The following is a 55696-nucleotide window of genomic DNA, read 5'->3' as shown; positions in this document are numbered from 1 at the left end:
TCGATGGCGATGATCTTGCCGGCAATGCTGCGGGTGGCGCCGCCGGAGGTCTTGGCGACGGTCTGGTCATCGACGATGTAGCAGTCGGCCCCCACATCGGCCTGGGTGACCAGGTCGGCGGCGGTGGAGTTGCCGAACTTGAAGGTGCCCGCCTTGACCGGCACCTGAGCGGATCCTGCAGCGACGGCGGTGACGGAGGACTCAGCCCGGCCGGCGGCGATCAGGCCGGCGGCGGTACGGCCCGGGGCGGCATAGCCCGCATCGAGCACGACCAGGCTGCCCTGTTGCACGGTGGTGTTGGCTTTGACCAGGAACGCGTTGATCGGGCCGACGCGTTCGAGGGTGTTACGGGGGGCGGTGAGTGCGGCCATGGCTTAACGCTCCAGCTTGCCGGCGGCGAACTGCTCGGCGGTGAGGCCCAGGGCCTTGCACACGGCGAGATCCGCATCGGACTGTTGAGAGGCGCCCGCAGCCGGGCCCTTGCCGCCGCTCTGCATGCCACCCAGGGCAGCAATGGCGGGCGTGGCGGCAACGTAGCTCTTGAGGGCGGCCAGGTCTTTCTTGCCCAGGTCGCTGGCCCACTGGCGCTGGGCTTCGATGAGCCGGCCTTCGGAGATGGCTTGTTCGACGAGGCGGCTGGCTTCGCTGTCGGCCTGGCTGGCAGAGAGCGCAGCGAGTTGCTGCTGCATCTCCTGCACAACGCCCACCGGCACGTACTTGGCCGGATCGGGGGCGCTGGCGCCACCGGCTCTGAGGGCTGCGATCTCGGCGGTGTGGGCCGCGGCGCCGGCCTTGAGGCTGGCGATCTCCACCGTGGCGGCGTCGGCTTTGGCCTTGAGCGCCGCGACACCGGCCAGGGCATCCGCCTCGGCAGTGGTCTCGGGCAGCCCCAAGGCCTGGAGCAACTTCTTCAGCGTTTCGTTCACAGGGGTCTCCTGGTGGGGTTTGAACCGCGCAGAGAGCGCGGCGCGGATGGGCTCGTCGATGCCTGGCTGATTGGTCAGGGCAACGTTGAGCAAATCGAGGGGTTCGCCCGTGGCCGGGTCGTATGGGAATACGGGCGAGAGGTAGCGGTATTCGTCGGCGGCGATCATGGCGCCGGCGCGGGCTGTCCATTTGACGGCGCCGTACAGCCCGGGCTCGGGGCCGTCGGGGATGAACACCAGCGTGCGGGGCGAGATCCAGCCCGAGGCGGGTGCGGGCTCGCCGTTGTCGGCGGAGGACAGGAGCTGGTGCTCGTAGTCGATGGGGATGTCCGCCGAGCGGGTGGCGTTGGCGGCGATGATGCGGGCAGCGGCGCCGGGCGTGAGGTTCCACGGGCCGGCACCCGCCATTGCGCCCCGGGGCGCGTCGAACGGGCCTGCGGGGATGAGCCGGCACAGCGGTTCGCCAGGCCGGACCCGGAGGGTCAGCACGGCAATACCGATGGAAGTGGGGGCGTGGGCGGAGGGCATGCGCCGATGGTCGCGCGCGCACGTGCCTGCCCGAGAGGCCGAACCCCTTCGGCGGTCTGGGTGGCGTCGAGGCCTACAGACCCCGTTACTCCCCCGTTAATTTCAACGATCGGGGGGCGGCGGCTACGGTGGCCGCACCCCCACCCTCAAAATCGCGCTATGGGCCGATCCTGAAAACCGGGGTCAGACGCCGTTGATGGCCTGGTCGAGCAGGTCGTAGAGCACGTCGAGGATGGCTTGCTCGTCGGCCGGAGCCAGGGTGCCGGCCTCCGGGTCGGCGGTGAGGAGGCCGCGCCGGGGCATGCGTGTGGTGCCAAACTCGTGATACGTGGCGTAGGGCTGGCCGAAGCCGATGGCCACGCTCTCGGCATCGGCCTGGTAGTTGAGGCTGGCCATCATGTCGCCGTAGCGGTCGAGCAATTTGCGGTGCGCGTCCTTCGGGTAGGACTCGACGGTGCTCGGTGACCAGGCCGCCCACTGGGCGCCGTTGGGGTCGGTGCGGGAGTCGAAGCGGTTGCGCACCCGGTTTTCGAGCTCCATGCCGATGCCGGCCATGGCGGGGCGGAGGTTGCGCATGCGGCCCTGGAGGCGCTTGAGCACCGGGCCGATGTCATCCGAATCCAGGGTGATGGTAATCATGGGGCTATCCGCCTAAAATTGGAGTGAGAGCGAGGCGTGGGAATCGGCATCCACGCTCATGCGATGTTCGCCTTGCGCGACGGGCGTGTATGGAGGGACGGCCGGCCTCCCGCTCTCACTCCTCACCAAGATCTCCCCTCATCATCGTCAAGTCCCCCGCTGCGATCCGTTCGCGCAGGTTTTTCAGCAGCGGGCGGTATCCCGATATCACCACGTTGGTCTTGTTCTTCGACGCAAACTCGAACTCCATCGCAAGCTGTCCGCGCCGCGCGGAGGCATCCGGCAGGATGTAAAGCAGCGTGCCGTTCTGATTGTCGTAAAGCACAGCGAGCGGTTCGGCGATCAGCTCGGGGAGGTTCTCCCACACCTGGTCGGGTAACGCATTGCCTTGTGCCTCATGCCGGCGCGCCTTGGGCCCGACGATCGGCCCGCTGGATACGCCTATCTCTGCATGGCTGGGCTGTGGCAGATCCTTATCCGCAAGCCAGCGCAGGTCTTCCGGGTGGATGGCGCCGATGATCGGGGTGCGCCCCTTGGCCTTGGGGTTGTCGGGCAGCTCCTTGAGCCAGGCGCGGTATTCCTCGGCGAGGGCCGGCGCCACTGCCGGGCCTACGTCCTGCCAGGCTTCGGCGCCCAAGGCCGCCGGGGCGGTGGCGATCTTGTTGGCCGCCAGGCGCGCCAGCTCGGCGCGGCGGGCGCCGGCCTGGCCCGGGTTGTAGGCCCAGCCGGGGTCGATGCCTATCGGCACGTCGAGTACTTCGCCAGTGCGGCCGTTGGTCCATTCCCGGGTCTTGGTGGGCGGCCGCTCGGTGACGATGGCGCCGTCGGCCTTGAGGCGGTCGTACTCGCGTCGGGTCATGGACTGGACGCGGCAGCGGCAGCGCCAGCCGTTGGGTGGCCAGTGAGTGTTCCAGAAGGGATCCTCGGCCGGGAGCGTCACGTTGTTCCAGGGGCGGTGAGAGGCACGCACCAACTCGTCGCCTTGGGTGATGTAGCGCACGTAGGGGTGCGTCAGCTTTGCATCCTGGATGCGCTCCCATTGCCCGGCGCTGTAGGCGACCCGGGTGTTGGTATCGAAGATGAGCTTGAGGCGGGCTTTGTCGAAGGTGGTGGTCACCGCTTCGCCGGTGCTGGGGTCGATCTGCGTGACCTCGCCCCACCAGCCTTCCTTGGCGAGCAGGCGCGTGGCGGACTTGGTCCAGTCCCGTCGGGTGAGGTCGCCCTCCACAGAGGCGGTGATGCCATCTTGCAGGGACTTGAGGAGGTCGGCCCGGGACAGGCGCGAGATGGTGAACTTCTCGGCGTGCTCCTCCTGCCACATGTCCCGCCAGTCGTAGGTGGGTTCGACCTGGTCGCGGCCCTGCAGGTAACGCACGGCCTCCTCGGGCGTGAGCTTGTAAAGGCGGGCGAACTCCTGCGCCGGCGTGGGGGCCGGGCCGGAGCGCGCAAGGGCTGCGAGGCGATCAGTCATCAACCAGCCCGGCACGGGCGCCCAGGCGGGCGGTGAAAGCCGCATGGGCCAGCGCGGCGGTCAGCTCGGTAACGTCCATCTGCGTGAGCAGCGCCGGCAGGCGTGCCAGGAACTGCTCGGCGGTTTCGCCTGCCTGGGCGGAGGCGTCCATGGCAGCCTGGATGGGATCGACCAGGGGCTGCATCACGGGCTGCCAATCTTGCAGGGCGGCGTCCACCAGGGTGTCGATGCCGTCTGGTGCGGGCGGCCGGGTTGCTGCCAGAGCAGCCAGCGCTGCGCGCAGGGTTGCGGGTGGCACGGTGGGTGCCGCCGGCGGCACGGGGGGGCTGGGCTGCGGCCGGCCGAACACGGGCTCGTCGCCTTGGGCTTCGGGAATGCGCAGCTTTTGGTGGACCCAGGGCACGGGGATACGGGCGCCGTTTTCTGCGAGCGTGGGCAAGGCCTCGGAATAGAGCTTGAGATCCTCCGCCCCGCCTAAGTCGAAGACCAGGCGGGGGCAACGGCGCAAGCCGTCGACGCCCCCGCGGTTGAGCACGATCATGGGGTAGACAAGGTCGCGTGTCAGCGTTGCGGCGAGCTGTCGGGCGTCGCTGGCCTTGATGTCGTCGCGTACCTCGCCCTGCAGGTCTGCTACGCCAGAGCCGAGCCCCGTAGCTTTCGCCTCGGCGGACAACACTTGGCCGAGCACCAACTTGGAGTGGGCGCGATCAGCCCAGTCGACCATTGCCAGGTGGTGTGATCCGCCGGCGCCGCCCGTGACTGCCTGGATCTCGATCTGCATGCCTTCCGGCATGATGGCCCGGGCGTCGTGACCAAGCGCTGTGACGGCCCGGAACAGGCTGGCCTTCTCTTCGTCGGACGCGCCCGGTGGGAACTTGCCGACGATGATCGGGAGCCCGTAGGTCTCCAGGAACTCCGCGAAGTCGCCCACCGAGTAGGCCTTGTACAAGAAGGGCCACACGGCCGGCCGGAACAGGCCGGCCCGGGAGGTGTAGCCCGTTTTCACCTTGCGCGGGGTGTGGAAGATCCAGCCCATGGGGAGCAGTGCGGCGCCATCGGCGGAGCCATTCTGCAGGCGGATGTGCCGGCGGGTGCTGTCGAGCTGGAACCAGGTTTGCGGGCGGGGGTGGAAAGACGGGATCCATTCCTTGCCCCAGCGCTTCCACTCGACCTCGATTCCCGAGAAGCCATGACCGATGGCCTCTTGCATGGCGATGAGCACGTCCTCAAAGTCATCGACCACATCACGCAGCACCTCTTCGACCCAGGCCGCGCTGGCTTTCTCCTGGGCGGTGGCGTTGGCCGGCGGTTCGATGCTCCAGTCGAGGGTGGTGGGGGCCGCGCAGCGCTTGTCCCATTCGCAGCGCAGGTGGCTGTCCCGGTCGAGCATGTCGTCGAAGAGCTGGTGCTGCGCCACGATGTTGCCGGCGTCTGCATCGCGTAGCATCCGCGCCGCTTTGGCGGGGGTGAGACCGTCGAGCTGGGACTGGATGACCTGGTTCTGCAGCACCGCGACGCGTGCGGTTTGGGGCTCGGCGATATCGGCGAGGCGGAAGGGGTTGCCGTGCTGGTCAAGTAGCGAGGCCATGATTACACTGGGTTTCCATAAAATGACATTTGGAATTCTTATGAGCGATCCCCGTTACTTTCATAACGAGCCGGCCCAAACGCTTTACTGGGTCCTGTCCGAACCGCGCGTCGAGGTGGTCAATAGCGATACGTGGCGAATCACCCAGACGGCCGAGGTGATCTCGGCTCAGAACCGACGGGTTGATGGACGTTGGGAGCTGGGCACCCGTGATCCGCGCTTGGAGTACTTCTCCCAGGCGCAGTACGGAACGCAAGCCAATGCGCTGAATGCCTTTGAGATCCGGTCGCCCTGGGGTGGGGAGCGGGAAATTGACGAGGCCGAGTTCCTTCGGCTCAAGTCCATTTATGAGGCGCAGGCCGGCGGCGAGCAGGTGCGTCACCCGAAGCAGGGGTAAAGGGTTCATCGCTAGAACATCCTGCGGGAGCTGGATTGGGCGTGGTCGGGGTCACCGTTCGACGAACCGTGGCGCCCGACTGATTGAAACCCTTCGCCGTTGGCGTACAGCCCGCGCGTAACGGCGAGGTGCCAGAGCAGGTGCAGCGCGCAGAGCCCGTCGTAGTGGTGCCCGGGCTGCGCCTCGGGCCAGGTGTCCAGCTCGGCGAGCAGCATGGTCAGCGCCGGGGAGAACAGGATGGACGGGTCCAGCGCATCGGTGATGAAGGGCTCCAGGCTGTCGATGCGAATCTCTTGCTCGACGGTAGCGGTAACGCCGATCAGCGGTAGCGCCACACCCTTGTCCAGTGCGTTCTTGACCAGCGTTCCGCGCATGGATTCGTACGCATTGTTGTTCTCGAACGCGATGCCCTGGCAGTTGAATTCCCGCTGAAAGGTGATCAGGTCCGACTCCAGTTTGGATTGCACCCGCCGCTTGATCTCGGCGTGCACGACGTGGAGCTTCTTGCGCTGACGATCCCATCCACCGCCGACGATGGCGGAGGGGTCCGACGTGCTGCCCCTGCCCATGGAAGGGTCGCAGGCCCCGAAGAAGACCCAGTGCGGGAGCCGGGAGACAAAGAAGCGGACGGGGGAGAACACCTTGTCTTCGTCGCTCCGCGGGTCGCCCTGCATCTCTGTGCCGAAGGCCTTGGCATTCTTGGCGCGCTGGCGCATGAGCCAGAAGAGGGAGCGCACTCCGGGCCACGAGATCTCGGCGCCTTCGTCCATCGCGGCCTTGTTCGCCAGGTAGAACTTGAAGGACGGCAGATCCTCGCTGCCCAGCACTTTGCCGGCGGCGCTGGCCTCTTCCTCTGCGGGCTTGTCGTCATTGAGCATGACGGCCTGGCATTGCTCCCACAGGTGCATGTTGGCGGGCAGCTGCACGATGGCCCGGAAGTGATGCACCAGGTGGCCGATGGCACCCTTGGCCCGGCTGATGGGGTCGTTCTTGTTGAGGACGGTGCCGACGCCCACATACTTGGCGGTACCGTCCGGTGGGCCGAGAAAGTCGATGGCCTTTTCAAGCCAGTCCCAGCGGTTCGTGCACTCGGTCGGGCTCTTGGCTTCCTTGTCGGTGATGAGGTCATCGCCGAGGAGCAGCTTCGGGCGTGATGCGCCGTGGAAGGTACCCCGGATAGCCTGCTCGGCGCCGAAGGCTTCCATCTTCACGCCGGCCCGGGTCGTGAACTCGCCGATTTTCCAGTTCTTGGTACCACCGCAGGCTTCGGGAAAGTCCAGGTTCAACGCGGCGTTGTAGAGCAGCTCGGCTTTCACGACCTCGAGCAGCTTGGTCGGCAGCTTGGTCTCGGCGCCGAGCATGTTGATGTAGTCGATGAAGTACGGCAGGGGCTGCACCGCGGGCCAGCCGACCTCGTTGCGGATCTTCTCCTGCTGGAGCAGTGCCCGCACGGCGCACCACACCGGGCCGACCTTGGTGGTGAGCGAGGACTTGGCCTCGCCGCGGGGTGCAACCCACCACTCCTTCGCGCCGCCGGGCTGGTCGAGGATCTGCGGGTAGCGGTTAAAGAAGTGCCGATGAAAGTCGCTTGCCGGCGGCCGGATGTGGTGCGGCATGTAGGTGTAGGCGAAGAACTCGAAGTCCCGCTCCACCAGCACGCGGCGGCGGCGAGCGGCTCGTGCCTCTGGCGACGGGTCGAGGCCGATCTGCCTGGCTTCGAGTTCAGCCCGGGCTGTCCGGCCGATTTCCGCAAGCTCGGCGAGGAAGTCCTTTTCAGAGACCTGGCCCTTCGTGCTCACCCGTTGGCCTCGCTCGTCATCATGCGGGCTACGTCTGCCCGAGCTTGCTGGCCGATCTTCTGGAGCTCGGCAATGATGGCCCGGTCTTGCGCAGTCTGTGTCTTGAGCCAGTTGTCGTAGAAGCCACTGACGCCCTGCTTCTGAAAGACTTTCTTGTCCATGTCCTGAGCCATCGCCATGTGTGCAATGACGCTGAGTGCATGACGTGTTGCCGCCGAAATCTTAGCCATATGCCCTCGCAATCTCTTCGCCGAAGGGCATGAGCACTTCGGCAAAGGCCCCGCCGTGTTGCGGGTAGTTGGACTGAATGAAGTCACGCAGACGCTTCACAACGTCCATCGCCACGGCCAACTTGTCGGTCTCGGGCATGAGCCGGGAGTTGGCCGACACCAGTTTGGTGAAGCTGTCGGCCAGGCTGGCCAGTGCCTTGCCGCGTTCCAGCGGCGGGATCTGGGCATCGTCCTGCAGCATCTGCATCGTGGCCTGGGCCTGCTGGGAGAACATGGCCATGGTCTGTCGGGCGATCGCTTCCATGCCGCCGCCTGCGATCATCTGGGCGGCGCGAGCCTTCTCCCAGTCGTCTCCGGCGTCGCGTGCTTCGCGGATCCAGCGCCGGGCGGTGGCGACTGGCACGCCATGCTTGACGGCGGCGATCTCCAGCCCGAGCTGGTCATAGACGAAGGACGAACGCACTGCCCGGCGAGTGTCGTCGGAATGAGCCATAGCGTTACTTCCTCGGCGCGTGGCCGACGTGGTAACCGCCGCAGTAGCAGCAGCGGTACGCGTTGAGGTGCCCCTGATAGCCCTTGCTGCGGAACAGAGCGTGGATGTGGGCGAAGGCTGCCAGCGCGTCGGCGTGCCGGATCTTTCCGGTGCACGCCTTACGGCGCAGGCGTCGTTTGCTTGCCATGGCTACACGGCGATTTCAATGCGATCCATCACCACGTCGCGGCCGGACTCGGTGAGGGTGTTCGCGTCTTCCATGCAAATGATGTAGCCCTGGTCGGCCATCACGATCAGGTCGGCGCGGACCGTGGAGCTGGAGGCGATCTGGCCGTGGAGCTCTTCGATCTGCCGGACGATGCGCGGCACCGGAAGCGTGCGGGACGGGGCGAAGAACAGGACGGTAAGGATGGCGCGGCGGCGGGTCGCCGTGGCAAGGCGGGAGGCGGCAGTGGTCATGACAGTCCTTTATCGGCAATGCGGGAGAGGATCATCCGCAGCGTGTCGTTGACGTTGGAGAGCAGCCCTTCCATCTTGGAAACGCTGTTCGACGTGGCGTTGACTTTGACGTAGAGATCATCGAGATCGCCGTGCGTCAGCGCCTTCGCGCTGGAGCTGCGAAGCGCATCAAGCTCAAGATCGATCGCACGCAGCTTGGCTGCCTGGTCCGACTCCATCCTGTCGAGGCGAGCCTGAATGTCCGCCGCGACCTTCTGCTCGCTGGCCCGGTGCGCAGCCAGCTGATCAGCCAGCATCGAACCGTATTGCTGCAAGAAGGTGCGGCCCACGGCCCACAGGACGCCGGCAAAGGCGGACAGGACGGCACCGGCGATGACGACGGTGAGATAGTTGATTTCGATGATCACTGCGGGGCCTCGTTAAACTGGATCAGGGCGTCGAGGCGCCGGGCGCACTCTGCGTATTGATGGATGGCGCTACCGGCCCACTGGGCGACCTGGGTATCTGTGGCAGTTGAGGCGGCATCCGCTGCATCAGCGCGGCCGGCGGCCTGGGGCAGGTCGGTGCGGGCGGCACGGTCGAGCAGCCGGAGAGCACCGCCGCCCAGACAAGGGCGGCCAGTGGTAACGCGGGAGAGCGCGGCATGGAGTTGCTCCTGGAGTTGATCTGCTTCGGCGCGGGCGGCCAGCAGATCGTTTGTGAGCCCGTCACCCAGGGCCTGTGCGGCCCGCAGCTGCGCGAGCTGGGCGGCCTGGTCGCGGGCGGCTTGTCGTGCGTGGTTGCGCTCGATGAGTGCGATCTGCCCGTTCTTGACGACGACGGCTGCGCCCGCGCCGATCGCGATGCCAACAACCAGGGCAATCCCCAGGGCCACTGGCAATGCGCCCGACAGCTTGAGCGGCCCCATCACTTGAGCCCCCGAAGGCACATGGCACGCTCGACGAGACGCCGGTTGTAAAGGCCCTGCACGTAACGGAGCTCGTGCTTGCCGTCGGGCAGCACCTTGCCCGTCCGCACGTACGACCACACCGGGGTCTTGCGGTCCGGGGCGTGGGCGATGGCATCGCAGCCATCGGCCAGGCGCCCCGCGTTGATGAGCCCCACCGCCCGGCTGGCGCAGGTATTCGGCAGGCCCAGGTTGTGGGCGTGAGACGTGAGAGCGTCGAACACGGGCTGGGGCACAACGACATCCAGGCAGTCGGCCAGGGCGAGCTGCTGCTTGCGAACGACGCGAGCGCCGACTTCGAGGCACTTGGCTTCGGACCACACCTCGCCGACGATCACAGGGTAGGGACTGGTGTGCTTCGTGATGCCCAGACAGGCCGTGGGCAGGCCGCCAGCTAGCTTGTCGGCATAGACGGGGCGCACCTTGCCGCCGTCCTCGGCTGCGCTCAGGTGCTGCATCAGCGGCACGCTGGCGAGCGTGACGCCACCCGTGGCAACAGCGATGGCCATCGCAGTGCGGACCGTCACGTTGAGGGCTCCTCGATCTCGCGGATCACGAGCACGTCCGCACGCTCCAGCGCCACCATCACGCGCTCGCCGGGCGGCACACGGCGGCGGCTCAGCTCGATGCCGGGCTCGCCCTGATCGCCCAGGCAGATCTCGACGAGCGACAGGCCGCGCGTCATCCCCTTGTCGCCGTGGGTGATGTCGAGCGGGAGACGATCCCGCGTGCCGCGCTGCACGACAAGCGCCATCCGCGAGTGCATGACGATGCTGTTCTCGAGCCCCACGCGCAGATGGAGGGTCTTGGTGGGCGTGTCGAGCATCTCGCCGCTGGAAAAGATGTGGTGCATGTCCATCTCCACCGGCGGCTCGGCCGGGGCGAAGGGCGGAATGGTTAGCGTGACAGTGACGGCCATGGTCAAACCCCGGTGATGTGGCAGCGGTGGCCCGCGCTCAGGTAACGCCAGGACTGCCCCCCGATAGCGCACGGGCGCAGACCCTGCGCCTCCAGCGCTGCATCACCCCGGGGGTGGGCAGACGACTCAGGGGCGTGGGGCTTCCAGTGCGAGCAGAAGCCGCACAGCTTGACGATGGGGGGGTGAGCAGCGAGGGGCGCGGGAAGCGATTGCATGCCCGCATCCTCGCGTGCGCGCGGGGCTGCGGCGAGGTCGAAGAGGTTCGGCGAGGGGCGTAAAAAACCCCGCACGGGGCGGGGTTGGTGGGGGACGCTGGGGTTTGCTATCGGCCTGCGATCTTCGCCTTGTACTGAGCGATCCGGGCATCAACATCGCGAATCCTCTCTGCGTAGTTGTCGGACACGACTTGCATCTCTGCCGAGATGGACTGCAGCCAGGTTGCCCCTGCGAGGTTGTTATTCGCCAAGGGCTTCTTCCGCCTGAGCGCATCCAGCTCGTCCTCGCGGTCACGCACCAGCTTGTCCCTCAGCGCCTGGGCATCTTTGAGCTCACGCTCAAGCTGCATTCCGTCTGCCTGACGGCGCATGCGCTCCGCTGGTGAGCTCGCCAAGTCTCCGGCTTGGCGGGCTGCAGCCTCCGGCTGCGGGCTGTGCCGGGAAGCTCCCGATGCGGGCCGCACATCGACAGCCTGCGCCGTCGGCGAACAGGGCTGTGCTGAGAACACAGTCGTCGCCCCTTCCTTGCACTTGTAGACTTGCGCGGCCGCCGGCACAGCGCAAAGCAACGCGGCGAGAACGAGTAGCTGTTTCATGGCCTCTCCTGCATTCATGATGATGGAATTCTAAAGTAGATCGGACTGTATCAGTCGCAATCTCTCAGGGATAAGGGATTGGTTTTCAGCGCGTTGGCCCGCTTCTTCTCGATGAATTCTTCCTTCCACTCCAGGGCTCGCACGCATGCGCTTTCAAGGCTGTCGTCGTAGATCCAGTGCAGGGTGTAGCAAGCCCACGAGAACGAGTAGCTGCCCCCATCGTAAAATCGATCCGGGACCGGGGTTGCAAACTGAACAAGAAATCCGAGCTTGCGAGCATCTCTGAGCGCCTCGCTCCACTCGCTCCACTCGCTCTCGCAGCTCTCGTCCGGCTCTGAGATCCCCATGGCAGCCCACACGTCGTTGAAATCCTCTTCAAACGACTCGGAGGCGATGTCGGGCCAGCTGTCATCCATGCACATGGTGCCGATGTGGATGAGCTTCTCAACCCTCAGGGCTGAGTCGAAAAGGTCGCTGATGATTTGCTGCATGTCCATGTTCAATCTCCGTTGGGTCAGTGCTTAGAAAAGGCCGAGCTGCCGCGAAACATCGCGCTCATCGTCCGAGATCTGCTGGACCGGGCGATTGACGATGGACTCGATCTGACGATCAGACAGCCGGAACGCACGGCACAGCTGGCGCACTGCGCGGCGAGCGCTGGTGCCATCGGCGATCAGCGCGTCGTAGCGCGCAACGATCTGCCTGTTTCTCTCGAGGCGGACTGCGTCGTAGCAGGCCGGGAAGTAGATGTCCTCGCCCGCCCACGCTTGCATGACGGTGTCCGCAGCACCGTCGCCAACGACGTCGGACCACTCGCGCCACCACTCGCAGTCCCTCGAGCGGCCAACGCGCTGCCGATAGCCCAGCAGACGGGCTTCGACGAGCGCCTGGACGGCTTCGATGCCGATGAGCGAGACGAGCTGCTCGATGATGGGGGGCAGCATGATCAAACCCCGTGCCGGCGGCAGAACACTTCCAGCGCCTGGACGATCTTGTGCAGCAGCTCAGGGCTGCAGAACTCCAGCACGGTGTCGCACTGGAGCATCTGCTGCGCGATGCCTTCGATGTAGGCCTTGGATGCGACGGGGGCCGGCGGGACCATCAGCGGGCCGATGCGCTCCGCAAGTCGGTAGATCCGGCGGGCGTGTGGCTGTCGATCTGTCGCGAGACGGAAGACAAAGCGCCACTCTTCGGGGTTGCCCGCCGCCGGCCGCTCTTGAAGGCGCTTCAGGTGGTTCAGCACCTTGTCGAGCTGCGGCACGCTCAGCTCAGTTGCGCTGCGCTTGCCTGGCACCTGGGCGGAGATCATCGCGCGGTAGGTGTCGTCATCCATCGCCAAGCCCTTGCGGCCGGTGATGGCTTTGATGGCCTTGATGCGGGACTTGCGGGCATCTTCGTTCCAGGCTGGAATCATGGTGGTCTCCTGGTCGTTAATCGGCTGACCGGATGCCCCCGAGGTAACGGGGGCATCGAGTGAGGCGACTACGGGATATAGGGCAGCTCCTCGATCGAGTCGCACACTTTGTGGAGGTGAGCGACAACCGCTTTGGCGCTGGGGAATACTTGGGTGAAGTAGGCGTAGGTCCTATTGGCATCGACGGTCGCCTTCGCACGCGTCGTACCAAGAACTTTTGCCGTCTTGATCATCAGAGCCTTCTCCTTCGGTGAGAAAAGGCTCCTCTCGACGCGCTTCAAGAACTTCTGCTCGGGGAAGGACTGCGTTGCGTCCGACCATTCCCCCTTGAACCATCCATCGACGTACACCGCGAAGGCAAAGCGCATGCCCACTTTGCCGATTCGGCCGGTCTGGATGCCGATCTCATATCCATCGCAACGGAGCTTGATGGAGCAATACGGGGTGTCCATCTTCGACACCAGTTCATCGCGCTGAACCTTGGTGAGTTGCGACATCACCACCTCCCTGCTCGACAGGCCGGCACAGTCGGGGACTCCTCATGCGCCAACACTTCGCCGGTGTCGCTGACGAGCTTCAGTTCAAGGGGAGACCGCGCGGCAGCGGTGAGGGCTTTGATTGCCTGGCCGACTTCGGGGGCCTTGTCTTTGTCGATGATGCACAGCACCGACATATGGCCTTTGCCGATCAGCCGCAGAGATGCGATTCCGGCCATCACGCGCGCCTCTCTTCAGAGATGCTCCACACGGACATGTCGAGTTCGCACTCGTCATGCAGCGAGAGCACACGGCCATCGGGCCCGTGCCGGCCCCAGCCGGGCTCAGAGCTGCACCGGCCAGGGCCAACCCAGATCAGTTTCACCGTGGCCCCTAAGGGCCAGGGCTCGACTTGCTGCTGCACGCTGATCGCTGAGCCGACGATGGCTTCGCACAGCGCCTGGGCCGCGCCGCCGGTGGCGCGGATGGTCGTCCCCCGGCGGCCTTGGCGGATGTGGATTGTGCTTGTGCGGGCCATCACGCGGCGTCCTTGATTTTGGCCCGGCCCTTCTTCTTGGGCTTGTCGTCTTCGCCCTGGCGCTGCTGGGCTGCGGCGACGATGGCTTTCACCAGGGCGTCGAGCTCGGAGTTTCCGATCGTGACGAAGGGTGCATCCACGCCGGGGATGCGGCGGATGCCGAGGGCCTGGAGCGAGTTGCTGGGGAGCTGGGTGAGGCCATCGACAACGAGCGACTCTTCGGTGCGGATGAGCAGATCGGCCTGGTCGGGGATCAGCGCGCGGATCCGCTTGATGACAATCTCGTCGTCGTCCCAGTCGAGCGCGGCCTCACCCTTGCGGTAGCCGGCACGCACGCCATCAACGGCGATGGACCGCGGCGACTTGGCGAAAAGCTGCGGGGCGGCGTTGAGGAGATCCATAAGCATGCGGTTGGCTTCGGCCTTGCTCTCGGCGGCCTGATCAATCGTGCCCTGGAACTTCTGGTAAATGGGCCGGCACGCGGCTTCGAGCGCAGTGCGGCATTCGGCGGCCACGGCCTCAACGGCTGCGTGGGCGCGGCCGAGCTGCTCGGCGGCGGCGCGGATGTCCTTGATGGTGATGGTGGTCATTGGCTTACTCCTGGTTGGAAACGGGTTGAGCGGACTCATAGAACTGGATGCGGCTGCGGCTGTTGCGCAGGGGATCACCGGCTTGGGTGATGACACCCTCGGCAAGGGCCGCCTGGATGCGCTGCGCGGCGTAGCTGCGCGAGAAGCCGAAGGCGGCTTCGAGATCTTTGCTGCAGAAGCGCCGGCCGGCGGTCATCCACAGATGCGCTTGATGCTGCAGGCGGTTGCGGGGGTTGGACGGCCCGCCGGCTTCGATGGCCGCGAGCTCGGCGTGGCCGCCGGGCTCGATGCTGTACGAGCGGCGGCCGTAGGCGCCTACGCCCTCAATGGCGATCACGCAGTCATCGACCATGCGGCGCAGCACGCCATTCAGGGTGTCCGGCCCGGTGTCGATTTCATCTGCGATGTCGATGGAGACCATCGGGCCACGCTCGGCAAGCAGCTGGAGGATGTCGGCACGCATCGAGCCGCGGGGCTTGCGGGGGCAGCCTTTTGCGGCGCGGGAAGCCGTAAAGGCATTGGCTGCGGCAAGGCTGGGGAAGGTGTGGATAGTGCGGTCGGCGGTGACGACGCGGACAGTGACGGCGCTCATGCAGCCTCCTCTGCGGCGTCCGAAACTGCCGGCCCTGCCGGAAACTCGGCCCAGTGCGTGACAACGTCACCACCCAGGGGAACACCTTCAGCGGAGACCCACCGCTCGCCGTCGTAGTAGCCAGCCCAGACGTAGGTCTCGGTGGGCCCGACGATGCGCAGCAGCGCGGTTTCGTCTGCATCCGGCACCGCTTTGCTTACCGACACCCAGCGGATCAGCTCCACGCCGAGGGCCGGGAGCGGATCGGTCAGGACAAGGCCCGCGCGATAGCTATCGAGCAGCGAAGCCGCGTCGGCCAGCTTTTGCGCGTCGTCCTTCAGCACCGTGCCACCGTGCTTCCGGAAGAAGGCAGACTGCCGATGCAGGAAGTCGACCAGCTCCGGCGCTTCGTCGGCGTAGTCGTTGGTGGCGGCACTCATGCCACGTCCTCCTCTACCGCCGCCCATTCCCCCGGCTCCTCGCACTCGATCACGATGTTCTCCGGGTCGACGGCGCCCGCGGGGGCGATCGACAGCGTCACAAGGGTCGCCGCAGCGAACCCCAGAACGAAGGCAGTAACGAGCTGCCACAGCGACGCGTCGTTTTGCGGCGCACGCACCCGCGTCGTCTCGACGGGCATCGCATGGATCACAGAGATCGGATACACGCCCTTGCGGCCAGCGAGCTCAACAACGGCAACACCGTCCTCCATGCGCGCCGAGGTGTAGATCCGGTCCCACTCCGGGGGCATGTCCGGGCGCGGCAGAAACAGCACCGAGTCGCCCGGCTGGAAGCGTGCGTTGAACTGCTTGATGGCCAGCGTGTTGTGAAGCTGCGGCCTGTCTTGATTCAAGGTCATGGTCAGGACTCCTTCTCGGGTTTGTGCGTACAGGTCTGGCACGCCTTCCAGAAGCGCATGGCCAGGGGGTTGTGGGTGGGTGCGGGGCAAAGGGCGAGGCGCTTGCATTCCGACCTGGGCTGTTCGAGCCCGCTTACAGGGCACTCGGCAACCACGTGCAGGCGGTCAATCACCCGGCGCTGGAAGATCTTCGAAGCGGCAACGTGGCCACCGTTGATGCGCGACACAAGGGTGTGGTTGTTGTAGCCAAGCTTCGCGGCCAGGTTGACGGGCCCGTACTTGCGGAGGGCGTCATCGAAAAGGGCGCGCCAGAGAGGGGTAGCGTCAGCCATAGATCGCGGTCTCCTCGCTGATCGGCTCAATCCAGATGAGCTGGCCGAGGTTCGGGTCAAAGATCCCGTTCACCCGGGTGACCATCGGGGGCTTGGGGCCGGTGTTGGAGACGAGTCGGTAGCGGCACGGGACGCCCCCGCGTCCGCGGCCCTTGCCCTCCACCGTGCGCTGCAAATACTTTGCGCCGTGGAGATCCTGCAGATAGCTTTTCGCCGCCACAGGATCCACCGGCAAGGCGGCGGTTGAGGCGTGGGCAGCCAGTTCGCGGGCGTTGATATCCGCACCCTGCAGCATGCGCAGCACGCGCCACATCGCCTCCTGGCGCAGCCCGGCAGTCACCTGCGTACCGTCACGCCTAAGCCGCGGAGCCTCGGCGCCGTTGTCGCGGATGGCCGTGTGCCGTACTGCTTGACCAAGCCCCGCAGAGGCGTCCACCGGGGCGATATACCCCCCTGCGCGCAGGCACTTCATGTACTCAGTGACAATCCCCATTTCGACCTTCGCCTCACGTGACAGGTCAACCGAGGTAAAGGGCGAGGTGGTGAGCAGATGGCGGCGCACAACCTCCCAGACACGCTGGCGCGGGCCGGCACCATTGATCATTTCGAGGTGGACAGGCTTTCGGCTCATCACGCCCCCCGCCGCGGCGCATCGCCGGTGTAGAGCGGGCGGTTGCCCCAGGCAGCCAGATCGACGGTGCTCCAGCCCTCCAGGGCTGCGAGTTCTGCAATGCTGTTGAGGTTCACCGACACTCGGCGTACCGAGCCACCCGAGTAGCCCACCAGGTGCGCAAGCAGATCGTCGGCCACCGCGACCCCGGGGCTGTAGATCGGCACCAGGCTCGCCGCGTCGGCCAGGCTCACCGGCTGCGCCGGAATCCACGACAGCACCCGCGAGTGAAAGCGCTCCCAGCGCTTGAGCTTGTGCGGAAGCTGTTCCTCCCCAAGCACCAGCAGCGTGGCCTGGCTGCCCTCGTAAATGTCCCGCACCAGCTCGATCATCGAATCGTTCTTTGCGCAGTAGTCGAACTCATCAATGATCAGCAGCCGGCCGCTGGTCGCGAGCTGCTCGCTCACCTGGTCGAGCATCTCCGGGATGGTTCCGGTCGGCTTGATCGACATCTCGACCAGGATCTTCTTGAGCAACATGCCCCGGCTCCAGGCCGAGCGCATCTGCACAAAGTAGCTGCGGTTCTCGTTTGCCACGGCCATGGCCGCAGTCGTCTTACCGTAGCCCGACGGGCCGTACATCACGGCAATGCCGGGCAGGGCTGAGTGCCGGCTCACCAGGCGCTCTGCTGCCGTGCGGGCCAGCTCCAGGTTGTGGATTTGGGCGGTTTGTGTCATCTTCAGTAGGCCTCTCTTGCTTCTGTGGTGGTTGCTCTTGAGGTCGGCCCCGTTAGCGCGGGGCCTTTTCATTTATCCGGCGCGCCGGAGGTAACTCTTTCCCTGGCTCGATGTCGGCCAGCTCTGGATGAAGCGGGCGTCCTGCTCGCTCAGCGTTTCACCCCGTGCCTGTGCGGCCTTCAGGCTTTCCCATTCCGCAAAGTTCTCGGCAGCCGCCCGTTCGGAGCGCGGCTTCACAGCGGGCATGTTGATCACCGGTGCCCTGGGCTTTGGCACGGCCGGCATCACCTGCCCGCCAATCACCATCTGGGTGGCGCTGGCCGGCTGCGCCTCGTGGGCTCGGGCGGCCTGGCCCGCGGCGGCAAGGCCCGGTGTGGTGTGGGCGGGGCCCCGGGCGGGCATGGCCACCAGCTTTCCGGCCGCCTCGGCACGGCTTCGCAGCACTTCGCCCACGATCTCCTTCGCGCCGGCCTTGCGAGCTGTCTTGCGAAGGTCGGCCTTGTCGTCGCGGGTGGTACGGCGCTGGATCGCCTTGGCCGCTGCCGCAATCTCCGCGGGCGAAATCCCCGTCTTCTCCGGGCACATCGCCACCGCCACAAACTGGCCGTCCTCGTCAAACACAAAGGCCCGGCCTGCGTCGGCAACGTCCTGGCGTACCTGGAAGCGAGACCCCACCGCATAGGCCCCCAGTTCGGCGGCGATGAACCAGCCGCTGTCGATCCGGATGCCCTTCTTCTGCAGGCTGAAGTAGCCGCCTGTGTTGCGGCCCGCCAGGGGCGCCAGCAGCACGTCAAGCGCCCGCTCGTCTTCGATGCGCGCCAACGGCTCCGCCCAGCTCGCCATCCGGTCAAACGGCGTCACATCGTTCAAGCCGCGGTGCGGGTTGTGGGCATACACGTTGTCGCACCAGTCGTCGCAGAAGTCCTGGAAGGCCTCTGCGGTCATGCTCACCGGCAGCACGCCGTCTTTCTGGAAGAGCCGTTCGCTGAATGCCGCCCGGGCCTCCAGTTCCTTCCGCTCTGCCACGTTGTGGCCGATGTAGCCCGGCAGCAGCTCTACCAGGTCATGGTTAAAGGTGCGGAACAGCCGCTCGATGTGCGGCTTCTGCCACCCCGAAAACGGCTGGCACAGCTCAATCTCCGTTCCGATCGCATCGAAGAACAGGTCTAGGTAGCTGGCGCAGTAGTCCGACCCGTTGTCGTGCTTCGCCCGCTCCGGCCGGCCCCAGTCCAGGATGGCCCGGCGCACCAGCGACCCGATGGCGGTGGCCTTGCTGGTCTTCGCCACCAGCAGCCGCGCCCGGCGCGACCAAACGTCGATCGTGCCCAGCACGTGGTAACGGGCCGTGCCATTTGCCGCGCCCGGTTCCATCAACAGCAGGTCGCCCGGCGTCGAATCCATCTCCCAGCGGTAGTTCGGCCGCACCGCGTCCTCCGACGCGTTACCGAACGCCAGCATCTGTTCGTTCTTCCACTTGTCCGGGTTCTTCAGCGCCATGTAGGCGCTGGCGTGTTCCTTCTGGAAACCATCCCGAAACCGTTTGATCGCAGAGCGCTCCGGGCTGGCCAGCTTGCCCGCCTCGCGTGCCTGCTTGAGCGTCCAGCTCACCGGCGCCAGACGGCTGCCAAAGCGCGCGGCGATGGCCTGTTCGAGGTGGGTGTCCTTCGCGTGCGGAAACTCCACCAGCACCCCCACCACAAATTCCCGCAGCTCGGGCTGGTCCTCGATCTTCCCGTGGCCCACTAGGTTCTTTCCGTCCTTCTCGTCTAGCAGCGCCATCAAACCTTCCAGGCGAAAGCCATCCACCCAGCGGCGCAGATTGCGGCCCGACAGCTTCTTGATCGCCGCCCGGGTCTCCTCGCTCCGGCCCAGGCCGAGGGTGGTCATGTAGGTTTGCGCAAACGCATCCAGCGCCCGGGTGCCGTGCTTCTGGCTCTGCTGCTTGAGGCCGGCTTCGTAGGCCTGCACAAGCTCAAAGCGCCCCTGCATCCGCGCCACCTGCCTGTCGGTGAGCGTCGGCCACCGGCCCATGATCTCCAGGCCCGCGGTGAAGCGGTTCAGCTTGGCATCCCGCTTCGCCTGCTCCGCCTGGGTCGAAAGCTGCGCGCCCAGCAGCTTGCCGGCGCGGGCGGCGTCCTCGATCGCCTTGCGCGTCTCGTCCATCTCCTCGACAAGTGCGGCCGACGCCTGGTGGGCGGCATGCGTCGTCAGCGCCTCACGGACTTCCCGGGGAAGGTCGGCGAGGGGATAGAGGCGACGCTTGCCGCCACGAACCGCCTCTTCCGAGAAGGGCCAGCTTTCGCGATTCGCACGCTGAGCAGCAGCTTGCTTGCTGATCCCCAGCGCCTCCGCGATCTGAGCCAGCGTTACCGGGCCCATGCCTCACCTCTCTTGCAACGGGCACCGCCTATGCCATTAGAATGGCAATGCAGGCTACCCACTTGCATACCCCTCAACGACATGGATGGACCCTCATGATTCAAGATGATTTGAACGATCAAATTCAAGAGCGGCTGCGCGCATTGCAGGCGGATATTCAGGTTCTGGTCGCCTTCTCCATCGGAGTGATAGAAACCCACCCTGATCGAGAGAAGCTCCGAAAGCAGTTCGCCTTTCACTACGAGACGCTCCACGGGAGGTGGCTCAACAGCGAGATCGCCGAGGACTTTTTGACCGAAGCAGCTGCGATCCGAGACGTTCTCGACTCAAGTTTCGAGCGGACCAGGCCATAAGCGGGTCCAGCCCTTCACCACTGCGGATTGCCATGCCAATCCGCTTTTTCAGGCGAGCGATGCTGCGACGTGGAAGCGTTGCAGCAACCCGAAACGCACGCTTGTGTGCAAGCGCAGCCTTGGCCTCCCAGCCACGCGGAGGGGAAGGTGGGCGGTCACATTGGGCAACCCACTCCCGCATGGTGAAGGGCTTCATCTCACCGTCTGAGATGGGCCGCCCGCTGCAGAACGCCCGTGCAAGCCGCCACGCCTCATACCAAGCCACACGCATGTTTGCGCTGGGCTTCGAGTCGATGAACAGCTTCTGAAGCTCCCAGGCGTCCACATCGAAGAGGGCCGAGCCGGAGTCATCCAGCCAGGTGTAGCAATCCACCGTGACGCGGAGGCGACCATTGATGTACCGAGCGTCAATGCAGGGTCCCGGCTGGTTGTAGGCAACCTCACCGTGATTGCATTCGCCGAAGCCATCCATCGAGAAAACGGGGCTCATTCCATCTCTCCCATCGTGTGTTTCAGTTGCTTGATCCGCTTGCTCGCCTCATCGCGAGCCCGCTCCAAACGCCCGATCTCCGCATCGAGCGCCTCTTTACCCACCAGCACCTTGCAGCCCCGCAAGTCAGCCACCCATGCAGTGATGTCGTGGGTCTCCACGGCCACCTCAAAGGCCGGCAGGTATTCCAGGGGAAAGCGCCAGCCATCGCGGCTCTCGGCCGTCCAGGCATCCAGCTGGTGCTTGGTGATTTCCTGCCCCGTCAGCTCGCTCATGCGCGCCGCAACGTCGAAGCGGGAAAGGGGGGAAGCCTTCAGCAAGTCCGACAGCAGGTGCCGCAGGGGCAGGCCCACCGCCAGCGCGCCCGGCTTAGGGTCGCGCGGCGCCGGCACCTCAAAGAGGTCCAGCGTCAGGGAGTCGTGAGCGCGGCGCATGGTGTCTATGCCCGGGCCAATTCATTGCCATTGCGTTGGCAAGCATCGGCGGTACACTTCCGGGTAGCAGCAGACGCAATCGCACCCCGAAGCCCACGCGGCTTCTTGGTTCCGTCCGGGTGGTAACGGCTCGGCCAGATCTCCTGAACGGGCACGCCAAGGGCGTCGGCGATGCGCTTCTCGTTGAGCGGAAAACTCCGCTCAAAGGTGTGGGAGAGGGAGGACGAACCCTTGATGCCGTGGTGTGCAGCCAGGGCGCGCAGGGTCCAGCCTTTCTTCTCCAGGGCCGCCTTGATGTCGGCCGGGTGCCAGTCCTCGGGACTGGCTTTTTTGGGGGTGTTGTGTGCCATCTCTCGCTTTCTGTGGTGGTTACGCGATGAATGCCATTACACGCCCAATTTGAAGTGAAGTCAACGGCGTTGACCTCGTTTTGTGAGCTTTACGCTTTAAACTTGGCGTCTCTTCTGTGAAAAAGACAAAAAATCCTTTAGAAACAATGCAAAAAGAAAGTGTCAACGCGGAAGATAAGTTGACGCTTTCTGTTGACGCTTTCGTGGGCAAAGCGTCAACGAGTCATTCTTCGGAGATTGGGGGGCGCCTGAAGGCTGCGAGGGCACATCTGGGCCTCAAGCAAGATGTGCTTGCCGCACAATCTGGCGTCTCTTACAGCGTCTATCAGAAGTACGAGATGGGGCGAAGCGTTCCAGGTGGGGATGCTATTGCTGGCTTCATCCACACAGGTATCAACGCCAACTGGTTGCTCACCGGCGAAGGCCCGATGCTGCTCAAGGATCTTCAGCCCAGGTCGCAACCCATGAAGATCAACATCGGCGCCCTGGCCGCCACGCTCGACGGCGCAACGCGCGGCCTGCCGCCAGGCACCAGCCCCCGGAACATCGCGGAATTCGCAGTGAAGATGTATATCGACGCCCTTGAAAAAGGGCTGATTACGCCGGACGGCATAGGAGAAGGGAGCGGCGAGAAGTCCGCGTAGCGTTTCTCGCCGCACAACCGTGGCAAGCGTCACGGTTACAGGCCTGGCCTATGAACCAGGTCATATTCTGTGTCTGGGGCCTGCATGCACCATGCCGCCCCATGCCCCCAGACAACTACGCGTGGCTCGCGACAATCGCCCTGCTCGCGGCCCGCAACCCCACAATCACCGCACATCCAGATAACGACTCAGGCCAGGGCGGCCCCGTCGTCATTCAGGTCACCGCCGTAGCGGGCCTCCTCGAGCACCAGCCCCAGGCCGCGAACGAACCCGTGCTGTTTCTACTCGTCCTGTGCCAAAACGCGCGCGGAACTTCTCGAACCCTGACCGTAATCGCCATTTCGTGCCAAATCGCTGCGGGATCTTCCGAAGCCCTGAAACCCAGTCCCGGCGCGGCCTCGCGGGCTCCCCTGGCCACCGTTCTCCTGTGCCAAATCGATCACCCCCCCACAGAAAGCCGTTCCGTAGCGTCAGGAAAGTGCTTTTCCATCGGTAGTTAAGGCGCTCAAAGCCCGGTGGGTTTGCCAGAGACCGTGTCCACATACCTGGCGCGAACAGCGCCAATGAATTCGACCCCACAGCCCCTCCAGTCAGCCTCGTCGCTTCCGGAGCGGTACTCCTTTGCCCGAACCCCTCAGATCGGTGCCAGCGAGACCATGCGCGATGCCCGCAGGCTGCGCAGCATGGCGGTCATGTCATTGGCGCTGATGGGGCGGCTGCACAGGTAGCCCTGGTAGGCGTCGCAGCGCCAGCGACGCAGGAGGGCGAGCTGGGCTTCGGTTTCGACGCCTTCGGCGATCACCTCCAGTCGCAGGGTGTGGGCCATGGCGACGATGGTCTGGGCGATGGCTGCATCGTCGGCTTCAGTGACGATGTCCTTGATGAAGGAGCGGTCGATCTTGAGCCGGTCGATGGGGAAGCGCTTGAGATTGGCCAGGCTCGAATAGCCGGTGCCGAAGTCGTCCACCGACAGCTGCAGGCCGAGCTTCTTGCATTCGGCGAGGACGTTGCGGGTGTGTTCCGGATTGCGCATCACCAGGCTTTCGGTGAGCTCCAGGTCGAGGTAGGCGGGGGGCAGGCTGGCGTTGGCGAGGGCCGACTTGATGGTGTCGAGCAGGCCGGCGTCGTCGAACTGGCGGGCCGACAGGTTGACCCCGACGGGAACCCGGCAGATGCCTTCGCGCAGCCATTCCTGGATCTGCCGGCAGGCTTCCTGGAGCACCCAGGCGCCGATGGGCACGATGAGGCCGCATTCTTCGGCGATGGGGATGAATTTGTCCGGGGGGATCATGCTGCCGTCGGTCTGGCGCCAGCGGATCAGCGCTTCCATGCCGATCAGCTCGCCGGAGAGGGTGTCTACCTGGGGCTGGTAGAAGAGCTCCAGCTGATTCTCGTCGAGGGCGTGGCGCAGGCGGCTTTCCAGCTCGAGCCGTTCGGAGTAGCGCGCCGACAGGCCATGGTCGAAGAACTGGAAGTTGTTGCGGCCGCGCTCCTTGGCCAGGTACATGGCGGCGTCGGCGTTCTTGATCAGGGCTTCCCCGTCCATGCCGTCGGTGGGGTAGAGGGCGATGCCGATGCTCGGGGTGACGGTGACCTGCTGGCTGCACAGCTCGAAGGGGCGCGCCAGGCTGGCGAGGATGCGTTCGGCTACATCTTCGGGCATCGAGCCTTCCTGCAGGTCGTCCAGCACCACCACGAACTCGTCACCGCCGGTGCGTGCCACCATGTCACCGTCCCGCACGCAGGCCCGCAGGCGCTGGGCCACCGACAGCAGCAGCTGATCGCCGGCCTGGTGGCCGAGGGTGTCGTTCACATACTTGAAGCGGTCCAGGTCGGTGAATAGCACGGCCACGCCCCGATGGCGGTCGCGGGCGGCGCCGATGGCTTCGGCCAGGTGCTGGTTGAGCAGAGTGCGGTTGGGCAGGGAGGTGAGGTTGTCGTAGTGGGCGAGGTGGCGGATGCGGCTTTCGGCGGCCTGGCGCTGGGTGATGTCGGCGATGATGCCCAGGTAGCCGCGGATCTGGCGCTGGCCGTCGCGGACCACCGAGATGGCGATGTTGGCCGGGAAGGTGCTGCCGTCGCGGCGGCGCAGGGTGATCTCGCGGGGCTCGAGGTAGCCACCGCTGGTTTCCTCGGCCAGGGCGGCAAAGCCGTTGGCCTTGTGGGCGAGGGTCCAGCGGGCGATGTCTTCGGCGGTGTGGAAGACCAGGGGGGTTTCGCTGCCGATGAGGTCGCCGGCCTGATGTCCGAAGAGGCGTTCGGCGGCGGGGTTGAGGACGCGGATGATGCCGGCGGAGTCGGTGTAGACGATGGCGTACTCGGCACAGTCGAGGATGGCGCGCTGTAGCGAGGTGGTCTCCCGCAGCAGGGTTTCGGCCTTGGCGTGCTTGTCGACCTCCGTTTCCAGGAGCCGGTTGGTCTCGCCGAGGGCCTTCACGTACTGGCCGAGGGCGTCGTTGGCGTCGGCCAGGGCCAGGGTCTTCTCGCGCACCTGGTGGCGGATGGCATCGGCGCGGGTTTGCAGCACGTACAAAACGAAGGCCGCCAGGATGCCGACGGAGAGGCCGGCAAACAGGCGCCCGCCGGCGTCCTGCCCGGGCATCAGGGAGTAGCTCAGGCCGGAGGGGGCGGTGAGCATCAGCCAGCGGCGATCGGCGATGGTGACGCCGTCGGCGTAGGACATTTCGCCGATGCGGAAGTCCGGGCTGACATAGAGGATCTGGGCGTCGTCGGTGCCGTCGAGCAGCTCGAGCTCGAAGTGCAGATTGGCGTCGCGGCTTATGGTGGGTTGGAGGGACTGCTCGATGAGCTGTTCCACCGGGATCTCGAAGAAGACGAGCTGGCGATGGGGCCCGCTGGGCCGATCAGGGCGTACCACGGGGAGGGTCACGAGGACGGCCCGGGCCTTGCTGCTGGTACCCGGCGAGAGCGGATAGGGCGGGCTGGTGGCGGGTTCGCCGCTGACGGTGGCACTGGCGATGCTGTTGTGGATGTGGGCCAGACTGCCGGGGTCAGGCATGCGGTTGCCCGGGAAAAGCTTGCCGGGGGTGCCGGCTTCGGGGGCCTGCCCGGTGCCAACGCTGACAGCGACCGTGGGGGTGTTGCCGTCCAGCCGTATCAGCCCGGCGCGCAGCACTTCCGGGTGGAGGCGCAGCAGGGGGGCGGAGAGATGGGGGAAGGCCTGGGCGCCGTCGCCGGGCAGCAGGGAGATCTGGCGTTGCAGGGCGTCGCCGTGGCCGAGGAGGTGGACGATGCGTTCCTGCAGGCGTGCGATCTGTTGCTGGGCTGTCAGCTGGAATTGGGTGCGCGTGGCCGCCCGCTGTTTTTCAACGGTGGAGTGATAGTTCTCGAGCGTCAGCGCCGCCGCAACGACGAAGACGAGCATGGCCAGCCCGAAGCGGCGGAAGAAATCGACAACCGGATGAGGTGTCGGGCTGAGGGGCATCACGTCTCCTGTTGGGCCTGGCACCGGGGTAAGCGGCATGGTGTGCCTTTGTTCGGGCCAACTCTTAACGGATGTCGGACGGCGTTCTTGAGTGCGGGGGGCGCCGGCCTAGTCGCCGAAGATGATGCGCAGGCGCTCGGCCTCGCGCTCCGCGCCGCCGGCCTCGTCGGCGTTGTCGGCAAAACGCTGGGCGATCAGCCGGAACTCTCCCTGCAGGCTCAGGAAGGCGTCGAGGATGTCCGGGTCGAAATGCGTGCCGCGACTGTCCTGCAGGATGGTGACGGCCTCGTCGTGGGGCAGGGCGGGCTTGTACACCCGCTGGCTGATCAGGGCGTCGTAGACATCGGCAACGGCCATCAGGCGGGCGGACAGGGGGATGCGGTCGCCGGCGAGGCCGAGGGGGTAGCCGCTGCCGTCCCATTTTTCCTGGTGGGAGTAGGCGATTTCCTTGGCGAAGCGCAGGAAGCTGGCCGAGATGCCGAACAGGGCTTCGGCCTTGGCGATGGCGTCGCGGCCAAGGGTGGTGTGGGTCTTCATGATCTCGAACTCGGCGGCGGTGAGCTTGCCGGGCTTGAGGAGGATGCGGTCGGGGATGCCGACCTTGCCGATGTCGTGCAGGGGTGCCGACTTGTACATCAGCTCGATGTTGCCGTCGCTGAGCTCGGCGCTGAAGCGGGGGTGGTGCTGCAGGTGTCGGGCCAGGGTGCGCAGATACATCTGGGTGCGCCGGATGTGGTTGCCGGTCTCGTTGTCGCGGGTTTCGGCCAGGGAGGCCATGGCCACGATGGTGGCGTCCTGGATCAGGCCGAGCTCGCGGGTGCGGCGCACCACTTCGTTCTCGAGATAGTTGTTGCGGTCGCGCAGGAAGTCGCTGGCGGCCTTGAGGGTCAGGTGGTTGCGGATGCGGGTCAGCACCAGGGGCGGGCTGATGGGCTTGGCGATGTAGTCCACGGCGCCGGCATCGAAGCCCAGCTGCTCGTCTACTTCCTCGTTGCGGATGGTCAGGAAAATCACCGGGATGCTGGCGGTGACCGGGTCGTCCATGAGCTGGCGGCACACCTCGTAGCCGTCCCGGTCGGGCATGCTGATGTCGAGCAGGATGAGGTCGGGCAGGGGTTTGCTGGCGGCCAGGGCGAGGGCGCGCTCGCCGTTGGTGGCGATGCGGGTGCGGAAGCCGGCCCGGTGCAGGCAGTTGACGATGGGCTCGATGGAGTCCGGGGCGTCGTCGACGACGAGAATCAGGGGGTGGAGCGGATCGGCGGGCGGTGGCACGGTGTTCTCCTGGCGCGGTTCAGCTGGCTACGAGGCGGATGCCCCCGGCGCTGTCAGGTCGGGCGCAGGCAGGCCAGCGCATGGTCATAATCATAGTGTTGCAGGGCCTCGGCGATCTCGCCAATTTTTTCGGCGCCGATCCGGGCTGCCAGATCACTGCGGATCTGGCGGAAGTGGAGGGGGGCGGCACCGTCGGAGTTTTCGATGAGCCGGATCAGCTCGGCGATCGATTCGTCCAGGGCGGCATCGTCGAGCTGCCGTTCGGGGGCTGGCAGCGGAGCCGGTGCCGGCAGGGTGGCTTCGAGCATGCGGGCAAGGACGCCCATCTCGTGGGCCAGGGATTGCCGGGCGGGCTCACTGGGGCTGCCCTTGCGCAGGGCCATCTCGAGGCTGCTGGCGGCTTCCTGGATGGCGCCGGCACCCAGGTTCGCGGCGGCGCCGCGCACGCTGTGGGCGATGCGCTCGGCGTCGGTGGGCAGGCCGGCGGCCAGGGCTTCGGCGATGCGTTCGGCGCAGTCGGCCTGGGAGCTGGCAAAGCGCTGGAGCAGGGACAGGTAGGTGGCCGGGTCGTCGCCCACCCGGCGCAGGGCGGCCTTGACGTTGAGGCCCGGCAGGTCGGGGAGGCCGTCGGTCGCCGCCGTGCCGTCCGCCCCGGCCGCTGTGACCGGGCTCGCGGGGGGCGTGCCACCGTGCTGGACGTGCTGGAGGATGGCCTGGACCAGCCTTTCCACCACGATGGGTTTGGCCACGTGGTCGTTCATGCCGGCGTCGATGCAGCGCTGGCGTTCTTCGGCCATGGCGTGGGCGGTCATGGCGATGATGGGCAGGTGGGCGAGGCGCGGGTCGGAGCGGATGCGCCGGGTGGCTTCGAGGCCGTCCATCTCGGGCATCTGGAGGTCCATCAGTACCACGTCGAAGGCGTCGGGGCCGGCGGCGATCAGGGTTTCGAGGGCGCTGCGGCCGTTGTCGGCAATGCTGACGGTAGCGCCGATGCGTTCCAGCAGGCCGCGGGCGATCTGCTGGTTGATGTCGTTGTCTTCGGCCACCAGGATGCGCAGGCCGGCCAGATCCTGCCCGGTTGGTGAGGCCACGGGCTGGGGGGCGGCGTCGAGGCCGAAGGTGCCGATGATGGCGTCGAGCAGGGTGGAGGCGGTGGCGGGCTTGTGCAGAAAGCCGTCGGCGCCGGCTTCAATGGCCTCGCCAGCCGTGCTGGCCTCGCCGTAGGCGGTGAGCAGGATGACCGCCGGCGGAGAGGCCAGGCTGCGGTCCTGCTTGATGCGCCGGGTGGCTTCGATGCCGTTCTGGTCGGGCATGCGCAGGTCCATCAGGACCAGCCCGAAGCGGTCGCCGCCATCGGCGCGGCGCACTGCGACCAGGGCTTCGGCGGCCGAGGAGACGGCCTCCGAGCGGAAAGGGAAGGTGCGCAGCAGGCCGAGCAGAACCTCCCGGGCCACGGGGTGGTCGTCGACGACCAGCACGCGCAGGCCGTCGAGCATGCCGGGCAGGGCCTTGGGGGGGCGCCCCTGGGCCAGCCCGAAAGTGGTGGTGAAACCGAAGCGGCTACCAGCACCCGGGGTGCTGGCAACATCCAGCTGGCCGCCCATCAGCTCGACCAGGTGGCGGGAGATGGACAGGCCCAGGCCGGTACCGCCAAAACGCCGGGTCATGGAGTCGTCGGCCTGGGAGAAGGCTTCGAAGAGCCGGCCGATCTGCTCCTCGCTCATGCCGATGCCGGTGTCCACCACGTCGAAGCGCAGGCTGGCCTGCTGCCCTTCCCGGTGCTCGCAGCGCACTTGGAGCTGGACTTCGCCGCCGGGGGTGAACTTGACCGCGTTGCCGAGCAGGTTGGTAAGGATCTGGCCGAGGCGCAGAGGGTCGCCGAGAAGGTCCTGGGGGACGTCGGGGGCGACCTGGAGAATCAGCTCGAGCCCCTTTTCCTGGGCTTTCTGGGCCACGTAGGTGATGACGCTGTCGAGCACCTGGTCGAGGGCGAAGGCAGTCTGTTCGAGGCGGAGCTTGCCGGCTTCGATCTTGGAGAAATCGAGGACGTCGTTGATGACGTTGAGGAGGGTGCTGCCGGCAGCGTGGATCTTGGTGACGTAGTCGCGCTGGCGGGTCTGCAGGTCGGTGTCCAGGCACAGGCTGGAGAGGCCGATGATGGCGTTCATCGGGGTGCGGATCTCGTGGCTCATGTTGGCCAGGAAGCGGGCCTTGGATTCGGCGGCCTCCTCGGCCAGCTGCTTGGCTTCGCGCAGGGTCTCCACGGCCCGGCGGTACAGGGCGAGGTCTTCCAGGGCCCAGATGCAGTGGGTGATCTCGCCGTCGCCTTCGATCAGACCGCTCACCGAGATGCCGACCCATAGCAGCTCGCCGCTGCGCAGGCGCAGCTGGCATTCGCGCCGCCATACACCCTGGCTCTTGAGGGACTGCCATTGCTCGGCCAGAAACTCGAGGGGCAGCCCGGCACCGTCCATCAGGTCGGGATGGGTGCCCGCCAGCTGATCGGCGCTGAAGCCGGCCACCTGGCAGAAACGCGGGTTGGCGTACTGGATGGCGCCGCCCGGGGTGGTGATGAGGAGCATCGACGGGCTCTGCTCGACGGCCAGGGAGAGCTTGCGCAGCTCCCGCTCGGCGAGCTTGCGGGCGGTGATGTCGTAGCTCCAGCTGATCAGGGCCGGGCTGCCGCCCACCTCGATGCGCTCCATGGTCATCAGGGTCCAGAAGGAGCGGCCGCCGATGTTCCGGAATTCGGTCTCCTGGTCGCGCACGGGCAGGCCGTTCTTGAGTCGGGCAATGGCCTTCTCGCCAGCGGACGGGTCGCGGAACCAGGTGGTGACGGAGCGCGACATGAAGGTATCCATGTCGGTGTCGGCGAGGACCAGGGCGCGGGTGTTGGCAAACAGCGGCGTGCCGTCGGGGCGGTTGATGACCACCGCGATGGGGCTCGATTCGAGCATCTGGCGGCTGCGCTCTTCGGCGGCGCGGGCGGCGCGCTCGGCGGCCTTCTGGGCCGAGATGTCGACGATGACGCCAAGCAGGCCGCCGGGCTCTCCGTTGCCGAGGCGGAAGCCGCGGACCCAGTACAGGGTGTCGTGGCTGCGGCCGTCGGAGAAGGGAATGGCGGTTTCCTTGTGGGAGGTACAGGCCTCGCCGATGATGCGCAGGTCTTCCTCGTGGTAGCCGATGCGGTCGGCGGCGGGCAGGTAGGGCAGATCGAGCACGGTCTTGCCGCGAAGAAAGCCGCGGGTGGTGCCGAAGGCCTGCTCGTAGGCGGTGTTGCAGCCCAGGAAGCGGGCGTCCGGCCCCTTGTAGAAGACCGGGCTGGGCAGGGCGTCGAGGAGCACCTCGATGAACAGCAGCTGGTCGGACAGGGCGGCGCTCTTCTCGGCCAGCTGGCGGGTGCGCTCGTCCACCTTGTCTTCGAGTTCGGCGCGGCTGCGCAGGAGGTCTTCGCTGGCCTGCAGAAGCCGCCCACGCATGTGCTCCTGGGAGGCGCCGAGTTCGGCCAGTTCGCGCCACGGGGCGTCGAGGGGGGCGGGGGCGGAGAGGTCGAGCCGTGCGATGCGCTCGCTGCGCTCCACCAGGGCGGCCAGATTCCGTTCGAGGCGGCCCGCGATGCGCCGCGCGATGGTGATGGCAACGGTGCCTGCGATGAGGGTGAGCAGCAGCAGGACGGGCATCACCTCCTGCAGCCGGGCGGGGATGAAATCGGCCTCCCGGGCAAAGCCGGCCACCCACCAGCGCTGCTCGCCGAGCTGCAGGGGCACGAACTGGACCAGCCAGGTTTCCCCCTCGTTCTGGTAGTCCAATACCGTGCCGCCGACTTGATCGGCATCGCGCCAGCGCGCATAGCCGTGGGTCAGGAAGTCCACATCCACGGCGGCGGCAGGCTGCAGGATGGCGTTGTGCCGGTCGGAGAGATTGGCGAAGCGGGGGTAGCGGGGTACGCCGATGATGTCCCCGTCGGCGCTGAGGACGGCGCCGCCGCCGCGCTCGCCGACGGGGGTCTCGAGGGTCAGGCGGGACAGCTCGGCCAGGCTGATGTCGAAGGCCAGCAGGCGGGGCCGGCCGTCGGTGCCGCGCCAGCCGGCGGAGACGGTGATGCAGCCGTCGCCGCTGACCGGTGTCCGGTAGGGGGCGCTCCAGGCCGGGCCGCCGCTGGCAGTGTCTCGGCCGGGCGGGCTGCGGGTTTCGGCGCGGGGGGCCTCGTCGTTGCGGGAGAGGGTCAGCTGGCGCCCGTCGGCGTTGAGCAGGCGGATCGCGGCGATGCGGCTCTCGTCGCTCAGCAGGGGGGCCATCAGGGCCTTGAAGCCGGGGGCGTCGTCGATGTCCAGGCGGCCGGCCTGACCCCAGGCGCGGGCGGTGCCGAGCTGGATCTCGATGCGCCGGAAGCTGCGCTCCGCCTCCGACTGGATGTGGGCGGTGGCCAGGTCGAGCTGGACCCGGGCCAGGGACTGGGTGGCCGGGGCGACGATGAGAAAGTGCACCGCCGTGCCGAAGGCCAGCAGGCAGGCGATGAAGGTGGCCGAGAGGCTGACCAGCAGGCTGCGGGCGAGGGGCGGTCGGAGGGCGGGGCTGGCCGGGCCGGACATGGGGTGGGGGTCAGTCCGGTGCGGAGAGGCCATCAACGGGGGCGGCCTGGGGCGTTCCGTAGGTCTGGAAGCGGGCGATCACCTCGGCCATCTCGGCATCACTCAGCAGGGTCGGCTGACCCAGCTGACAGGCCCGCCAGTATTGCTCGCAGAGGGTTTCAAACTCGATCGCCAGGGCCAGGCTGCGGCGCAGGTCGGTGCCGAAGACGAGCATTCCGTGATTGGCCAGCAGGCAGGCGTTGCGCCCTTTCAGGGCGACCAGGGCGCCATCGGACAGGGCCTGGGTGCCGAAGGTGGCGTAGGGGGCACAGCGGATGTCGTCGCCGCCGAAGCGGGCGATCATGTAGTGGAAGGCCGGGATGCCCCGCCGCAGACAGGCCAGGGCGGTGGCGAAGGGGGAGTGGGCATGGAGCACGGCGCCCGCTTCCGGGTGGGCGGCGAGGATGTCCCGGTGGATGCGCCATTCGCTGGACGGGGCGTAGGGCCCCTGCCAGCTGCCGTCCATGGCCACCAGGGCCATGTCGTCGTCGGTGCAGTCTTCGTAGCTGCGCCCGCTGGGGGTGATCAGGAAGCCCCGGCTGCAGCGCACGCTGGCGTTGCCGGCGGTGCCGGCGTTGAGTCCGCTGCTGGCCATGGCGCGGGCGGTGGCCAGCAGGCCGGCCCGCAGCACGTTCTCGTTCATCGCAAGTCTCCGGTCGGGAGGGATCAATGCCGGGTGAGGGAGGCGAGGGCATCGGGCTGGACGACACCCGACTCGCAGATTATGCCTGTCACCCATCCGGCCGGCGTGACGTCGAAGGCCGGGTTGCAGACCGGGCTGCTGGCGGGGGCCAGGCGGGTGCGCACGATGCGGCCGTCGTCGGCCAGGCCGGGCAGCAGCCGGAGCTCGTCGGCGTCCCGCTCCTCGATGGGGATGCCCGCACCGTCCGGGCAGGCCGGGTCGATGGTCGAGTGGGGGGCCGCAACGTAGAAGGGCACGTCGTGGGCGCGGGCAGCCAGGGCCTTGAGATAGGTGCCGACCTTGTTGGCGGTGTCGCCGTTGGCGGCGATCCGGTCGGCGCCGACGATGACGCAATCCACCCGCCCGGCGGCCATCAGCCAGCCGGCGGCGTTGTCGGCGATGAGGGTGTGGGGCACGCCGGCCCGGGCCAGCTCCCAGGCGGTGAGCAGGCCCTGGTTGCGGGGCCGGGTTTCACTGACCCACACATGCACGTCGAGGCCGGCGGCGTGGGCCGCATAGATGGGGGCGAGGGCGGTGCCGTGGCCGCAGGTGGCCAGCCAGCCGGCGTTGCAGTGGGTCATCAGTTGCAGGGGGCCGGGTTTGCTGGCCAGGGGGCGCAGCAGGGCCAGGCCGTGCTGGCCGATGGCGGCGTTGTTGGCAGCATCGGCGCTGCGGATGGCTTCGGCCTCGGCCCAGGCCGCGGCACTGCGGGCGGCGGCGGGCAGGGGGCCGAGGGCGGCGTGCATGCGGTCGAGGGCCCAGTGCAGATTGACGGCCGTCGGGCGGGTCTGGCGCAATACCTGGTCGGCGTGCCTGAGCTGGGTGTCCGATGCGTCGTGGCGCAGGGCCAGGGCCATGCCGAAGGCGGCGGCGGCACCGATCAGCGGCGCGCCCCGCACCTGCATGTCGCGGATGGCGGTGGCGGCGCAGGCAAGGCTGTCCAGGCGCAGATAGTGTTCTTCGTAGGGCAGGCGGGTCTGGTCGAGAATGACGACCTGATCGCCATCCCGGCGCAGGGTCGGGCAGATGTCGGACACGGAATTACCTCTTTGGCGTAGCGCCGGATTGTATCGGGCTGTTACTGCCCGGTGCGGGTAATCGAGGCCTTTTGCGTGCTCTCGTCGCGGTGCGAGGGGCGACGCCGGCTGCGGCTGGCCGGCGCAACGGGCTTCTGCCAGAATCCCCGGCCTGTTCCGGAGGCCTTCCCGATGCCGCATCTTCCCTTTCCCCTGGTGTCCCGCCTGCCTGAGGTGGGCACCACCATCTTCACCACCATGTCCCGCCTGGCCCAGGAGTGCGGGGCGATCAACCTGTCCCAGGGCTTTCCCGATTTCAGTGCCGAGGATGTGCTGTTCGAGCGGGTGGCCCACTGGATGCGCAGCGGCCACAACCAGTATGCGCCGATGGCCGGTGTGCCGGCCCTGCGCGGGGCCATCGCGGCCAAGGTGAGGGCCCTGTATGGCGCCGACTACGACCCGGAGCACGAGATCACGGTGACGGCGGGGGCCACCCAGGCCTTGTTCACCGCGGTGGCGGCGCTGGTGCACCCGGGGGACGAGGTGATCGTCTTCGAGCCGGTGTATGACTCCTATGTGCCGGCCATCGAGCTGCAGGGCGGCGTGGTGCGGCGGGCCCGCCTGAGCGCGCCGGATTACCGCCCCGACTGGGCGGCGGTGAAGGCCCTGGTATCGCCGCGGACGCGCATGATCATGATCAACACCCCCCACAACCCGAGCGGCAGCGTGTGGTCCGGGGCGGATCTGCAGGCCCTGGTGGATCTGACCCGGGGGACGGATATCGTGGTGGTGGCGGACGAAGTGTATGAGCACATCGTCTTCGACGGTGCCCGTCACGAGAGCGCTGCCCGTTACCCGGCCCTGGCCGAGCGCAGCGTGATCGTCTCGAGCTTCGGCAAGACTTACCACGTGACCGGCTGGAAGGTGGGCTATGTGCTGGCGCCCCGGGCCCTGATGGCCGAGTTCCGCAAGGTGCATCAGTTCAACGTGTTCACGGTGAATACCCCGGTGCAGCTGGCCCTGGCCGACTATATGGAAGCCCCGGCGCGCTATCTCGATCTGGCCGCCTTCTACCAGGCCAAGCGCGACCGCTTCCGGGCGGGGCTGGCGGGGACCGGATTCGAGCTGCTGCCCTGTGCCGGCACCTATTTCCAGACCGCCCGCTACGGGGCGATCTCGGATGCCCCGGATGTCGAGTTCGTTGACTGGCTGACCCGCACGGTGGGGGTGGCGGCGATTCCCCTGTCGGCCTTCTTTGGCGACGGGCGCGACGAAAAGGTGATCCGCTTCTGCTTTGCCAAGCGCGATGAGACCCTGGAGGCCGCTTTCGAGCGCCTGCAGCGCTTCTGCTAAACTCGATCGCATTCCCCTGGAGTTTTTCCCGTGCGCAATCTTCTGCTGTTCGTCCTCTTCCTGATCGGTCTGTTTTTCGTGCGGCGTGCCCTGCGCCGCACGCTCGGTGGTCTGGGGGGGCGCAAGGAGGAAGGCTTTGGCGGTGGTGCAGGCGGCGCGGCGGGTGCCCGGCCGGGCGCCGAGGCCCCGCGGGAGATGCTGGAGGCCGAGCAGATGGTGGCCTGTGCCCACTGCGGCCTGCATGTGCCGGAGAGCGAGGGGGTGCGCGGCAGTGGTGGCTTCTTCTGTTCGGAGGAGCATCGCCGCCTGGGTGTGCGCGCGTGAAGGCTGACCTTGCCCCAACCCTGGAGGTGCATCTGACCGAGGGGCTGGCCAGGGCCGAGCCCCTGCGTTACCTCAACATTTTCCGGCTGATCCTGGCCGGCTTCTTCCTGGTGGCAGGGCGCCCGCTGCAACTCGGCAGCGATTCCCCAACCCTGTTCATCGCCGCGGCCATTGCCTTCATGGCGGCGGTGCTGATCCTCGGCTTCAAGGATGCCGAGCGCCTCCTCGGCACGTCCCGGCTGGTGACGCTGCAGGTGCTGGTGGATGTCACCCTGTTGACGGTGATCATGTGGACCAGCGGTGGCTACCGCAGCGGCATGCCCATCCTCATCCTGGTGGCCCTGGCAGGGGCCGGGCTGGTGGGGCAGGGGCGCATGGTGCTGTTCTACGCGGCCTATGCCACCGTTGCGGTGCTGCTTGAAAATGCCCTGCGGCTGTTGTCGGGCCGGGATACGGTGGATTTCTTCACTGTGGGCATCACCTGCATCGGCTTCTTCGCCATCGCCCAGGTGGCGCGTCTGCTGGCCCACCGGGCCCTGGCCAACGAAGACCTGGCCCGCCAGCGCGGGGCCGATCTGGCCAACCAGCTGCGCCTCAACCGGCAGATCATCCAGGACATGCAGGACGGCGTGCTGGTGGTGGGCGAGGGGGGCGTGGTGCGCCAGTTCAACCCCCAGGCCGTGGCGCTGCTGGGTGCCTCCCTGCGCGAGGGCATGAGCCTGCAGGCCTGCGCCCCGACCCTCGAGCGGGAAATGCGCCGCCAGGCGGAGCAGGGCGAATCGGCCCACAGCCTGCGTGCCGACGGCAGCGGCAAGATGCTGCTGGTGCGGGCCCTGCCCGCCGGTGATGCCAAGGACACCCTGATCTACCTGGAAGACTTCGACCGCATCCATCGCCAGATCCAGCAGGTCAAGCTGGCGGCCCTGGGGCGCTTGACGGCCAGCATCGCCCACGAGATCCGCAACCCCCTGGCGTCGGTGTACTCGGCGGCGGAGTTGCTGCTGGAAGAAAAACGCAGCGAGATGCAGGCGCGCCTGATCCGCATCATCGGTAACAACGCTCAGCGCATCGACCGCCTGGTGAGCGACGTGCTGGCCCTGGGGCGGCGCGACGAGGCGCTGCCGGAAGAGCTGCAGCTGGCGGAATTCGTGGATGAATTCCTGGAGGAGTTCACCCTCGCCGAGGGGCAGGGCGCCGAGGGCGTGGTGGTGAGCCGCGTGGCGCCCGATGTGACCCTGTGCATGGACCGCACCCACCTCCGCCAGATCCTCTGGAACCTGGTGGGGAATGCCCGCCGGCACTGCAGCGGCGGGCCGGCAGCGGTCATCATCTCGGCCCGGGCCTTCGAAGAAGGTCGGGTTGAGCTGGAAGTCCGGGACGATGGTCCGGGGATCCCGGAGGACCACCGCTCGCAGATCTTCGAGCCTTTCTTCACCACCCATTCCAAGGGCACCGGCCTGGGCCTCTACATCGCCCGGGAGCTGGCCGAAGCCAACGGCGCTGTGCTGGAACTGCTCCCCACCTCCGCAGCTGGTGCCCATTTCCGCATTATCGGACGCGCAAAGCCATGATCCAGAACGAAAGACGGGCCCGCTCCAGCGGGCCGGACGTGCTGATTGTCGACGATGAGGACGATATCCGCGAGCTGCTCGAGCTGAGCCTGCTGCGTCTTGGACTGGCCAGCGACGGGGCAGCGACCCTGGCGGAAGCCCGCAGCCTGCTGGCGGAGAAGCGCTACCGCCTGTGCCTGACCGACATGCGTCTGCCGGATGGGGACGGCCTCGAGCTGGTCCGGCATATTGCCGCGAGCATCAGCGATCTGCCGGTGGCGGTCATCACCGCCTTCGGCAGCATGGACAACGCGGTGACGGCGCTCAAGGCCGGGGCCTTCGACTATCTGTCCAAGCCGGTTTCCATCGACCAGCTGCGGGCTTTGGTCAAATCGGTGTTCTCGGTGCGTGGCAAGGACGAGGATGCCTGCCGCAAAGATACTTCCAGCCTGATCGGCGAATCGCCGGCGATGGTGCAGGTACGTTCCCTGATCGAGAAGCTCTCCCGTAGCCAGGCGCCGGTATTCATCTCCGGCGAGTCGGGCAGCGGCAAGGAGCGGGCGGCGCGGATGATCCACGAACTCGGCCCCCGTTCGGCGGCGCCCTTCGTGGCGGTCAACTGCGGTGCCATCCCCGAGAACCTGATGGAGAGCGAGTTCTTCGGTGCCCGCAAGGGCGCTTTCACGGGGGCTGACAGTGATCGGGAGGGTTTCTTCCAGGCTGCCCACGGTGGCACCCTGTTCCTCGATGAAGTGGGCGACCTGCCGCTGCCCATGCAGGTCAAGCTGCTGCGGGCGATCCAGGAGAAGAAATTCCGCCGCCTCGGCGACACCACCGAGACGGCCGTGGATGTGCGCATCCTCAGCGCCACCCACCAGAACCTGAAGGCCATGGTCGAGGCGGCGCGCTTTCGTCAGGATCTGTTCTACCGCCTCAACGTGATCGAGCTGCGCATGCCGGCCCTGCGTGAGCGCAGCGAGGACATTCCGGCCCTGGCCGAGATCCTGCTCGCGCGGCTGGCGGAATCGTCCGGGATGGAGGTTGCGCGCCTCGCCGATGACGCAGTGCGGGCCCTCGCCGGCTATTCCTTCCCGGGCAATGTGCGCGAGCTGGAGAACATCCTCGAGCGCGCCCTGGCGCTGTCCAGCGGCAGCCTGATCCACGCCGACGACCTGCTCCTCGACCCCGCCGACATGGGCGATAGCAGCCACGCGACGCCGACGACGCCGGGTGGGGCCGACCTCCAGGACTATCTCGACGAAGTGGAGCGCCATGCCATCGAGGACGCCCTCGAGAAATCCGGGGGCAACCGTACGGCCGCGGCCCGGGCCCTGGGCGTCACCTTCCGCTCCCTGCGCTACCGCCTGGAGCGTCTGGGCATGAAGGAGTGATGGACAGCGGGCACACGGCGGCCTCCGGGCACGGGCCTGAGGCGGTCCAGCGGGTCGTCAAGGTTCGGCGTGACTACAACACCTGGGTTGCCCGCGAGACCATCGAAGACTATGCCCTGCGTTTCACCCCGCGCAGCTTCCGGCGTTGGTCCGAGCTGCGGGTGGCCAACATGGCCTTCGGGGTGGCGTCTTTCCTGGTGCTGGAGGCGGTGGGGGCGACCCTGCTGGTGGATTACGGTTTCATCAATGCCCTGTGGGCCATCCTGGCCACCGGGCTGATCATCTTCCTGGCGGGGCTGCCGATCAGTATCTACGCCGCCCGTTACGGCGTAGACATGGATCTGCTGACCCGCGGCGCGGGTTTCGGCTACATCGGCTCCACGCTGACCTCCCTGATCTACGCCTCCTTCACCTTCATCTTCTTCGCCCTCGAGGCGGCGATCATGGCCTATGCCCTTGATCTCGCCTTCGACATTCCACCTGCCTGGGGCTACCTGCTGTGCGCCATCGTGGTGATTCCCCTGGTCACCCATGGAGTCACCACCATCAGCCGTCTGCAGAGCTTGACCCTGCCCGTGTGGGTGGTGATGCTGGTGGTGCCCTACGTGTATGTGTTCAGCGAGCGCCCGGGCATCATCGGCGAGCTGGCCGCCTACGGGGGCGAGCATGGGGCCGGGGCGGGTTTCAGCATCCACGCCTTTGGCGCGGCGCTGACCGTGGGCATCGCCCTGATCACCCAGATGGGCGAGCAGGCGGACTACCTGCGTTTCATGCCCGAGCGCACGGCGGCCAACCGGCGGCGCTGGTGGGCCGGGGTGCTGGTGGGCGGGCCCGGCTGGGTGCTGCTGGGGGTGGTGAAGATGCTCGGCGGGGCGCTGCTGGCCTACCTGGCCATCAGCAACTCGGTGCCGGCGGAGCGGGCGGTGGATCCGAACCAGATGTATCTGGCGGCCTACGAATACGTCTTTCCCAACCTGCACTGGGCGGTGGCGGCCACCGCCCTGTTCGTGGTGGTGTCGCAACTCAAGATCAACGTCACCAACGCCTATGCGGGCTCCCTGGCGTGGTCCAACTTTTTCGCCCGGCTCACCCACAGCCACCCGGGGCGGGTGGTGTGGGTGGTCTTCAACACCCTGATCGCCCTGGTGCTGATGGAGCTGGACGTGTTCCAGGCCCTCGGCAAGGTGCTCGGCCTGTACGCCAACGTGGCCATCTCGTGGATGATGGCGGTGGTGGCCGATCTGGTCATCAACAAGCCCCTGGGCCTGTCGCCGCCGGGCATCGAGTTCAAGCGGGCGCATCTTTACGATGTGAACCCGGTGGGGGTGGGGGCGATGGGGGTCGCCTCGGTGCTGTCGGTGTCGGCCTATCTGGGAGTGTTCGGAGCGGACGCCCAGGCTTTCTCGGCGCTGATCGCCCTCGTCACCGCCTTTGTCACCGCGCCCCTCATCGCCTGGGCCACCGGTGGCCGCTACTACATTGCCCGCAAGCCCGGGCCGGCGCTGGCGGGGGTCCGCCAGTGCGTGATCTGCGAACGGGAATACGAGGCCGACGACCTGGCCCGCTGCCCGGCCTACCAGGGGGACATCTGCTCCCTGTGCTGTTCGCTGGACGCGCGCTGCAACGACCTGTGCAAGCCCCAGGCGCGGCTCTCGGCCCAGTGGTCGGGGGCCATGCGCCGGCTGCTGCCGCGGGTGGTGTGGCCTTACCTGGAGAGCGGGCTCGGCCACTACCTGCTGCTGATGGGCGGCATCGCCCCGGGCCTGGCCCTGCTGGTGTGGCTGCTCCATCACCTGGGGCTCAAGCTGCTCGGCGACAGCGCGGATGCCTTTGCGCCGGCCCTGCAGATGGCCTTTCTGAAGGGCTACGCAGCCTTGCTGCTGCTCTCCGGCCTGGTGGTGTGGTGGCTGGTGCTGACCCACAAGAGCCGCCAGGTGGCCCAGGAGGAGTCCAACCGCCAGACCCACCTGCTGATGCGCGAGATCGAGTCCCACCGGCGTACCGACGAGCAGCTACAGCGGGCCAAGCAGGCCGCGGAGCTGGCCAACCAGGCCAAGAGCCGCTACATCACCGCCATCAGCCACGAGTTGCGCACGCCCCTCAACAGCATCCTCGGCTACGCCCAGATCCTCGACGGTGACGAGACCATTCCGCCGTCCCGGCGTCAGGCCATCAACGTGATCCGGCGCAGCGGCGACCACCTGCTGTCGGTGATCGAGGGCACCCTGGACATCGCCCGCATCGAGGGCGGCAAGCTGGCCCTGGATGTGAAAGCCCTGGATTTCCGCGACTTCATGCAGCAGATCGTCGGCATGTTCGAGCTGCAGGCCCACAACAAGGGGCTGGCCTTCCGCTACGAGCCGAAGGGTGAGATCCCGGCCTTCGTGCGGGCCGACGAAAAGCGGGTGCGCCAGATCCTCATCAACCTGCTCGGCAACGCGCTCAAATTCACCCCCCGGGGGCATATCTGTCTGCGCCTGGCCTACCGCATGGAGATGGCCACCTTCGAGGTCGAGGACAGCGGGCCGGGGATCTCCCCCGAGGAGCAGGAGCGCATCTTCGACCCGTTCTCCCGGGGGTCGTCGGCCCAGGGGGCGGGCGGGGCCGGGCTGGGCCTGACCATCAGCCGCATGTTTGCCGACGTGATGGGCGGCGAGCTGACGCTGGACAGTCGCCCGGGTGAAGGCTGCCGCTTCCGGGTACGCCTCTTCCTGCCCCAGGTGCAGGGGGCGACGGCCGGTGCCGGGCTGCCGCGCAGTCGGCCGGTGGGCTACCAGGGCGTGCGCCGGCGTGTGCTGATCGTGGACAACGAGCGGGTGGACCGGGAGTTCCTGTTCGCCCTGCTGGAGCCCCTGGGCTTCGTGCTGGCCGAGGCGGCGTCCGGCGCGGCCTGCCTGGCCATGCTGGACGATTTCCGCCCCGACCTGATCTTCATGGACCTGGCCATGCCGGGCATGGATGGCTGGGAGACCGTGCGCCGTATCCGCGACGGGGCGCACGCCGCCACGCCGGTGGCCATCATCTCGGCCAATGCCTACGAGCGGGGCATCCATTCGGACGACAACACCCTGGGCATCGGCGCCCGGGATTTCTTCCTCAAACCGGTGCAGGTCAGCGAGCTGCTCGACTGGGTGGGGGAGCGCCTGGGCCTGAGCTGGGTCGAGGCCCATCAGCAGCGCCACGAACCCAGCCTGCCCGCCAGCATGGTCCATCCGCCGGCGGCACTGCTGGAGCCCCTGGCCCGGCAGGTGGAGCTGGGCTACGTGAAGGGCATCCTGGCGCGGCTGGCCGAGATCGAGGCCGCCGACCCCGCCTACGCGCCGTTTGTCGCCGAGGTGCGCGAGCTGGCCCGCAATTTCCGTCTTGACGCCATCGCCCCCCTGCTGGAGAAAGCCCGCCATGTCTGATTTCGACCGGCTCAATTCCGACCTGGTGCTGATCGTGGACGACATCCCCGAGAACCTCTCGGTGCTCCATGATGCCCTTGATGAATCCGGCTACACGGTGCTGGTGGCGACCAACGGCGAGACGGCATTGCAGCGCGCGCGCCACAGCCTGCCCGACGTGATCCTGCTGGACGCCATGATGCCCGGCATCGATGGTTTCGAGGTGGCGCGGCGCCTGAAGGCGGATTTCAGCACCCGCCACATCCCCATCGTGTTCATGACCGGCCTGACCGAGACCGAGCATGTGGTGGCCGCCTTCGAGGCCGGTGGCGCGGACTATGTGACCAAGCCGATCCGTCCCCAGGAGGTCTTGGCGCGCATCGCCGCCCACATGGCCAGCGCCCGCCTGATGAAGCAGGCCCGCACGGCCCTGGATGCCTTCGGGCAGGCCACCCTGGCCCTGCGCCCCGGAAGTGGTCGGGTGGTGTGGCAGACCCCGCTGGCACGCAAGCTGATGAACGACTACTTCCCCGGCCACGAGGATGACGCTCCGGCGGCGGTGATGGCCTGGGTGCATGAGTCGGCCCGGGTGCGCCGGGAGGGGCGGGAGTTTCCGCCCCTGCACATCAACCTGGGGGCCCGGCGCCTGATCTTCAACCTCCACGAGCGTGCCGGTGATGACGAGTGGCTGCTGGTGCTGCGCGAAGAGTCGGACGCCGCGGTGGTGGATGCCCTGATGGCGGCCTTCCGCCTGACCACCCGGGAGGCCGAGGTGCTCTACTGGGTGATCAAGGGCAAGACCAGCCCGGATATCGGCGAGATCCTCGGTTCCAGCCCGCGCACAGTGAACAAGCACCTGGAGCACGTCTTTGCCAAGCTCGGTGTCGAGAACCGCACCGCGGCCGCGTCGGTGGCCATGGCGCGGATCCGCATGGGGGGCGGCCCCGACAGTTAGGTGCTGATACCTGCGGTGGTGGCCAGCAGGGCGGTGATGTCGGCGGCCCGGAGCGGGCGGGCAAACAGGTAGCCTTGCATGATCGGGCACTGGCGCTGGAGCAGGAAGTCGCGCTGGGCCTCGGTCTCGACGCCCTCCGCGACCACGTCAAGGCCCAGGTCCCGGGCGATGGACAGGGTGGCGGTGGCAATCGCCGCGTCCTCGGTATCGCCGGGCAGATCCTGCACGAAGGAGCGGTCGATCTTCAGCCGCGTCAGGGGCAGGCGCTTCAGATAGACCAGGCTCGAGTAGCCGGTGCCAAAGTCATCCAGGGCCAGCCCTATGCCCAGCCGGCGCAGCCTGGCGAACTGGGCCTCGATTTCGGCGCTGGGCTGCATCAGGGCGCTTTCGGTCAGCTCCAGCTCGAAGCTCCGGGGCGATACCCCGGCATCGGCAAACACCTGGCGGACACGATCGACAAAGCCCGGGCGCCGGAACTGCAGGGCCGAGATGTTGATGGCGATGGTCAGGGCCGGCAGGCCGGCCGCCTGCCACTCCGCCTGCTGGCGGGCCGCCTCGTTCAGCACCCAGTCGCCAATGGCTTCGATGAGCCCCGTCTCTTCGGCCAGCGGAATGAACTCGCCCGGGGGGATGCGTCCCCGCTCGGGGTGATTCCAGCGCACCAGGGCTTCTACGCCGATCAGGTGCTGGCCGGGCATGGCCCACTGGGGCTGGTAGTCCAGCTCCAGTTCATCGCGTTCGAGGGCGTGGCGGAGGGCGTTTTCGAGCATCAGGCGGGCATAGGCCCGGGCGTTCATGTCGGGGGTGAAGAAGCGGAAGTCGTTGCGCCCGGCGCTCTTGGCGTCGTACATGGCGGTGTCGGCATGCTTGAGCAGCTGGTCCACGTCATTGCCGTCGGTGGGGTGCAGGGCGATGCCGATGCTGGTGGAGATGGAGAGCTCCTGGCCGTCGATGTCGAAGGGGCGGATCAGGCTGGCGATCAGCTTGCGGGCGACGATGGCGGCGTCCTCGCTGTGGCTCAGCTGGGGCAGCAGCACGACGAACTCGTCACCGCCCAGGCGGGCCAGCACGTCTTCGTCCCGCAGGCACAGGGCCAGGCGCTGGGCGGCGGCAGACAGCAGGCGGTCGCCGACGGGGTGGCCGAGGGTGTCGTTGATCTTCTTGAAATTGTCGAGATCGAGGAAGAGCACGCCGGCTTGCAGCTGGTTGCGCCGGGCGATGGCCAGGGCCTGCTCGGCACGGTTGATCCACAGGCTGCGGTTGGGCAGGCCGGTGAGCCCGTCGTAGTGGGCCAGGTAGTGGATGTGCGCTTCGGCGGCACGGTTGGCGGTGACGTCCTGGACGGTGCCGCGCAGGGTTTTGCCGTTGTCCAGCCCCAGGCCGGCTTCGATGGTGAAGTGCACGATGCGCTGGGTCTCGCCCTGGTCGCCCCAGCGCAGGCGGACGTCGAAGCTGGCGCCGGCGCTGCCCTGGGCAACGTCGTCGAAGGCTTGCTGCAGGCGGGGCTGATCGTCGGGGTGGAGGGCTGCCAGCAGGTTGGCGAGCTTGCCGTCCTGGCTGCGGGGCACCCGCAGGATCGAGAACAGCTCTTCCGACCAATGGCCTTCTCCCGTCTCCGGGTCGGCTTCCCAGCTGCCCAGCTGGGCGATGCGCTCGGCATGGGTGAGCATGGCTTTCTTGGCGCTGAGACGTCGGCTGGCCTCGGCCAGCTCGGCGGTGCGCTGCCGCACCAGTTCTTCGATGCGCCGGGCGCGCCCGGTGGATGAGAGCAGGTAGGCGCCAAGCATGCCCGTGCTGAGCAGGCCGACGGCCAGCACGGTCCACGCCTCCCAGCCCCGGTGCAGCGTGGCATAGCTGGGCTCGGCGACGAAGCGGAGGGTCCAGGCCCGCCCGCCGAAATCGAAGTCCTCCACCCATGGGGCCAGCCCCGCCGGGCCGGCGTCGTCGGCCGTCGGGCAGGGGTCAAGCCCGGACAGGCGGTGGCCGCGGGCTTCGTCGGGGGCCAATTCGGCCAGACAGTAGGCAATGCCATTGATGGCGTTGCGCTGCAGGATGCTGTTGACGGCGTCCTCCACGCGCAGTGCGACGAAGACGAAGCCATCGGCCCGTGGGGCTGCCCGGGTATCGGCCGGGCTGGTGCGCTGATAGATGACCACGCCGAGCTTGCTCTCGGTTTCCTGGGTCAATTCGAAGGCCTGGGTGGCGGCGGCCTTGCCGTCGGCCTGGCTGCGGGCGAGGGCTTCCGCCGAGGCGGGAATCGAGGGAACGTTGAGCCCGAGGGCGCGGTGGTTGGTTTCCAGGGGCGCGATGTAGCGGATCGGGTAGTACCCGGCCTGTCGTGGAGAGGTGTACAGCTGCTTGTTCGGGCCCCGGTCGCGGATGGCGAAGTCGGGATTGTCGAGGGCGCGCCGGGCCGTCGCTTCAAAGGCCTTGCGCTGGGAATCGGGGGTGTAGGGCATCCAGCCGATGCCCTGGATACCCTCGAAGCGGGACAGCCAGGGCAGGGCAAACTGGCGGAAACCCTCGTCATCCAGATCGGGAGCCGCGACCATGACCCGTTCGGTGGCCTGGAGTACGTCGGTGTAGTTGGCGAAACGCTTCAGCATCAGACTGGAAAGGTAGCGGGCGTCCCGTTCGAAGCGGCTCTGCAGGCGCTGTTGTTCCCATTGGGCGACCTGGATCTCCAGCCCAGCGAGGAGTACAAGGGCCACCGACATGGGCAGGGCCAGGCTGCGTCGCCGGGCAGCCCATTCGTGGCGGGGCTGGCCGAGAAAAACGAAGGTGAGCGGCGTGGCGATGAGAATTCCGATGGCGTCGCCGGCCCACCAGTTCCACCCGCTGAAGGGCGCCTCGCTGGGGGCGATGGCACCCGACATGACCAGCGCGGTGGTGCCGAAGCTGGCGCCGATCAGGCAGCTGACGGGGCCGGCAACAAAGAGAAAGCGCAGGATCGTGGTGCCGTTGTCGAGCCCTCTCGGAAAATCGGCCCAGCGCCTGGCCAGGGCTGCGCCGGCAAAGGCCTGCAGGACCGCGCCCACGGCGACCACGAGGGGGGCAAACCAGGCCCAGCCGTCCAGCCCCGAGCGCGTCACGGCCTCGATGTTGGTGAGCAGGGCGCCCATGAATATCGCCGGCCAGATGCCGCGACCGAAGATCAGGACGGCCGCCAGCGCAATGCCGGCGGGGGGGTAAAGGGGGGCGACGTAGCCTGGGGGGATGGCGATGTGCAGGGCCAGCCGGCCGCAGATCGCATAGGCAATGCCGATGATCGCGAGTTGGCGCAGGAAGGAGGCGTGGGGCATGCGGCAGGTTGGTCCGGGCGATGAGGTGGCAGTCCGTCGTTGTGCTGCCTGTCAGGGTGGGGCCGTCATTGGCAGGATCCCTGGGCGTGCTGGCCTTGATTACGGCAGCGCAGCCCGGCGGCTTCAATGCCGCTTGGTGAATTCGGTCATGCCTCTCCGGTTATTGCAATGCGGTAGTATCTCGGTCCCGCATGGATGGTGGCGTCCGGATTTCCGGATGTTGCGTCGCGGGGTAAGGCCGCTGCTCTGTCTGGCAAGGTGGTGGTTCTGTATCCGTGAGTTTGAGGAGGGCGAAATGTCATCAGTGCTAGCCGAAGGTCAGGACAAGCGATCCCGTGCGGAGGTGCTTCCGGTGGCCCTGGCCGCCATGGGCGTGGTTTTCGGCGATATCGGCACGAGCCCCCTCTATACCATGAAGGAGGTCTTCAACGCACACCACGGGCTGGCGGTGACGCCGGAGAACGTGCTGGGTGTGCTGTCCCTGGTGTTCTGGGCGCTGACCATCGTCGTGTCCCTGAAGTACGTGGTGTACATCATGCGGGCCGACAACCGGGGGGAGGGGGGAATCATGGCCCTGACCTCCCTGGCCCTGCGTACCACCCGGTCGCCCCGCGTGGCCGGCCTGATGTCCGCGGTCGGTCTGTTCGGCGCGGCCCTGTTCTACGGCGACGGGGTGATCACGCCGGCGATCTCGGTGCTGTCGGCGGTGGAAGGGCTGGAGGTGGCAACGCCGGCTTTCCGGCCCTACGTCCTGCCGATCTCGCTGGTGGTGCTGACCGGCCTGTTCGTGATCCAGAGCAAGGGCACGGCACGGGTGGGAGCGGTGTTCGGCCCGGTGATGCTGTTCTGGTTCACCACCCTCGGAGTGCTCGGGGCGATGAACGTGATGCGTCACCCCGATGTGCTGCAAGCGATCAACCCGATGCACGCGGTGCACTTCTTCGCCACCAACAAGACCCTTGGTTTTCTGGCCCTGGGTGCTGTGGTGCTGGCGATCACCGGGGGTGAAGCCCTGTATGCGGACATGGGGCACTTCGGGCGGCGGCCCATCAAGGTGGCCTGGTTCGGCTATGTGTTCCCGGCCCTGTATCTGAACTACCTGGGGCAGGGGGCCCTGATCCTCGACGATCCGTCGGCCGTGAAGAATCCCTTCTACCTGCTGGTCCCGGAGCCGCTGCTGTACCCCATGGTCGGGCTGTCCACGCTGGCCACCATCATCGCCTCCCAGGCGGTGATCTCAGGGGCCTTCTCCCTCACCAAGCAGGCCGTCCAGCTGGGCTATTCGCCGCGTATCCACGTGATTCACACCTCTGAAAAGGAAGTCGGGCAGATTTACGTCCCGAACGTGAACTGGATGCTGCTGGGGGCGGTGATTGCGCTGGTGCTCGGTTTCCGCTCGTCGAGTGCGCTGGCCTCGGCCTACGGGATTGCCGTGACGCTGACCATGATGATCGACACGGTGCTGGCCTTCTTCGTCGTCCGGGCCTTGTGGAAGTGGAGCTGGGGGCCGGCGCTGGGGTTTCTGGCCTTGTTCTTCACAGTGGATTTCGCCTTCTTTTCCGCCAACACGGTCAAGATCTTTGACGGAGGCTGGTTTCCGCTGGTCCTCGGCCTCGCCATCCATGCCCTGCTGATGACCTGGAAGAAGGGACGGGCTGCGCTGACGGCGCGGATGCAGGTGGACACCATGCCCCTCGACCTGTTCATCCAGTCCATGTTCCATGATCCCCCCATCCGTGTGCCGGGGACGGGGGTGTTCATGACGACGGCCCCGGACGGTGTGCCCCGGGCGCTGCTCCACAACCTGCTGCACAACAAGGTGCTGCATGCCCGGGTGGTGCTGGTGACGATGATTACCGAAGATGTGCCCTATGTGCCGGGGAGCGAGCGGGTGCGGGTCGAGGAGCTGGATTACGGCTTCTATCGGGTGTTTGTCCGCTACGGCTTCAAGGATGATCCGGACATTCCGGCGGCGCTGGCCCTGGGCGAAACCCAGGGGCTGTCCTTCGATCTGATGGAGTCGTCCTTCTTCCTCGGCCGCGAGACCCTGATCCCGCGCGCCGGCTCCGTCCTTGGACGCTGGCGTGAGCTGCTGTTCATCCTGATGTTCAGGAACGCCCACAGTGCGGCGGATTTCTTCTGCATCCCGGCCAATCGGGTGGTTGAGTTTGGTACCCAGATTGAGTTGTGAGAAGCGCCGCCGCCGGCGCTCTATGGGCGGTTTGCCCATACATCGAATTTATGTGAAATGTAATTTTCGCGTGACGGGGATCACGGGAGCAAAGGCGGCTTCGCGCTATTGTTCGACCATACATTTTTTCACGCATTTTGCAATTTTGAAGGGCGCCAATCGAACGACCTCACCCGGTCTTCATACATAATGCGCCGCAACATCCGGATGCTGTCGTGCCGGCTACTTCCTGAAACGTTCAATTGCATGGGCGGCAGCCTCGAAAGGGTTGCCGAAGCTCGAGATGCTCAAACTCTTCAATCATTACGTTCCGTCCAACACCGTCCTGCAGGTCGTCATCGATGCGATGCTCCTGTTCGTGGCCGTGATCGTGGCGTTCGTGCTGCAGAGCAAGGTGGACGGGCCCCTGATCGCAACGGTGGTGCCGTCGGCGCTGGCCTTTGCCGCCACGATGATGATCCTCAACGGCGCGCTGGGGCTTTACCGCGCCGGTTTTGGCAGCGGTTTCCGTGAGACCCTGTTGCGCGTGGCGATGTCCATCGCGCTCAGCATTCCCGTCGCCTACGGTATCTTCCAGGTCCTGCCCTGGGGCGAGTTTGCCCATGAGGCGATGGAGCTCAATGTGGTGGCGCTTCTGGGGTTTGTTGTCGTGGCCCGAGGTTTCTCTGTGCGGCGTGTGGGAGCAGGCGTGTTGGTAAAACGGATCATGGTGATTGGCACGGGGGCGGATGCGGTGGCGGTGGAGAATGCGCTCTCCCATTCCTCCGGCAGGGGGCTCCAGGTTGTGGGCTTCTTTCCTTCCGGTCAGGGCGAAGAAGTGCGTGTCGATCCGAAGCGGATCATCCACTTTGATGGCAACCTGCTCGCAACGGCCAACCACCTGAAGGTCAATGAGATCATCGTCGCCCTCAAGGAGCGCCGCGGTGGCGTCATTCCCCTGCGCGAACTCCTCGACTGCAAGATGGCGGGCATCAAGGTGCTCGACCTCTCCAGCTTCTTCGAGCGTGTCCGCGGTCAGGTGCGCATCGACTCCCTGCGGGCCAGCTGGCTGATCTATGGCGAGGGTTTCCGTCAAGGCTGGAGCCGCACCCTGGTAAAGCGCGTGTTCGACATCGTCGCCTCTCTCGGGCTGCTCATCCTGGCGGCCCCCGTGATGGTGCTGGCAGCCCTGCTGATCGTCATCGAAGACGGCGCGCCGGTGTTCTATCGTCAGGAGCGGGTCGGTCTTGGCGGGCGCCTGTTCAAGGTGACCAAGTTCCGCAGCATGCGTCGCGACGCCGAGCGCGACGGCAAGCCGCGCTGGGCCAGCGCCAACGACGACCGCGTCACCCGTATCGGGCGCTTCATCCGCAAGGTGCGCATCGATGAGCTGCCGCAGCTGTTCAACGTCCTCAAGGGCGACATGAGCCTGGTGGGGCCGCGGCCCGAGCGTCCCTTCTTCGTTGATCAGCTGACCCGTGACATCCCCTTCTATGCGGTGCGCCACTGCGTCAAGCCCGGGGTTACCGGCTGGGCACAGGTTCGCTACCAGTACGGTTCGTCGGTGGATGATGCGATCAACAAGCTGCAGTACGACCTTTATTACGTCAAGAATCACACCCTGTTCCTCGATACCGTTGTTCTCTTCGAGACCGTGCGGGTGGTGCTGACCGGCGACGGCGCCCACTGACCCTGTCGCTGACTCCCCACCAGCGGGGAGGTTTGACGCTCCCGCCATGTCCGGGAGCGTTTGTTTTTCTGCCGAGGCCCGATGGAATCCACGTTTTCCCAAGTGTCCGCGTGGAGTCACGCGATTGCGACGGTCGTCCATGCGCTGTTCGCGGTGTACCTCGGCCTGGCGTGGCGCCATGGTTCGCGGGGGTCCTTCCTGATCGGTGCCATGGCGGTCAGTGCCCTGTGGGCATCGGCCAACTGGGCCTTCGCCCTGACGGGCTGGAACTGGATCTTCCTGCTGGGCAATGTGCTCGACGTGCTGCGCATGGGCGCGTGGTTCGGCTTTCTGCTCGCGCTTGTCTTCCAGCCCGCAGCCGGGGCCAGTGCAGGGCCGCCTCCACGCTGGCCTAAGCCGATGACCCTGGCGGTGGTCTCCCTGGGCGCCGTCGGTGTGGTGTGTTTTTCCCTTAATCTGCCCATTTACGGGACGCCACTGCGTACCTGGGCGGCTACCTCGTTGCTGACGGCGGTCTTCGGGCTCGTCCTGCTCGAGCTCTTCTATCGTTCCGTGCCCGAGCGTTCCCGCTGGGGGATCAAGCCCATGGCACTGGGGCTTGCCGCGCTGTTTGCGTTCGATGTCTATCTGTTTGCCGACTCCCTGCTGTTCAGCCGGATCCACGCCGTCATCTGGAGCGCCCGCGGCTTTGCGCACACCTTGATCATTCCTCTGGTGGCCATCTCCGCGTCGCGGAATCCCGAGTGGACCTTCCGGGTGTCGATTTCCCGGCATGTGGTGTTCCATTCAACGGCGCTGGCGGTATCCGGTGTGTACCTGCTGCTGATCGCCGGTGCCGGCTACTACATGCGGTACTTCGGCGGGGAGTGGGGCGAGGCGCTGCAGTTGGTGATGCTCTTTGGTGGTGGCCTCTTTCTGGGGGTGCTGGTCTTCTCAGGGGCTTTCCGTGCGCGTCTGAAGGTGCTGCTGGCCAAGCACTTCTTTGCCTACCGTTATGACTATCGGACCGAGTGGCTGGGTGTGACCCAGGCCCTGTCGGTGGCGGGGGATGGACTCAGCCTGGGGGAGTCTGTCGTCAAGGCCCTGGCCGATCTGGTCGAGAGCCCGGGGGGCGGGGTGTGGCTGAGGGATGCCAACGGCTGTTTCAGCCAGCAGGCCAGGCTCAACATGCCCCATTACGGGCTTGTCGAGAATGAGGGTTCCGCCTTCACGGCTTTCCTGCTCGAGCGCGAGTGGGTGGTGAATCTCGCCGAGCTGCGCAGCGGGTTCTCGGTGAGCGGGGATGGTGTTGCGCTGCCTGAATGGACCCCCGAGGTGACGGACATGTGGCTGATCGTGCCGCTGATTTCGTCGGGGGTGCTGGTGGGTTTCGTCATCCTTCTTACGCCGCGCACGCCGGTGGATGTCAACTGGGAGGTGCTCGATCTCCTGAAGATGGCGGGCCGTCAGGCGGCCAGTTACTTTGCCCGCATGCAGGCCGCGGAGGCGCTCATCGAGGCTCGCAAGTTCGATGCCTTCAACCGCATGTCGGCCTTCGTGGTCCACGATCTGAAAAACCTGGTGGCCCAGATGTCCCTGATGTTGCGCAATGCCGAGCGACACAAGGACAATCCGGAGTTCCAGGCCGACATGCTGGACACCGTCCGACATGTTGAAGAACGGATGCGCGGCCTGATGACCCAGCTCATGGAGAAGACGCCGATCAACCAGCGCAAGCCGGTTTCCCTCGGGGCCTTGCTCGAGCATGTGGTGCAGTCCAAACGAATGTACATTCCCTGTCCGGTGCTGCTCGACGGCGCTCCGGAAGTCTCCGTTCTGGCGCATGCCGAGCGGCTTGAACGCATCCTCGGGCATATCGTGCAAAATGCCCTCGACGCCACTCCCGAGCATGGTAGTGTGTCAGTAGAGCTATCCCGGGAGCGTAACCAGGCATGCATCACGGTTCGGGATACCGGATCGGGCATGTCAGCCGCATTCATCCGGGAGCAGCTCTTCAAGCCTTTCCAGACGACGAAGGCGAGCGGAATGGGCATCGGCGCCTACGAGGCACAGCAATATGTGCAGGAACTGGGGGGCAGCCTGAGCGTTGCCAGCGATGTGGGAGCAGGAACCCGGTTCGACATCCGATTGCCCATTGCCGAGTCCGTCCGGAAAGACGGTAACGAAGCGATGGCAAACTAGGGAATATGAGCGAGAAACGCAGGACATTGCTGATCGTCGAGGACGATCCCGCACTGCAGAAGCAGATGCGCTGGGCCTTCGATCAGTACGAAACAGTGGTTGCCAACAATCGGGAAGAAGCCATTGCCCAGTTGCGGCGGCATGAGCCTGCCGTGGTCACGATGGATCTCGGCCTGCCGCCGTCTCCCGACGACGTGACCGAGGGTTTCCGCCTGCTGGGCGAGATCCTGGCCCTGGCGCCCGATACCAAGGTCGTGGTCCTGACCGGCCAGCACGACCGGGAAAACGCCGTGCGTGCGGTGGGCATGGGCGCCTACGACTTCTTCGCCAAGCCTTTTGAACCGGAACTCCTGTCCCTGACCCTCGACCGGGCGCTGCGTCTCTATGATCTGCAGCAGGACAACCGCCGCCTCAAGATCCAGCAGGGCAGCGCCCTGTCGGGCGTGATTACCCGGGATGCCGGGATGCTCAAGCTGTGCCGGCTCATCGAGCGGGTGGCCTCGGCCAATGTCACGGTGATGCTGCTTGGCGAAAGCGGGACGGGCAAGGAAGTGCTGGCCCGCGGCCTGCACGAGCTGTCTCCGCGCCGCAACGAGCGCTTCGTCGCCATCAACTGTGCGGCGATTCCCGAGAATCTCCTCGAGAGCGAGCTTTTCGGCTACGAAAAGGGCGCCTTCACCGGTGCCGTCAAGCAGACCCTCGGCAAGATCGAGGTGGCCAACAAGGGCACACTGTTCCTCGATGAAATCGGCGATCTGCCCATGCCCCTGCAGGCCAAGCTGCTGCGCTTCCTGCAGGAGCGCGTGATCGAGCGCATCGGTGGCCGGGAGGAAATTCCGGTGGATGTGCGCATCGTCTGCGCTACCCACCAGGATGTGAAAGGCCTGATCCAGGCGGGCCGCTTCCGTGAGGATCTTTACTACCGGCTGGCGGAAATCGTGGTGGACATCCCCGCACTGCGCGACCGCGACGGTGACGCGGTGCTGCTGGCCCATGCATTCGTGCAGCGCTTTGCCAACGATCACGGGCGGGGCTCCATGTCCCTCACCGACGATGCAGTGCAGAGCATTGAGCTGCACCGCTGGCCCGGTAACATCCGGGAACTCGAAAACGCGATCAAGCGCGCCGTGATCATGGCCGACGGCAACTGCATCACCGCGGACGACATCGGTCTCAATCAGGACGACAGCGACGAAGGCCTGCAGGCGCTCAACCTCCGCGAGGTTCGCGAGGAAGCCGAGCGGCGCGCGGTGGTCCGCGTGATGGCCCGGGTGAATGGCAACGTGGCGCGGGCCGCCGAGGTGCTGGGCATCAGTCGCCCCACTCTTTATGATTTGATGAACCGCTTCGGACTCAAGAAAGAAATCTCAACGTGATTCAAGGATCCATGCAGATGCGTTCCCAGACCAAACGAAACCGGGTGCGGAACACCGCCGTCAGCGCCCTCTGTGTCCTGCTGCTTGCTGCCTGTGGCGACAGTCCCGAATCCATGATCAGCTCGGCCAAGGAGTACATGGCCAAGAACGACCGCAACGCGGCGTCGATCCAGCTCAAGAATGCACTGCAGAAGAACCCGGCGCTGGCGGAAGCCCGCTTCCTGCTGGGCAAGGTGAATTACGAGCAGGGCGATTATCCTGGTGCCGAGAAGGAACTGTCCCGTGCCCTTGATGGCGGTTATGCCCCGGACCAGGTCGTCCCCTTGCTCGCCCAGGCCATGCTCTCCAGCGGTCAGGGGCAGCGTCTCCTCACCGAACTTGCCGGCAAGGAGCTGACCCAGCCGGAAGCCAAGGCCTCGCTGCTGACCTCCGTGGGTTTTGCCGAGCTGCAGCAGGGCAAGCGCAGTGCCGCCCAGGATAGGTTCAAGGCCGCGATCCAGGTATCTGAGGGCTTCCCCCTCGCCCGCGTCGGTCTGGCCCGCATGCACGCCCTCGACAAGGACATCGATGGTGCCCTGACGGAAGTCGAGGACGTTCTGAAGGTGGCCCCGAAGCTGCCCGAGGCCCATAGCCTGCGTGGTGACCTCCTGCTCGCGAAGAACCGGACCGATGAAGCGATTACCGCCTACGAGGCCGTGATCGACGCCAAGCCCACCGAGATCTCCGCGCACCAGAGCGTGATCTCCCTGCTCATCCGCGCCAACAAGCTCGAAGCCGCCCAGGCCAAGGTCGTGGCCCTGCGCAAGGCGGTGGGCAACCACCCGTTGGCGATCTACATGCAGGCCTTCCTTGACGTCAAGAACGGCAAGAACAAGGAAGCCTACGAGGGCATCCAGCAGGTGCTGCGTGCAGCGCCCGAGTATGTTCCGGCGCTGCTGCTTGCGTCTGCCCTCCAACTGCAGCGGAACGACTTCGCCCAGGCCCAGCAGAATCTCGGCAAGGTCCTCGACAAGATCCCCACCCAGGCCTACGCACGGCGCCTGATGGTTTCCGCCCACCTGGGTGCGCGGGAGCCTGGCAAAGCCCTCGAGATGCTTCAGCCGCTGCTCAAGGATCATGCGGACGATGTCGCGGTGCTCAACCTGGCAGGTCAGGTCTATGCCATGAATGGCGACTTCACCCGTTCCGAAGAGTACTTCGGGCGCGCCGCCAAGGCCGACCCCAACAACGCCCAGTACCGGACCCGCCTCGGTGTGTCGCGTCTGGCCGGTGGTGAGACCGACCGCGCTTTCCAGGATCTCGAGGCCGCCTCCGCCCTGGATGCCGACAACATCCAGGCCGACGTCACCCTGATCATGGCTCACTTGCGTCGCAATGAGACCGCCAAGGCCATGAGCGCGGTGCAGACCCTCGAGAAGAAGAAGCCCAACGATCCGGTCACCCACAACATGAAGGGGGGTGTGCTGCTGGTGCTGAAGGATGCAGCCGGTGCCCGCAAGGCCTTCGACAAGGCACTGGAGCTGAAGCCTGATTTCCTGCCGGCCCTGAGTAACCTGGCCCGTCTCGATATCCAGGACAAGCAGCTCGACGTTGCCCGCAAGCGTTACGAGGGCTTCCTGGCCAAGAACCCCAGCCATGCCCAGGCCTATCTCCAGTACGCCGAGTTCCTGGCGATGACTGGCGGCCAGGCCAAGGACGTGCAGGCCGTGCTGGAGAAGGGGCTCGCTGCCAGCCCCACTTCGCTGCCCCTGCGTCTCGCCCTGATCCGGATGCTGGTCCAGGCCAGCGATGCCAAGCGCGCACTGACCCTCGCCCAGGAAGCGGCGGTCGCTGCGCCTGAAGAGCCCGCCGTGCTGGATCTGCTGGGTCGCTCCCAGGTCGCCGCCGGTGAAATGCAGCAGGCCCTTGCCACCTACGGCAAGCTGGCCGCGCGTCTGCCTTCGTCGCCGATCCCGCTGATTGCCATGGCGGATCTGATGATGGGTACCAAGGACATCGCTGGTGCCGAGCAGAACCTGCGCAAGGCGCTGTCGGTCAAGGCCGACTCCCTCGAGGCTCAGCAGCGCCTGGTCGCCATCCTGCTGAACAACAAGCGTGGGGATGCGGCGATCGCCGTCGCCAAGGACGTCCAGCGCCAGCGCAAGGACTCGGCCATCGGTTACATCCTCGAGGCGGAAAGCCTGCTGTCGATCGGCAAGCGTACGGAGGCCGTCAAACTCTACGAAGAGGCCTACAAGCGCGAGAAGAGCGCCGCCTCGATCCTGCGCCTGCACAACGCCCACGTGGCTGCGAACCAGCCCCAGGAAGCCAGTCGCGTGGCAGCCGACTGGATCAAGGCCAACCCCAAGGATCTCACGGTGCGCACCTATCTGGCCGAGCGCAGCCTCGCCGAGCAGAAGTACGATCAGGCCGTACAGCAATATCGCCAGATGCAGGAGATCGCCCCCAAGAACCCGATGGTGCTGAACAACCTGGCCTGGGCCCTGGGCAAGCTCAACGACAAGAGCGCCGTAGGCGTTGCCCAGCAGGCGGTGGCCCTTGCGCCGAACAGCCCGGTGGTTCTCGATACCCTCGGTACGCTGCAGTTTGAGACTGGTGATAAGGCCAAGGGCCTGGAGAACCTCAAGAAGGCTGTCAGCCTCGGCCCGAATCTGCCGCAGTTGCGCTTCAGCCTGGCCAAGGCCCTGGCAGCCAATGGCGACAAGGACGGTGCCCGCAAGGAGCTCGATGCCGCCCTCAAGAATGCTCCGGACAAGGCGCCGATCCGCAAGGAGATCGAGAAGCTCCGCGCCACCCTCTGACATCTGCTTTGACACTATTTACCAACTTGGACTCTTTTCAGGATTGACCTCATGAGCACCATTGCAGTAATCGGCCTCGGCTACGTTGGCCTGCCCCTCGCCGTTGAATTTGGCAAGAAGATGAAGACCGTCGGTTTCGACCTGTCCGTGGAGAAGGTGGAGTCCTACGGCCGTTTCATCGACCCGAC

The 55696-nt window shown here is 66.3% G+C and carries 51 protein-coding genes and 1 pseudogene (1 of these 52 cut by a window edge); 15 read left to right on the top strand and 37 right to left on the bottom strand.

Features of this window, described 5'->3' with window-relative positions; genetic code table 11:
* The 5 genes from L6Q67_RS20495 to L6Q67_RS20475 all read right to left on the bottom strand — a co-directional run.
* Nucleotides 1-371 carry the 5' portion of a hypothetical protein gene (locus L6Q67_RS20495; protein WP_296574111.1) on the bottom strand. Its footprint begins 40 nt before the window's first position, so the window shows 371 of its 411 coding nt (coding positions 1-371); the start codon lies at nt 369-371; its stop codon lies beyond the left edge, outside the window.
* 3 nt (nt 372-374) lie between these two features.
* Nucleotides 375-1454, bottom strand: coding sequence for a phage protease (locus L6Q67_RS20490; RefSeq protein WP_296574108.1), 1080 nt, complete (start codon nt 1452-1454; stop codon nt 375-377).
* Between the two features lie 183 nt (nt 1455-1637).
* Nucleotides 1638-2093, bottom strand: a complete 456-nt coding sequence (locus L6Q67_RS20485; RefSeq protein WP_296574105.1) for a phage virion morphogenesis protein — start codon at nt 2091-2093, stop codon at nt 1638-1640.
* 115 nt (nt 2094-2208) lie between these two features.
* Nucleotides 2209-3564: a phage minor head protein gene (locus tag L6Q67_RS20480; RefSeq protein ID WP_296574102.1), complete on the bottom strand. Its 1356-nt coding sequence runs from the start codon at nt 3562-3564 to the stop codon at nt 2209-2211.
* Nucleotides 3557-5152 carry a DUF935 domain-containing protein gene (locus L6Q67_RS20475; protein WP_296574100.1) on the bottom strand — a complete coding sequence of 532 codons (1596 nt, stop codon included), beginning with the start codon at nt 5150-5152 and terminating at the stop codon, nt 3557-3559. Before L6Q67_RS20475 ends, L6Q67_RS20480 begins: the two co-directional genes overlap by 8 nt.
* 40 nt (nt 5153-5192) lie before the next feature.
* On the opposite strand from L6Q67_RS20475, the gene L6Q67_RS20470 reads away from it, so the two are divergent.
* Nucleotides 5193-5549 (top strand): hypothetical protein, encoded by a 357-nt coding sequence (locus L6Q67_RS20470; RefSeq protein WP_296574097.1) that lies wholly within the window; start codon nt 5193-5195, stop codon nt 5547-5549.
* Between the two features lie 11 nt (nt 5550-5560).
* Here L6Q67_RS20470 and L6Q67_RS20465 read toward each other — a convergent pair whose 3' ends face one another.
* The 24 genes from L6Q67_RS20465 to L6Q67_RS20350 form a co-directional block, all read right to left on the bottom strand.
* Entirely contained in the window at nt 5561-7348 is a 1788-nt protein-coding gene (locus L6Q67_RS20465) for a hypothetical protein (RefSeq protein WP_296574094.1), read from the bottom strand.
* The gene (locus L6Q67_RS20460) at nt 7345-7509 is read right to left on the bottom strand and encodes a hypothetical protein (protein WP_296574090.1); all 165 of its coding nucleotides are present in this window, start codon (nt 7507-7509) and stop codon (nt 7345-7347) included. The genes L6Q67_RS20465 and L6Q67_RS20460 overlap by 4 nt, the downstream gene beginning before the upstream one ends.
* 61 nt (nt 7510-7570) lie before the next feature.
* Nucleotides 7571-8071 (bottom strand): DUF1804 family protein, encoded by a 501-nt coding sequence (locus tag L6Q67_RS20455; protein ID WP_296574087.1) that lies wholly within the window; start codon nt 8069-8071, stop codon nt 7571-7573.
* Between the two features lie 189 nt (nt 8072-8260).
* The gene (locus L6Q67_RS20450) at nt 8261-8530 is read right to left on the bottom strand and encodes a hypothetical protein (RefSeq protein ID WP_296574085.1); all 270 of its coding nucleotides are present in this window, start codon (nt 8528-8530) and stop codon (nt 8261-8263) included.
* Nucleotides 8527-8937 carry a hypothetical protein gene (locus tag L6Q67_RS20445; RefSeq protein WP_296574082.1) on the bottom strand — a complete coding sequence of 137 codons (411 nt, stop codon included), beginning with the start codon at nt 8935-8937 and terminating at the stop codon, nt 8527-8529. Before L6Q67_RS20445 ends, L6Q67_RS20450 begins: the two co-directional genes overlap by 4 nt.
* The gene (locus L6Q67_RS20440; RefSeq protein WP_296574079.1) at nt 8934-9437 is read right to left on the bottom strand and encodes a hypothetical protein; all 504 of its coding nucleotides are present in this window, start codon (nt 9435-9437) and stop codon (nt 8934-8936) included. Before L6Q67_RS20440 ends, L6Q67_RS20445 begins: the two co-directional genes overlap by 4 nt.
* Nucleotides 9437-10003 (bottom strand): hypothetical protein, encoded by a 567-nt coding sequence (locus L6Q67_RS20435; RefSeq protein ID WP_296574077.1) that lies wholly within the window; start codon nt 10001-10003, stop codon nt 9437-9439. Before L6Q67_RS20435 ends, L6Q67_RS20440 begins: the two co-directional genes overlap by 1 nt.
* A complete protein-coding gene (locus tag L6Q67_RS20430; RefSeq protein WP_296574074.1) occupies nt 10000-10395 on the bottom strand; it encodes a hypothetical protein in 396 nt (131 codons plus the stop codon). Before L6Q67_RS20430 ends, L6Q67_RS20435 begins: the two co-directional genes overlap by 4 nt.
* Before the next feature lie 2 nt (nt 10396-10397).
* Nucleotides 10398-10610 carry a hypothetical protein gene (locus L6Q67_RS20425; RefSeq protein WP_296574069.1) on the bottom strand — a complete coding sequence of 71 codons (213 nt, stop codon included), beginning with the start codon at nt 10608-10610 and terminating at the stop codon, nt 10398-10400.
* Between the two features lie 107 nt (nt 10611-10717).
* The gene (locus tag L6Q67_RS20420; RefSeq protein WP_296574066.1) at nt 10718-11206 is read right to left on the bottom strand and encodes a DUF4124 domain-containing protein; all 489 of its coding nucleotides are present in this window, start codon (nt 11204-11206) and stop codon (nt 10718-10720) included.
* Nucleotides 11207-11256: 50 nt separating this feature from the next.
* The gene (locus L6Q67_RS20415) at nt 11257-11703 is read right to left on the bottom strand and encodes a hypothetical protein (RefSeq protein WP_296574063.1); all 447 of its coding nucleotides are present in this window, start codon (nt 11701-11703) and stop codon (nt 11257-11259) included.
* A 24-nt stretch (nt 11704-11727) separates the two neighbouring features.
* Nucleotides 11728-12150 (bottom strand): Mor transcription activator family protein, encoded by a 423-nt coding sequence (locus tag L6Q67_RS20410; RefSeq protein ID WP_296574060.1) that lies wholly within the window; start codon nt 12148-12150, stop codon nt 11728-11730.
* Between the two features lie 2 nt (nt 12151-12152).
* Nucleotides 12153-12620: a regulatory protein GemA gene (locus L6Q67_RS20405; RefSeq protein ID WP_296574057.1), complete on the bottom strand. Its 468-nt coding sequence runs from the start codon at nt 12618-12620 to the stop codon at nt 12153-12155.
* A 68-nt stretch (nt 12621-12688) separates the two neighbouring features.
* Nucleotides 12689-13117, bottom strand: coding sequence for a hypothetical protein (locus L6Q67_RS20400; RefSeq protein ID WP_296574053.1), 429 nt, complete (start codon nt 13115-13117; stop codon nt 12689-12691).
* Nucleotides 13117-13335 carry a hypothetical protein gene (locus L6Q67_RS20395; protein ID WP_296574050.1) on the bottom strand — a complete coding sequence of 73 codons (219 nt, stop codon included), beginning with the start codon at nt 13333-13335 and terminating at the stop codon, nt 13117-13119. Before L6Q67_RS20395 ends, L6Q67_RS20400 begins: the two co-directional genes overlap by 1 nt.
* Nucleotides 13335-13634, bottom strand: coding sequence for a hypothetical protein (locus L6Q67_RS20390; protein WP_296574047.1), 300 nt, complete (start codon nt 13632-13634; stop codon nt 13335-13337). Before L6Q67_RS20390 ends, L6Q67_RS20395 begins: the two co-directional genes overlap by 1 nt.
* A complete protein-coding gene (locus L6Q67_RS20385) occupies nt 13634-14224 on the bottom strand; it encodes a hypothetical protein (RefSeq protein ID WP_296574044.1) in 591 nt (196 codons plus the stop codon). Before L6Q67_RS20385 ends, L6Q67_RS20390 begins: the two co-directional genes overlap by 1 nt.
* A gap of 4 nt (nt 14225-14228) precedes the next feature.
* The gene (locus tag L6Q67_RS20380; protein ID WP_296574041.1) at nt 14229-14816 is read right to left on the bottom strand and encodes a hypothetical protein; all 588 of its coding nucleotides are present in this window, start codon (nt 14814-14816) and stop codon (nt 14229-14231) included.
* Nucleotides 14813-15235: a DUF551 domain-containing protein gene (locus L6Q67_RS20375; protein WP_296574038.1), complete on the bottom strand. Its 423-nt coding sequence runs from the start codon at nt 15233-15235 to the stop codon at nt 14813-14815. Before L6Q67_RS20375 ends, L6Q67_RS20380 begins: the two co-directional genes overlap by 4 nt.
* Nucleotides 15232-15654, bottom strand: coding sequence for a hypothetical protein (locus tag L6Q67_RS20370; protein ID WP_296574035.1), 423 nt, complete (start codon nt 15652-15654; stop codon nt 15232-15234). The genes L6Q67_RS20375 and L6Q67_RS20370 overlap by 4 nt, the downstream gene beginning before the upstream one ends.
* A 2-nt stretch (nt 15655-15656) precedes the next feature.
* Nucleotides 15657-15986 carry a hypothetical protein gene (locus tag L6Q67_RS20365; protein ID WP_296574032.1) on the bottom strand — a complete coding sequence of 110 codons (330 nt, stop codon included), beginning with the start codon at nt 15984-15986 and terminating at the stop codon, nt 15657-15659.
* Nucleotides 15979-16617 (bottom strand): hypothetical protein, encoded by a 639-nt coding sequence (locus L6Q67_RS20360; RefSeq protein WP_296574029.1) that lies wholly within the window; start codon nt 16615-16617, stop codon nt 15979-15981. Before L6Q67_RS20360 ends, L6Q67_RS20365 begins: the two co-directional genes overlap by 8 nt.
* Nucleotides 16617-17333 (bottom strand): AAA family ATPase, encoded by a 717-nt coding sequence (locus L6Q67_RS20355; RefSeq protein WP_296574026.1) that lies wholly within the window; start codon nt 17331-17333, stop codon nt 16617-16619. Before L6Q67_RS20355 ends, L6Q67_RS20360 begins: the two co-directional genes overlap by 1 nt.
* Nucleotides 17334-17405: 72 nt before the next feature.
* Nucleotides 17406-19712 (bottom strand): transposase family protein, encoded by a 2307-nt coding sequence (locus L6Q67_RS20350; RefSeq protein ID WP_296574023.1) that lies wholly within the window; start codon nt 19710-19712, stop codon nt 17406-17408.
* Between the two features lie 95 nt (nt 19713-19807).
* On the opposite strand from L6Q67_RS20350, the gene L6Q67_RS20345 reads away from it, so the two are divergent.
* A complete protein-coding gene (locus tag L6Q67_RS20345; protein ID WP_296574020.1) occupies nt 19808-20065 on the top strand; it encodes a hypothetical protein in 258 nt (85 codons plus the stop codon).
* A 486-nt stretch (nt 20066-20551) separates the two neighbouring features.
* On the opposite strand, the gene L6Q67_RS20340 is transcribed toward L6Q67_RS20345, so the two are convergent.
* Nucleotides 20552-20989 carry a hypothetical protein gene (locus tag L6Q67_RS20340; RefSeq protein WP_296574017.1) on the bottom strand — a complete coding sequence of 146 codons (438 nt, stop codon included), beginning with the start codon at nt 20987-20989 and terminating at the stop codon, nt 20552-20554.
* Between the two features lie 5 nt (nt 20990-20994).
* The gene (locus tag L6Q67_RS20335) at nt 20995-21339 is read right to left on the bottom strand and encodes a helix-turn-helix transcriptional regulator (RefSeq protein ID WP_296574014.1); all 345 of its coding nucleotides are present in this window, start codon (nt 21337-21339) and stop codon (nt 20995-20997) included.
* Between the two features lie 116 nt (nt 21340-21455).
* Here L6Q67_RS20335 and L6Q67_RS20330 point away from each other — a divergent pair, with 116 nt between their 5' ends.
* The gene (locus L6Q67_RS20330) at nt 21456-21983 is read left to right on the top strand and encodes a helix-turn-helix transcriptional regulator (RefSeq protein ID WP_296574011.1); all 528 of its coding nucleotides are present in this window, start codon (nt 21456-21458) and stop codon (nt 21981-21983) included.
* A gap of 634 nt (nt 21984-22617) precedes the next feature.
* Here L6Q67_RS20330 and L6Q67_RS20325 read toward each other — a convergent pair.
* From L6Q67_RS20325 to mtnA, 5 genes are all read right to left on the bottom strand, one after another.
* Complete coding sequence (locus L6Q67_RS20325) at nt 22618-25428, bottom strand: EAL domain-containing protein (RefSeq protein WP_296574008.1); 2811 nt, start codon at nt 25426-25428, stop codon at nt 22618-22620.
* A gap of 108 nt (nt 25429-25536) precedes the next feature.
* On the bottom strand, nt 25537-26700 hold the full coding sequence (locus tag L6Q67_RS20320; RefSeq protein ID WP_296574005.1) for a two-component system response regulator: 1164 nt from the start codon (nt 26698-26700) through the stop codon (nt 25537-25539).
* A 53-nt stretch (nt 26701-26753) separates the two neighbouring features.
* Complete coding sequence (locus L6Q67_RS20315) at nt 26754-31292, bottom strand: response regulator (RefSeq protein ID WP_296574002.1); 4539 nt, start codon at nt 31290-31292, stop codon at nt 26754-26756.
* A gap of 10 nt (nt 31293-31302) precedes the next feature.
* Nucleotides 31303-31974 (bottom strand): class II aldolase/adducin family protein, encoded by a 672-nt coding sequence (locus tag L6Q67_RS20310; RefSeq protein WP_296573999.1) that lies wholly within the window; start codon nt 31972-31974, stop codon nt 31303-31305.
* Nucleotides 31975-31997: 23 nt separating this feature from the next.
* The gene (gene mtnA / locus L6Q67_RS20305; protein ID WP_296573987.1) at nt 31998-33050 is read right to left on the bottom strand and encodes an S-methyl-5-thioribose-1-phosphate isomerase; all 1053 of its coding nucleotides are present in this window, start codon (nt 33048-33050) and stop codon (nt 31998-32000) included.
* Between the two features lie 171 nt (nt 33051-33221).
* Between mtnA and L6Q67_RS20300 the strand changes: the two genes are divergently transcribed.
* From L6Q67_RS20300 to L6Q67_RS20275, 6 genes are read left to right on the top strand one after another with little or no spacing between them, the layout of a single operon-like run.
* Complete coding sequence (locus tag L6Q67_RS20300) at nt 33222-34382, top strand: pyridoxal phosphate-dependent aminotransferase (protein ID WP_296573985.1); 1161 nt, start codon at nt 33222-33224, stop codon at nt 34380-34382.
* 30 nt (nt 34383-34412) lie between these two features.
* On the top strand, nt 34413-34706 hold the full coding sequence (locus L6Q67_RS20295; RefSeq protein ID WP_296573982.1) for a PP0621 family protein: 294 nt from the start codon (nt 34413-34415) through the stop codon (nt 34704-34706).
* Nucleotides 34703-36277: a HAMP domain-containing sensor histidine kinase gene (locus tag L6Q67_RS20290; RefSeq protein ID WP_296573979.1), complete on the top strand. Its 1575-nt coding sequence runs from the start codon at nt 34703-34705 to the stop codon at nt 36275-36277. Before L6Q67_RS20295 ends, L6Q67_RS20290 begins: the two co-directional genes overlap by 4 nt.
* Complete coding sequence (locus L6Q67_RS20285; RefSeq protein ID WP_296573976.1) at nt 36274-37647, top strand: sigma-54 dependent transcriptional regulator; 1374 nt, start codon at nt 36274-36276, stop codon at nt 37645-37647. The genes L6Q67_RS20290 and L6Q67_RS20285 overlap by 4 nt, the downstream gene beginning before the upstream one ends.
* Nucleotides 37647-41054, top strand: a complete 3408-nt coding sequence (locus tag L6Q67_RS20280) for an ATP-binding protein (RefSeq protein WP_296573973.1) — start codon at nt 37647-37649, stop codon at nt 41052-41054. The genes L6Q67_RS20285 and L6Q67_RS20280 overlap by 1 nt, the downstream gene beginning before the upstream one ends.
* Nucleotides 41047-41988 carry a response regulator transcription factor gene (locus L6Q67_RS20275; protein ID WP_296573970.1) on the top strand — a complete coding sequence of 314 codons (942 nt, stop codon included), beginning with the start codon at nt 41047-41049 and terminating at the stop codon, nt 41986-41988. Before L6Q67_RS20280 ends, L6Q67_RS20275 begins: the two co-directional genes overlap by 8 nt.
* On the opposite strand, the gene L6Q67_RS20270 is transcribed toward L6Q67_RS20275, so the two are convergent.
* The gene (locus L6Q67_RS20270) at nt 41985-45290 is read right to left on the bottom strand and encodes an EAL domain-containing protein (protein ID WP_296573967.1); all 3306 of its coding nucleotides are present in this window, start codon (nt 45288-45290) and stop codon (nt 41985-41987) included. The genes L6Q67_RS20275 and L6Q67_RS20270 overlap by 4 nt on opposite strands.
* A 295-nt stretch (nt 45291-45585) precedes the next feature.
* Between L6Q67_RS20270 and L6Q67_RS20265 the strand changes: the two genes are divergently transcribed.
* The 6 genes and pseudogenes from L6Q67_RS20265 to L6Q67_RS20240 form a co-directional block, all read left to right on the top strand.
* Nucleotides 45586-47481, top strand: coding sequence for a potassium transporter Kup (locus L6Q67_RS20265; RefSeq protein WP_296573965.1), 1896 nt, complete (start codon nt 45586-45588; stop codon nt 47479-47481).
* A 283-nt stretch (nt 47482-47764) separates the two neighbouring features.
* A complete protein-coding gene (locus L6Q67_RS20260; RefSeq protein WP_296573961.1) occupies nt 47765-49150 on the top strand; it encodes a TIGR03013 family XrtA/PEP-CTERM system glycosyltransferase in 1386 nt (461 codons plus the stop codon).
* A gap of 102 nt (nt 49151-49252) precedes the next feature.
* Complete coding sequence (gene prsK, locus L6Q67_RS20255) at nt 49253-51331, top strand: XrtA/PEP-CTERM system histidine kinase PrsK (protein ID WP_296573956.1); 2079 nt, start codon at nt 49253-49255, stop codon at nt 51329-51331.
* A gap of 5 nt (nt 51332-51336) precedes the next feature.
* Nucleotides 51337-52707, top strand: a complete 1371-nt coding sequence (gene prsR / locus L6Q67_RS20250; protein ID WP_296573955.1) for a PEP-CTERM-box response regulator transcription factor — start codon at nt 51337-51339, stop codon at nt 52705-52707.
* Nucleotides 52708-52724: 17 nt separating this feature from the next.
* Entirely contained in the window at nt 52725-55508 is a 2784-nt protein-coding gene (prsT, locus tag L6Q67_RS20245; protein ID WP_296573952.1) for an XrtA/PEP-CTERM system TPR-repeat protein PrsT, read from the top strand.
* A 51-nt stretch (nt 55509-55559) separates the two neighbouring features.
* Nucleotides 55560-55696: pseudogene (locus L6Q67_RS20240) on the top strand (nucleotide sugar dehydrogenase); the annotation flags it as partial.

This window comes from Zoogloea sp. (assembly GCF_023150065.1).
GTDB lineage: Bacteria > Pseudomonadota > Gammaproteobacteria > Burkholderiales > Rhodocyclaceae > Zoogloea.
The sequence above is the reverse complement of the archived record's forward strand: the minus strand, read 5'-3'. Positions and strand labels throughout refer to the sequence as shown.

Excerpts from the sequence above, each read along its gene's own strand:
- L6Q67_RS20415 (WP_296574063.1), bottom strand. The coding sequence starts at position 11,703 with ATGGACATGCAGCAAATCATCAGCGACCTTTTCGACTCAGCCCTGAGG.
- L6Q67_RS20375 (WP_296574038.1), bottom strand. The coding sequence starts at position 15,235 with ATGAGTGCCGCCACCAACGACTACGCCGACGAAGCGCCGGAGCTGGTC.
- L6Q67_RS20410 (WP_296574060.1), bottom strand. The coding sequence starts at position 12,150 with ATGCTGCCCCCCATCATCGAGCAGCTCGTCTCGCTCATCGGCATCGAA.
- L6Q67_RS20475 (WP_296574100.1), bottom strand. The coding sequence starts at position 5,152 with ATGGCCTCGCTACTTGACCAGCACGGCAACCCCTTCCGCCTCGCCGAT.
- L6Q67_RS20325 (WP_296574008.1), bottom strand. The coding sequence starts at position 25,428 with ATGCCCCTCAGCCCGACACCTCATCCGGTTGTCGATTTCTTCCGCCGC.
- L6Q67_RS20405 (WP_296574057.1), bottom strand. The coding sequence starts at position 12,620 with ATGATTCCAGCCTGGAACGAAGATGCCCGCAAGTCCCGCATCAAGGCC.
- L6Q67_RS20480 (WP_296574102.1), bottom strand. The coding sequence starts at position 3,564 with ATGACTGATCGCCTCGCAGCCCTTGCGCGCTCCGGCCCGGCCCCCACG.
- L6Q67_RS20280 (WP_296573973.1), top strand. The coding sequence starts at position 37,647 with ATGGACAGCGGGCACACGGCGGCCTCCGGGCACGGGCCTGAGGCGGTC.
- L6Q67_RS20390 (WP_296574047.1), bottom strand. The coding sequence starts at position 13,634 with ATGGCCCGCACAAGCACAATCCACATCCGCCAAGGCCGCCGGGGGACG.
- L6Q67_RS20440 (WP_296574079.1), bottom strand. The coding sequence starts at position 9,437 with ATGGGGCCGCTCAAGCTGTCGGGCGCATTGCCAGTGGCCCTGGGGATT.
- L6Q67_RS20380 (WP_296574041.1), bottom strand. The coding sequence starts at position 14,816 with ATGAGCGCCGTCACTGTCCGCGTCGTCACCGCCGACCGCACTATCCAC.
- L6Q67_RS20425 (WP_296574069.1), bottom strand. The coding sequence starts at position 10,610 with ATGCAATCGCTTCCCGCGCCCCTCGCTGCTCACCCCCCCATCGTCAAG.
- L6Q67_RS20265 (WP_296573965.1), top strand. The coding sequence starts at position 45,586 with ATGTCATCAGTGCTAGCCGAAGGTCAGGACAAGCGATCCCGTGCGGAG.
- L6Q67_RS20430 (WP_296574074.1), bottom strand. The coding sequence starts at position 10,395 with ATGGCCGTCACTGTCACGCTAACCATTCCGCCCTTCGCCCCGGCCGAG.
- L6Q67_RS20355 (WP_296574026.1), bottom strand. The coding sequence starts at position 17,333 with ATGACACAAACCGCCCAAATCCACAACCTGGAGCTGGCCCGCACGGCA.
- L6Q67_RS20300 (WP_296573985.1), top strand. The coding sequence starts at position 33,222 with ATGCCGCATCTTCCCTTTCCCCTGGTGTCCCGCCTGCCTGAGGTGGGC.
- L6Q67_RS20360 (WP_296574029.1), bottom strand. The coding sequence starts at position 16,617 with ATGAGCCGAAAGCCTGTCCACCTCGAAATGATCAATGGTGCCGGCCCG.
- L6Q67_RS20350 (WP_296574023.1), bottom strand. The coding sequence starts at position 19,712 with ATGGGCCCGGTAACGCTGGCTCAGATCGCGGAGGCGCTGGGGATCAGC.
- L6Q67_RS20450 (WP_296574085.1), bottom strand. The coding sequence starts at position 8,530 with ATGACCACTGCCGCCTCCCGCCTTGCCACGGCGACCCGCCGCCGCGCC.
- L6Q67_RS20310 (WP_296573999.1), bottom strand. The coding sequence starts at position 31,974 with ATGAACGAGAACGTGCTGCGGGCCGGCCTGCTGGCCACCGCCCGCGCC.
- L6Q67_RS20385 (WP_296574044.1), bottom strand. The coding sequence starts at position 14,224 with ATGACCACCATCACCATCAAGGACATCCGCGCCGCCGCCGAGCAGCTC.
- L6Q67_RS20335 (WP_296574014.1), bottom strand. The coding sequence starts at position 21,339 with ATGGCACACAACACCCCCAAAAAAGCCAGTCCCGAGGACTGGCACCCG.
- L6Q67_RS20470 (WP_296574097.1), top strand. The coding sequence starts at position 5,193 with ATGAGCGATCCCCGTTACTTTCATAACGAGCCGGCCCAAACGCTTTAC.
- L6Q67_RS20370 (WP_296574035.1), bottom strand. The coding sequence starts at position 15,654 with ATGACCTTGAATCAAGACAGGCCGCAGCTTCACAACACGCTGGCCATC.
- L6Q67_RS20490 (WP_296574108.1), bottom strand. The coding sequence starts at position 1,454 with ATGCCCTCCGCCCACGCCCCCACTTCCATCGGTATTGCCGTGCTGACC.
- L6Q67_RS20485 (WP_296574105.1), bottom strand. The coding sequence starts at position 2,093 with ATGATTACCATCACCCTGGATTCGGATGACATCGGCCCGGTGCTCAAG.
- L6Q67_RS20275 (WP_296573970.1), top strand. The coding sequence starts at position 41,047 with ATGTCTGATTTCGACCGGCTCAATTCCGACCTGGTGCTGATCGTGGAC.
- L6Q67_RS20345 (WP_296574020.1), top strand. The coding sequence starts at position 19,808 with ATGATTCAAGATGATTTGAACGATCAAATTCAAGAGCGGCTGCGCGCA.
- L6Q67_RS20365 (WP_296574032.1), bottom strand. The coding sequence starts at position 15,986 with ATGGCTGACGCTACCCCTCTCTGGCGCGCCCTTTTCGATGACGCCCTC.
- L6Q67_RS20400 (WP_296574053.1), bottom strand. The coding sequence starts at position 13,117 with ATGTCGCAACTCACCAAGGTTCAGCGCGATGAACTGGTGTCGAAGATG.
- prsT (WP_296573952.1), top strand. The coding sequence starts at position 52,725 with ATGCGTTCCCAGACCAAACGAAACCGGGTGCGGAACACCGCCGTCAGC.
- L6Q67_RS20395 (WP_296574050.1), bottom strand. The coding sequence starts at position 13,335 with ATGGCCGGAATCGCATCTCTGCGGCTGATCGGCAAAGGCCATATGTCG.
- L6Q67_RS20460 (WP_296574090.1), bottom strand. The coding sequence starts at position 7,509 with ATGGACAAGAAAGTCTTTCAGAAGCAGGGCGTCAGTGGCTTCTACGAC.
- L6Q67_RS20455 (WP_296574087.1), bottom strand. The coding sequence starts at position 8,071 with ATGGCTCATTCCGACGACACTCGCCGGGCAGTGCGTTCGTCCTTCGTC.
- L6Q67_RS20260 (WP_296573961.1), top strand. The coding sequence starts at position 47,765 with ATGCTCAAACTCTTCAATCATTACGTTCCGTCCAACACCGTCCTGCAG.
- L6Q67_RS20420 (WP_296574066.1), bottom strand. The coding sequence starts at position 11,206 with ATGAAACAGCTACTCGTTCTCGCCGCGTTGCTTTGCGCTGTGCCGGCG.
- L6Q67_RS20340 (WP_296574017.1), bottom strand. The coding sequence starts at position 20,989 with ATGCGCCGCGCTCACGACTCCCTGACGCTGGACCTCTTTGAGGTGCCG.
- L6Q67_RS20315 (WP_296574002.1), bottom strand. The coding sequence starts at position 31,292 with ATGTCCGGCCCGGCCAGCCCCGCCCTCCGACCGCCCCTCGCCCGCAGC.
- L6Q67_RS20285 (WP_296573976.1), top strand. The coding sequence starts at position 36,274 with ATGATCCAGAACGAAAGACGGGCCCGCTCCAGCGGGCCGGACGTGCTG.
- prsR (WP_296573955.1), top strand. The coding sequence starts at position 51,337 with ATGAGCGAGAAACGCAGGACATTGCTGATCGTCGAGGACGATCCCGCA.
- L6Q67_RS20270 (WP_296573967.1), bottom strand. The coding sequence starts at position 45,290 with ATGCCCCACGCCTCCTTCCTGCGCCAACTCGCGATCATCGGCATTGCC.